The sequence below is a fragment of the Vibrio nigripulchritudo genome (assembly GCF_027924785.1).
GTDB lineage: Bacteria > Pseudomonadota > Gammaproteobacteria > Enterobacterales > Vibrionaceae > Vibrio > Vibrio nigripulchritudo.
This window is the reverse complement of sequence record NZ_AP027050.1, coordinates 1,209,263-1,266,933: the sequence shown is the minus strand read 5'-3', so window position 1 is coordinate 1,266,933 and position 57,671 is coordinate 1,209,263. Positions and strand designations below refer to the sequence as shown.

The 57,671-nt window shown below is 44.4% G+C and carries 55 protein-coding genes (2 of these 55 running past the window's edge); 30 read left to right on the top strand and 25 right to left on the bottom strand.

The window, feature by feature from the left end:
* From QMG91_RS24105 to QMG91_RS24080, 6 genes are all read left to right on the top strand, one after another.
* Window positions 1-52: the 3' end of a GNAT family N-acetyltransferase gene (locus tag QMG91_RS24105; RefSeq protein WP_281830588.1), read on the top strand. Its footprint begins 416 nt before the window's first position; the window shows 52 of its 468 coding nt (coding positions 417-468); its start codon lies off the left edge, out of view; its stop codon occupies window positions 50-52.
* A gap of 147 nt (window positions 53-199) precedes the next feature.
* The gene (locus QMG91_RS24100) at window positions 200-820 is read left to right on the top strand and encodes an HAD family hydrolase (RefSeq protein WP_281830587.1); all 621 of its coding nucleotides are present in this window, start codon (window positions 200-202) and stop codon (window positions 818-820) included.
* Between the two features lie 14 nt (window positions 821-834).
* Window positions 835-1,551, top strand: a complete 717-nt coding sequence (locus QMG91_RS24095; RefSeq protein WP_281830586.1) for a sulfite exporter TauE/SafE family protein — start codon at window positions 835-837, stop codon at window positions 1,549-1,551.
* A 102-nt stretch (window positions 1,552-1,653) separates the two neighbouring features.
* The gene (locus QMG91_RS24090) at window positions 1,654-2,022 is read left to right on the top strand and encodes a DUF6559 family protein (protein WP_281830585.1); all 369 of its coding nucleotides are present in this window, start codon (window positions 1,654-1,656) and stop codon (window positions 2,020-2,022) included.
* Window positions 2,023-2,193: 171 nt separating this feature from the next.
* Window positions 2,194-2,931, top strand: a complete 738-nt coding sequence (locus QMG91_RS24085) for an SDR family NAD(P)-dependent oxidoreductase (protein ID WP_281830584.1) — start codon at window positions 2,194-2,196, stop codon at window positions 2,929-2,931.
* A gap of 24 nt (window positions 2,932-2,955) precedes the next feature.
* Entirely contained in the window at window positions 2,956-3,348 is a 393-nt protein-coding gene (locus QMG91_RS24080) for a GFA family protein (RefSeq protein WP_197540567.1), read from the top strand.
* A gap of 14 nt (window positions 3,349-3,362) precedes the next feature.
* Here the strand turns inward: QMG91_RS24080 and QMG91_RS24075 are convergent, their stop codons facing one another.
* The 3 genes from QMG91_RS24075 to QMG91_RS24065 are packed head-to-tail and all read right to left on the bottom strand — an operon-like array spanning window position 3,363 to window position 7,613.
* Window positions 3,363-4,448, bottom strand: coding sequence for a lipocalin-like domain-containing protein (locus QMG91_RS24075; RefSeq protein ID WP_281830583.1), 1,086 nt, complete (start codon window positions 4,446-4,448; stop codon window positions 3,363-3,365).
* Window positions 4,448-6,952 carry an ABC transporter permease gene (locus QMG91_RS24070; protein ID WP_281830582.1) on the bottom strand — a complete coding sequence of 835 codons (2,505 nt, stop codon included), beginning with the start codon at window positions 6,950-6,952 and terminating at the stop codon, window positions 4,448-4,450. Before QMG91_RS24070 ends, QMG91_RS24075 begins: the two co-directional genes overlap by 1 nt.
* Window positions 6,939-7,613, bottom strand: coding sequence for an ABC transporter ATP-binding protein (locus tag QMG91_RS24065; RefSeq protein WP_281830581.1), 675 nt, complete (start codon window positions 7,611-7,613; stop codon window positions 6,939-6,941). Before QMG91_RS24065 ends, QMG91_RS24070 begins: the two co-directional genes overlap by 14 nt.
* Before the next feature lie 245 nt (window positions 7,614-7,858).
* Here QMG91_RS24065 and QMG91_RS24060 point away from each other — a divergent pair, with 245 nt between their 5' ends.
* Both QMG91_RS24060 and QMG91_RS24055 read left to right on the top strand, forming a co-directional pair.
* Window positions 7,859-8,422: an NnrU family protein gene (locus tag QMG91_RS24060; RefSeq protein ID WP_281830580.1), complete on the top strand. Its 564-nt coding sequence runs from the start codon at window positions 7,859-7,861 to the stop codon at window positions 8,420-8,422.
* Window positions 8,423-8,700: 278 nt separating this feature from the next.
* The gene (locus tag QMG91_RS24055; protein ID WP_281830579.1) at window positions 8,701-9,660 is read left to right on the top strand and encodes a TerC/Alx family metal homeostasis membrane protein; all 960 of its coding nucleotides are present in this window, start codon (window positions 8,701-8,703) and stop codon (window positions 9,658-9,660) included.
* On the opposite strand, the gene QMG91_RS24050 is transcribed toward QMG91_RS24055, so the two are convergent.
* The 3 genes from QMG91_RS24050 to yccS form a co-directional block, all read right to left on the bottom strand.
* A complete protein-coding gene (locus QMG91_RS24050; RefSeq protein WP_022561521.1) occupies window positions 9,657-10,103 on the bottom strand; it encodes a hypothetical protein in 447 nt (148 codons plus the stop codon). The two genes, QMG91_RS24055 and QMG91_RS24050, sit on opposite strands and share 4 nt — an antisense overlap.
* A gap of 69 nt (window positions 10,104-10,172) precedes the next feature.
* Window positions 10,173-10,340, bottom strand: a complete 168-nt coding sequence (locus tag QMG91_RS24045; protein ID WP_022561520.1) for a hypothetical protein — start codon at window positions 10,338-10,340, stop codon at window positions 10,173-10,175.
* Window positions 10,341-10,562: 222 nt separating this feature from the next.
* Complete coding sequence (yccS, locus tag QMG91_RS24040; protein ID WP_281830578.1) at window positions 10,563-12,719, bottom strand: YccS family putative transporter; 2,157 nt, start codon at window positions 12,717-12,719, stop codon at window positions 10,563-10,565.
* Between the two features lie 195 nt (window positions 12,720-12,914).
* Here yccS and helD point away from each other — a divergent pair, with 195 nt between their 5' ends.
* The 4 genes from helD to QMG91_RS24020 all read left to right on the top strand — a co-directional run bounded on the left by helD (window position 12,915) and on the right by QMG91_RS24020 (window position 16,965).
* On the top strand, window positions 12,915-14,981 hold the full coding sequence (gene helD / locus QMG91_RS24035; protein WP_281830577.1) for a DNA helicase IV: 2,067 nt from the start codon (window positions 12,915-12,917) through the stop codon (window positions 14,979-14,981).
* 14 nt (window positions 14,982-14,995) lie between these two features.
* Window positions 14,996-15,595 (top strand): DJ-1/PfpI family protein, encoded by a 600-nt coding sequence (locus QMG91_RS24030; protein WP_004409063.1) that lies wholly within the window; start codon window positions 14,996-14,998, stop codon window positions 15,593-15,595.
* Window positions 15,579-15,944 carry a VOC family protein gene (locus QMG91_RS24025; RefSeq protein WP_281830576.1) on the top strand — a complete coding sequence of 122 codons (366 nt, stop codon included), beginning with the start codon at window positions 15,579-15,581 and terminating at the stop codon, window positions 15,942-15,944. The genes QMG91_RS24030 and QMG91_RS24025 overlap by 17 nt, the downstream gene beginning before the upstream one ends.
* 436 nt (window positions 15,945-16,380) lie before the next feature.
* The gene (locus tag QMG91_RS24020; RefSeq protein WP_281830575.1) at window positions 16,381-16,965 is read left to right on the top strand and encodes a YceI family protein; all 585 of its coding nucleotides are present in this window, start codon (window positions 16,381-16,383) and stop codon (window positions 16,963-16,965) included.
* Window positions 16,966-17,082: 117 nt separating this feature from the next.
* Here the strand turns inward: QMG91_RS24020 and QMG91_RS24015 are convergent, their stop codons facing one another.
* Window positions 17,083-17,538 (bottom strand): methylglyoxal synthase, encoded by a 456-nt coding sequence (locus tag QMG91_RS24015; RefSeq protein WP_004409058.1) that lies wholly within the window; start codon window positions 17,536-17,538, stop codon window positions 17,083-17,085.
* Between the two features lie 121 nt (window positions 17,539-17,659).
* On the bottom strand, window positions 17,660-18,688 hold the full coding sequence (gene torT, locus QMG91_RS24010) for a TMAO reductase system periplasmic protein TorT (protein ID WP_281830574.1): 1,029 nt from the start codon (window positions 18,686-18,688) through the stop codon (window positions 17,660-17,662).
* Between the two features lie 119 nt (window positions 18,689-18,807).
* On the opposite strand from torT, the gene torS reads away from it, so the two are divergent.
* Entirely contained in the window at window positions 18,808-21,744 is a 2,937-nt protein-coding gene (gene torS / locus QMG91_RS24005; RefSeq protein WP_281830573.1) for a TMAO reductase system sensor histidine kinase/response regulator TorS, read from the top strand.
* A 111-nt stretch (window positions 21,745-21,855) separates the two neighbouring features.
* On the opposite strand, the gene QMG91_RS24000 is transcribed toward torS, so the two are convergent.
* From QMG91_RS24000 to QMG91_RS23985, 4 genes are all read right to left on the bottom strand, one after another.
* Window positions 21,856-22,035 carry a hypothetical protein gene (locus QMG91_RS24000; protein ID WP_004409054.1) on the bottom strand — a complete coding sequence of 60 codons (180 nt, stop codon included), beginning with the start codon at window positions 22,033-22,035 and terminating at the stop codon, window positions 21,856-21,858.
* A gap of 217 nt (window positions 22,036-22,252) precedes the next feature.
* Entirely contained in the window at window positions 22,253-23,878 is a 1,626-nt protein-coding gene (locus QMG91_RS23995; RefSeq protein WP_281830572.1) for a VRR-NUC domain-containing protein, read from the bottom strand.
* Window positions 23,879-23,945: 67 nt separating this feature from the next.
* On the bottom strand, window positions 23,946-25,181 hold the full coding sequence (locus QMG91_RS23990; RefSeq protein ID WP_281830571.1) for an L-lactate MFS transporter: 1,236 nt from the start codon (window positions 25,179-25,181) through the stop codon (window positions 23,946-23,948).
* Window positions 25,182-25,396: 215 nt separating this feature from the next.
* Window positions 25,397-26,611 (bottom strand): sensor domain-containing diguanylate cyclase, encoded by a 1,215-nt coding sequence (locus tag QMG91_RS23985; RefSeq protein WP_004409048.1) that lies wholly within the window; start codon window positions 26,609-26,611, stop codon window positions 25,397-25,399.
* A 359-nt stretch (window positions 26,612-26,970) separates the two neighbouring features.
* On the opposite strand from QMG91_RS23985, the gene QMG91_RS23980 reads away from it, so the two are divergent.
* The 3 genes from QMG91_RS23980 (at window position 26,971) to QMG91_RS23970 (ending at window position 29,161) form a co-directional block, all read left to right on the top strand.
* A complete protein-coding gene (locus QMG91_RS23980) occupies window positions 26,971-27,333 on the top strand; it encodes a hypothetical protein (RefSeq protein ID WP_004409047.1) in 363 nt (120 codons plus the stop codon).
* 380 nt (window positions 27,334-27,713) lie between these two features.
* Window positions 27,714-28,718 (top strand): response regulator, encoded by a 1,005-nt coding sequence (locus QMG91_RS23975; protein WP_281830570.1) that lies wholly within the window; start codon window positions 27,714-27,716, stop codon window positions 28,716-28,718.
* Entirely contained in the window at window positions 28,718-29,161 is a 444-nt protein-coding gene (locus tag QMG91_RS23970; protein ID WP_004409044.1) for a PAS domain-containing protein, read from the top strand. Before QMG91_RS23975 ends, QMG91_RS23970 begins: the two co-directional genes overlap by 1 nt.
* 61 nt (window positions 29,162-29,222) lie before the next feature.
* Here the strand turns inward: QMG91_RS23970 and QMG91_RS23965 are convergent, their stop codons facing one another.
* The gene (locus QMG91_RS23965) at window positions 29,223-30,218 is read right to left on the bottom strand and encodes a 2-hydroxyacid dehydrogenase (RefSeq protein ID WP_045964452.1); all 996 of its coding nucleotides are present in this window, start codon (window positions 30,216-30,218) and stop codon (window positions 29,223-29,225) included.
* A 481-nt stretch (window positions 30,219-30,699) separates the two neighbouring features.
* On the opposite strand from QMG91_RS23965, the gene QMG91_RS23960 reads away from it, so the two are divergent.
* Complete coding sequence (locus QMG91_RS23960; protein WP_281830569.1) at window positions 30,700-31,743, top strand: GMP reductase; 1,044 nt, start codon at window positions 30,700-30,702, stop codon at window positions 31,741-31,743.
* A gap of 70 nt (window positions 31,744-31,813) precedes the next feature.
* Here the strand turns inward: QMG91_RS23960 and QMG91_RS23955 are convergent, their stop codons facing one another.
* Window positions 31,814-32,320 carry a hypothetical protein gene (locus QMG91_RS23955; RefSeq protein WP_281830568.1) on the bottom strand — a complete coding sequence of 169 codons (507 nt, stop codon included), beginning with the start codon at window positions 32,318-32,320 and terminating at the stop codon, window positions 31,814-31,816.
* A gap of 318 nt (window positions 32,321-32,638) precedes the next feature.
* Here QMG91_RS23955 and QMG91_RS23950 point away from each other — a divergent pair, with 318 nt between their 5' ends.
* From QMG91_RS23950 to QMG91_RS23940, 3 genes are all read left to right on the top strand, one after another.
* A complete protein-coding gene (locus tag QMG91_RS23950; protein ID WP_004409037.1) occupies window positions 32,639-33,097 on the top strand; it encodes a Fur family transcriptional regulator in 459 nt (152 codons plus the stop codon).
* A 91-nt stretch (window positions 33,098-33,188) separates the two neighbouring features.
* Complete coding sequence (locus tag QMG91_RS23945) at window positions 33,189-34,523, top strand: dihydroorotase (RefSeq protein ID WP_281830567.1); 1,335 nt, start codon at window positions 33,189-33,191, stop codon at window positions 34,521-34,523.
* Window positions 34,524-34,625: 102 nt separating this feature from the next.
* On the top strand, window positions 34,626-35,627 hold the full coding sequence (locus tag QMG91_RS23940; protein WP_281830566.1) for a CobW family GTP-binding protein: 1,002 nt from the start codon (window positions 34,626-34,628) through the stop codon (window positions 35,625-35,627).
* A 64-nt stretch (window positions 35,628-35,691) separates the two neighbouring features.
* On the opposite strand, the gene QMG91_RS23935 is transcribed toward QMG91_RS23940, so the two are convergent.
* The gene (locus QMG91_RS23935; protein ID WP_281830565.1) at window positions 35,692-36,564 is read right to left on the bottom strand and encodes an aspartoacylase; all 873 of its coding nucleotides are present in this window, start codon (window positions 36,562-36,564) and stop codon (window positions 35,692-35,694) included.
* Between the two features lie 247 nt (window positions 36,565-36,811).
* On the opposite strand from QMG91_RS23935, the gene QMG91_RS23930 reads away from it, so the two are divergent.
* Window positions 36,812-37,630: an alpha/beta fold hydrolase gene (locus QMG91_RS23930; RefSeq protein WP_281830564.1), complete on the top strand. Its 819-nt coding sequence runs from the start codon at window positions 36,812-36,814 to the stop codon at window positions 37,628-37,630.
* Window positions 37,631-37,741: 111 nt separating this feature from the next.
* On the opposite strand, the gene QMG91_RS23925 is transcribed toward QMG91_RS23930, so the two are convergent.
* On the bottom strand, window positions 37,742-38,194 hold the full coding sequence (locus tag QMG91_RS23925) for a hypothetical protein (RefSeq protein ID WP_004409029.1): 453 nt from the start codon (window positions 38,192-38,194) through the stop codon (window positions 37,742-37,744).
* A 397-nt stretch (window positions 38,195-38,591) separates the two neighbouring features.
* On the opposite strand from QMG91_RS23925, the gene QMG91_RS23920 reads away from it, so the two are divergent.
* On the top strand, window positions 38,592-39,395 hold the full coding sequence (locus QMG91_RS23920; RefSeq protein ID WP_022599450.1) for a Cof-type HAD-IIB family hydrolase: 804 nt from the start codon (window positions 38,592-38,594) through the stop codon (window positions 39,393-39,395).
* Between the two features lie 54 nt (window positions 39,396-39,449).
* Complete coding sequence (locus QMG91_RS23915) at window positions 39,450-39,938, top strand: GNAT family N-acetyltransferase (RefSeq protein ID WP_281830563.1); 489 nt, start codon at window positions 39,450-39,452, stop codon at window positions 39,936-39,938.
* Between the two features lie 47 nt (window positions 39,939-39,985).
* Here QMG91_RS23915 and QMG91_RS23910 read toward each other — a convergent pair whose 3' ends face one another.
* Window positions 39,986-40,405, bottom strand: coding sequence for a MarR family winged helix-turn-helix transcriptional regulator (locus QMG91_RS23910; protein ID WP_281832720.1), 420 nt, complete (start codon window positions 40,403-40,405; stop codon window positions 39,986-39,988).
* Window positions 40,406-40,531: 126 nt separating this feature from the next.
* Here QMG91_RS23910 and QMG91_RS23905 point away from each other — a divergent pair, with 126 nt between their 5' ends.
* The gene (locus QMG91_RS23905; RefSeq protein ID WP_281830562.1) at window positions 40,532-41,680 is read left to right on the top strand and encodes an Acg family FMN-binding oxidoreductase; all 1,149 of its coding nucleotides are present in this window, start codon (window positions 40,532-40,534) and stop codon (window positions 41,678-41,680) included.
* Window positions 41,681-41,737: 57 nt separating this feature from the next.
* Here the strand turns inward: QMG91_RS23905 and QMG91_RS23900 are convergent, their stop codons facing one another.
* On the bottom strand, window positions 41,738-41,998 hold the full coding sequence (locus QMG91_RS23900) for a hypothetical protein (protein WP_281830561.1): 261 nt from the start codon (window positions 41,996-41,998) through the stop codon (window positions 41,738-41,740).
* 410 nt (window positions 41,999-42,408) lie between these two features.
* Here QMG91_RS23900 and QMG91_RS23895 point away from each other — a divergent pair, with 410 nt between their 5' ends.
* Window positions 42,409-42,981, top strand: coding sequence for a tetratricopeptide repeat protein (locus tag QMG91_RS23895; RefSeq protein ID WP_004409020.1), 573 nt, complete (start codon window positions 42,409-42,411; stop codon window positions 42,979-42,981).
* Window positions 42,982-43,053: 72 nt separating this feature from the next.
* Here the strand turns inward: QMG91_RS23895 and QMG91_RS23890 are convergent, their stop codons facing one another.
* Both QMG91_RS23890 and phhA read right to left on the bottom strand, forming a co-directional pair.
* Window positions 43,054-43,404: a 4a-hydroxytetrahydrobiopterin dehydratase gene (locus QMG91_RS23890; protein ID WP_038142242.1), complete on the bottom strand. Its 351-nt coding sequence runs from the start codon at window positions 43,402-43,404 to the stop codon at window positions 43,054-43,056.
* Between the two features lie 11 nt (window positions 43,405-43,415).
* Window positions 43,416-44,201, bottom strand: a complete 786-nt coding sequence (phhA, locus tag QMG91_RS23885) for a phenylalanine 4-monooxygenase (protein ID WP_281830560.1) — start codon at window positions 44,199-44,201, stop codon at window positions 43,416-43,418.
* Window positions 44,202-44,565: 364 nt separating this feature from the next.
* Between phhA and QMG91_RS23880 the strand changes: the two genes are divergently transcribed.
* The gene (locus tag QMG91_RS23880) at window positions 44,566-45,192 is read left to right on the top strand and encodes an outer membrane beta-barrel protein (RefSeq protein WP_022591876.1); all 627 of its coding nucleotides are present in this window, start codon (window positions 44,566-44,568) and stop codon (window positions 45,190-45,192) included.
* A 37-nt stretch (window positions 45,193-45,229) separates the two neighbouring features.
* Here the strand turns inward: QMG91_RS23880 and QMG91_RS23875 are convergent, their stop codons facing one another.
* Window positions 45,230-46,819 (bottom strand): putative bifunctional diguanylate cyclase/phosphodiesterase, encoded by a 1,590-nt coding sequence (locus tag QMG91_RS23875; RefSeq protein ID WP_281830559.1) that lies wholly within the window; start codon window positions 46,817-46,819, stop codon window positions 45,230-45,232.
* A gap of 357 nt (window positions 46,820-47,176) precedes the next feature.
* Here QMG91_RS23875 and QMG91_RS23870 point away from each other — a divergent pair, with 357 nt between their 5' ends.
* Entirely contained in the window at window positions 47,177-48,370 is a 1,194-nt protein-coding gene (locus tag QMG91_RS23870) for an acetate/propionate family kinase (protein ID WP_004409006.1), read from the top strand.
* Window positions 48,371-48,435: 65 nt separating this feature from the next.
* Here QMG91_RS23870 and QMG91_RS23865 read toward each other — a convergent pair whose 3' ends face one another.
* Both QMG91_RS23865 and QMG91_RS23860 read right to left on the bottom strand, forming a co-directional pair.
* Window positions 48,436-49,353, bottom strand: a complete 918-nt coding sequence (locus QMG91_RS23865; RefSeq protein ID WP_022612555.1) for a helix-turn-helix domain-containing protein — start codon at window positions 49,351-49,353, stop codon at window positions 48,436-48,438.
* 61 nt (window positions 49,354-49,414) lie between these two features.
* Entirely contained in the window at window positions 49,415-50,344 is a 930-nt protein-coding gene (locus QMG91_RS23860; RefSeq protein WP_281830558.1) for an alpha/beta hydrolase, read from the bottom strand.
* A gap of 295 nt (window positions 50,345-50,639) precedes the next feature.
* Here QMG91_RS23860 and QMG91_RS23855 point away from each other — a divergent pair, with 295 nt between their 5' ends.
* The gene (locus QMG91_RS23855; protein ID WP_281830557.1) at window positions 50,640-51,797 is read left to right on the top strand and encodes an alpha/beta hydrolase; all 1,158 of its coding nucleotides are present in this window, start codon (window positions 50,640-50,642) and stop codon (window positions 51,795-51,797) included.
* Window positions 51,798-51,882: 85 nt separating this feature from the next.
* Here QMG91_RS23855 and QMG91_RS23850 read toward each other — a convergent pair whose 3' ends face one another.
* The gene (locus QMG91_RS23850) at window positions 51,883-53,130 is read right to left on the bottom strand and encodes an MFS transporter (RefSeq protein WP_281830556.1); all 1,248 of its coding nucleotides are present in this window, start codon (window positions 53,128-53,130) and stop codon (window positions 51,883-51,885) included.
* 133 nt (window positions 53,131-53,263) lie between these two features.
* On the opposite strand from QMG91_RS23850, the gene QMG91_RS23845 reads away from it, so the two are divergent.
* Both QMG91_RS23845 and QMG91_RS23840 read left to right on the top strand, forming a co-directional pair.
* Window positions 53,264-54,034: a helix-turn-helix domain-containing protein gene (locus QMG91_RS23845; protein WP_281830555.1), complete on the top strand. Its 771-nt coding sequence runs from the start codon at window positions 53,264-53,266 to the stop codon at window positions 54,032-54,034.
* Window positions 54,035-54,844: 810 nt separating this feature from the next.
* On the top strand, window positions 54,845-56,578 hold the full coding sequence (locus QMG91_RS23840; protein WP_281830553.1) for an ATP-binding response regulator: 1,734 nt from the start codon (window positions 54,845-54,847) through the stop codon (window positions 56,576-56,578).
* 173 nt (window positions 56,579-56,751) lie between these two features.
* Here QMG91_RS23840 and cqsA read toward each other — a convergent pair whose 3' ends face one another.
* Window positions 56,752-57,671, bottom strand: the 3' portion of a protein-coding gene (cqsA, locus tag QMG91_RS23835; RefSeq protein WP_004408985.1) for an alpha-hydroxyketone-type quorum-sensing autoinducer synthase. Its footprint extends 253 nt past the window's final position; 920 of the gene's 1,173 nt are visible here — the last part of the coding sequence; its start codon lies beyond the right edge, outside the window — the gene reads right to left on this strand; the stop codon is at window positions 56,752-56,754.

The window sequence follows — 57,671 nt, the reverse complement described above, 5'->3', positions numbered from 1 at the left end:
TAAAATTGAACGGATGGATGGCGACCGACCGTTTTTCCGTTGGGACATTTAGTAAAACAGAGAATTGTTGCGAATGTATTGAAATGTCAGTGAGGGCACACCGATACCAGCCGATGATTTTCTGAACGCTTTGGATAGGGTATAAGAGTGCAATGCGCTTTTCCTATTTGCGGCAATAACATAAATCGGCTGGGTGAAGATGATTAGTACAATTTTCCTGGATTTTGATGGAGTAATCAGACACTGGGACAGTTCCGGCATAAGTCAGAGTGAATCAAAGCTTGGGCTTAAGCAGGGGACTTTGTTTAGTGTTGCGTTTTCCAAGGATTTTCTATTTCCAGCGATAACCGGAAAAACTACCCACGATAAATGGCAAGAAAGTGTGTTTAGAAAGCTATCATCTAACCACACCGAGATTATTGCCCAAGAACTCATAAAAGCGTGGAAAAAAGCTCAATCTACAATTGACCTATCGTTTTTACGCGACATAAAAGATGCTGCCCCAGAATGCCAGTTGGTACTAACCACCAATGCGACATCAATCTTAAGGGATGAATTACAGGCAGCGAATTTAGACTCCTATTTTGCTCACATAGTTAATTCGTTTGAAATTGGAGTATCAAAACCTGATGCCGAATACTTCATTAAAGCCATGAAGTTGAGTGAATGTATCGCTCAACAAGTCACATTTATTGATGACAGTGAAAATAACATCCTTGTTGCCAGAGAATTAGGCATTCAATCCCACCACTATAGAAATGCGAGAGAAGCACTCCAGTTTGTTAAACAGCAACTGACAAAAGCAAACCAAAAAGAATAAAGCAGGGAGTCACAGTGGAAACTACTTACATACTGGGTATCGCTTCGTTTTTCACCTCGGCAGTTGCAGGTGTCTTCGGTTTTGGCGGAGGGCTATTACTGATTTCCATACTTCCCGCATTTTTGGCGCCTCATCTTATTGTTCCTGTTCACGGTGTAACTCAATTAGCTAGCAATGTTTCCCGAATGTATTTTTCCTGGAGCAGTGTGCGCTGGGATTTTCTCCCCAAATTCATTGCTGGCACTTTACTGGGCGTGATTGTTTTTGGCTTCCTGATCGTTAGCATGCCCACGGAATACATTCCCTTGGCAATTGGAATTTATATCCTGTTGAATATCTGGAGTAAGCGATTTTCAACCTTCATTGGTCAATACGAAAGCTACTACGTTATTGGTTTTTTGCAGTCTGGACTTGGGTTGGTTGTTGGAGCAACAGGACCGCTTGCATTGAGCGTACTCACCAAAGATCTTGAAGATAAAAACCAGATTATTGCAACGAGTGCATTGTTCATGACCATCAGTCATCTGAGCAAGATATTGGTGTTTGGGATCATTGGTTTTTCGCTGACTGGAAACTTAGCTTTATTGACGGTTATGGTTATCTGCTCCGTTTTGGGTTCGTTTATTGGCACCCAGTTAAGACGAACGGCAAACAATGAGAAATGGATTTACGCGATTAAAGCATTGCTTACTGTTATGGCGATCAAGATGATTGCGACTGTGCTAATGTAAGCAACTCGTGGTGGATTTGAAACTTACTCTCGCTTACTTGTTTCTGCTACCGAATAAGATTGAAGCTAAGTTAAAATCACCCTGTTTATGATTGAGGGTTATATGATTCGATACTTACAAAGAAGACGTACCAAGAAGGTGATAAAACGTCTTTCACCGTTACTGATGAAAGGATATGGAAGTCGTGACTACTACACCGTTGGTCAGGTTGAAGCAAACAGTATCGAGTTGTGTAAACGCCAAAAACAAATAGTTTTGGCATTGTTTTGTGAGTACACGTCGCTCAAGTTCGACTCGGATAAAGAAAAACAAGCTGTCGCTGCAATCAGGCAAGACATTGCGAATGACTACTTTGAAGGTCGAGACTATAACGCGAGAGATATCCTGAACTTGTTGGGTGGTTCTGGGTGGAAAGGCGGAAACATGGATGACAACCTATCCCACCATTTTGGAATGCACGCACGATACTAAGTCGCCGTATATTCTCGCTTTTTAAATCTCCCTGAAGGTGGCTCATGCCACCTTTTTCTATTCCTTAGAGCCAGAAAAACAGATCGAACAGTCACAACCCAGTGGTGCAAATTGACGATACGTTTGTTCTTGATATGCTGATGGTTGTTTATAAAAAATATAGGCGCACCTATGAAAACTGCATTGATAACAGGAGGTTCCAAAGGCATTGGGCTTGAAATGGTTAGCCGGTGGGTGAATAAGGGCTACAAGGTGGTAACTTGTTCCAGAAGCAGTTCAAGTTGGGATAGTGCCGTTTCGAAACATCCGGAATTGAAGGATGTTGATTACCAAAGCTTAGACATCACTGACGAACGCGGTTTAGATCATTGGTATCAATACATCGCCCAAACCTACGGAAAAATAGACATCGCGGTGAACAATGCATCTCCTGCAATTGCATCTCTTGGAGAGTTCAGCTCGGTAGAAATAGAAGATCTTAAGTCTACGCTAGACAACGATTTCTGGGCGCAAGCACTGAATATTCGGTATCAGATTAAAATGATGTCTGCTGGCTCTACCATGGTTAATGTAAGCTCAATAAATGGACTAAGACCTACTCCAAATGCCACTATGTACTGCGCAGCTAAACACGCGATTGAGGGGCTAACACAGTCTCTGGCGTTAGAAAATATCGAAAAAGGTATTCGAATCAATGCTGTTGCTCCGGGTGCTACCTGGACACCGAGATGGGAAGAACGAGCCAAGAAAGATGAACAACTTCGTGACAATGTTTCGTCTCAAGTGCCCATTCAACGATTTGCCAGAATATCTGAAATCGCAGACGCCATAGATTTCCTGCTATCTGATAAATCGAGCTATATCGTTGGTCATACGTTGGTGGTCGATGGAGGAATCTCGCTAAAATAACTCAAAGGAAGGAGTCATGAGATGATTAAGCAAGTAGGTAATACCAAAATTCTTCCCAAACACAAAGCAACCTGCCACTGCGGAGCAGTCGTACTGGAGCTTACACTACCAAATGGCATCGATAACCCAAGGCGGTGCGACTGTTCTATCTGCCGCCGTAAAGGGGCGATTGTGGCATCAGTGGACTTGGATGGAATAAAGATCCTCAAAGGTGAGGACGTACTCAAGCTTTATCAATTCAACACTCAAACCGCTAAGCACTACTTTTGCTCAAATTGCGGAATTTATACTCACCATCAAAGGCGCTCTAATCCTCACGAATACGGATTCAATGTTGGGTGCTTAGAAGGCGTCAACCCATTTGATCTTGGTGAGGTGGTAACCAATGATGGCGTGAACCACCCAGCGGATCGCTGACGCGTTTAGAAGTCTTAATATCCTGTCAATTCCATATAACCCGAGCCAGAGTGCGAACCGCTAAACTGAACAGGACCTTCCCAATAAGGAATGGTAAGCGGCATTTTGGCATTCGGGTTCAGGGCTGAAACCGTCAGGTTAATCTTGTAATCAGGAATCTGAACTTGCCATTCTGTCGGATAAGATCTTCCATCAATCGCTGTTTGCGAAGTCGCGCGTAAGGTTATCTGCTCTTGGTCGATTGTTTTACTGCTGCCGTCTTTGTTCATCAGCTTGGCGTGAGCATAGCTGGTATCGCCTGATTCAGAATCTCTCAACTGAAAAACAACCAGACTGGTGTCTTCACTTAATCTAAGCGCAAACCAGTCCCAGCCTTGTTGAGAACCCAGCAGAAACTGAGAGCTCCACTCACGGTCAATCCAACCTTTACCCGTTACTTTCCTGATCTCGCCATCAATAAGCACTTCACCATCAACTTGGATAAAAGGCTGGCTGTAATAATAGGAAGCGACTTCGCCATTCTTGTCTTTCTGGCTGTACCCACTTTTACCTTGCTTTTGGTAAGGCGAATTGCTGGTTAAGGTTAACGAATATTCGAACCGATCGGATTTAACGTTAAGCGAGGCAGGAAAAAGATCACGGGTAGAAGATTTCCATTGCCAGTCATCAAGAAATACGCGTAGCGGAACGGTTTCAACCCCAGAGAGCTGAGGATGTGCACGAGACCACTTTTCATCGGCAAGGTGAGAATCCGATGTGGTAACGGCGCTGTGCGTCATATATATCTGGTTACCGGACCAGCTACTTTTTTCAGCCTGTTCTAAAGGGGAAACAGCAATACGAAATTGTGTCCATTGGATGCCGAGTGGGTTCCTGAGGCTGTCTTCTAAATTGGCGGTAAAGTACCACCATTCGTGACGAAAATCTGGGTGCGCACGGTGATCATCAGGCAGCCTTATCTCAACGCCTTCAGTCACCTCAGCGAACTGATGGTTTTGTTCCCCCAGCCATAATCCCATTCCTTGTTGGGGTTTATCTTCACACCCTGTCAGAAAAAGTAAAATCAAGCTTATTGAGGCTGTTTTAAACCAAGTACTCATCAAAGCACCTCGCTTTGTAAGCTGGAGATAAGAGGGCGGCTCACTAAGCGCCACAAAGGTAATGCCGTTGCGACAAGCGCCGAGGAATGGGTGACAAGCACAAGAACCAAGGTGTCACTCCAGCTCCATAAGTAATTAAGGCTCCAGCCAAATGCGCGAAGCGTGATGATGTCGGTAAGTACGTAACCCACAATGGCTCCCAAAGGCAATGCGACCATAAGGGTGAACGCTACTAACGCCGCAATCTGACCCAGAACTAACCCCATTAGTTTGGCTCGGCTAACTCCAATTGCGTGGAGCCGAGCAATGGCGGCTTTGCGTGCTTCGAGCAACATAAAACATGCACTGAATAACCCGATAACCGCGACCAGCAGCGTGACGCCATTTAGAGCACTAGTAATGGAGAAGGTACGTGAGAATATCTCTAGCGCGATGGATTTGATTTCTGCCTGATCATAAAGCTGGCTCGAATGAAGTTCCAGCCTTTGGATTAGCTCTTGCTGAACCTGATCGATATTGCCAGATACTTTCACTCCAAGGCTGGTTGGAGTAGGTGAAAACCCAAGTTGATTCCATAGATCTGGAGAAATCAAAACTTCACCATTTGGTGAACCATAGTCATGGAAAATAGCACCCACTTTAAGCGCCTTGTTGGACAAAGTGTCGACAACAAAATCACTTTCTAACTCCAGGTTAAGTTTAACGGCGGTGGGCTCGCTGATGGCAACGACTTTGCCTGAATAAAAGTTATCCCAAAAATCAGGTGTATGAGATTTAAAAACCATGGTTTGCTCAAGCGTGGACGGATCTTTAGTGCCTAGCAAAGTCGGTAAACCCAGAATTTTCTCGTCGACATAATACTGTTTATAAACTTTATCGACGCCCTCAAACTGATATAACGCCTGTTCAACTTCAGCCATTTTGCTCTGAGATGGGCTGACATAGATATCGGCATGCAGTTTTTTCTCTAACCATTGTTTTAGAGTGAACTCGAAGCTACCGACTAAGGTATTCATCCCTATGTTTGCGGTGACCGCCAAAAGTAACGCCATCATAGCGAGTGAAAGCGGGGCAATCAGTTCTTTCAGTTCCGCAAAAAGATAGAGCATGAGACCAGACGTGGTTTTCCCGACAGCCCAACACGAGAGAGTACTCATCGCTTTAGGAAGGAACAGTGGAATGGAGACGATCAACACACCCAGCCAGACCATGGTGAAGCGAAAATAATCGCTAGCCCAGAGCCCAGTCAGAGCGGAAGCAGACAAAACGACAGCAATAAAGAACAGTCGGTTTTCATTCGAGTTTTCTGGTGTTTGATATAAACCACTGTGAGAAGAAAGGGTTTGATTTACGCGCTGTTTAAAATGCTGCCAGCACGCCGCTAACGTCGCAACAAGCGTTAAACCCAAAGCTTGTAACCACCAGTGCCAGAACCAGGTTCCGGGAAGCAGAGTCGCGCCGTAAAGCTGTTCTAACGTCAGAGCAACCATAGGGTGCAGCCAGTGGCTCAATTGAATGCCCATGACGAAACCGAGAGACGATCCTAAGGTAACCAGAAAGATCAGTTCGATAAGTAGACTTGCAAAAACGGTTTTCTGGGTGATACCCGCTTGCTGTATCTGAACCAGCAAGCGATTTCGCTTGAGTAAACTGTATTTCACTCCGTTGTAGGCAATAAATAAACCTACCAGAAACGCTAACATACTCATGGCAGTGAGGTTCAGGTGAAAGCTATCGGTGAGTGACCCCAAGTCGGTACTTTGTGTATTAGTGATCAATTGCGCTTTTTGGTTAATGAACCTTTCCCAATTTGATGCTTCGGTTCCCTGATTATCAAAAACGGCGATATAACTAAGCTTGCCTTCTTTTTTCATCAGTTGTTGCGCGAACCCTATATCCATTAGCATTCTGCTACCCAGTTGCCACTGGTCGGGAACAGCAATGACGTCCGTTTCTACTCCTTCCAAAATGAGTTGACTGACCCCGCCCATGCTTTCGTGATGTGACTGGCTGACAAGGACCAATGGCTCACCAGCAAGAAGCCTTGCCAGAGGCAATTTTGAATCAAACAGAGAGACAGATGAGCTTTTAGTTACTGTGTTTTCGCGAGATGAAACTTGCTTATTAAACTGAGAAGTTATGGCAGAGATTAAATCACTGCCTTGTATTGACCAACGACGTCCCAGATTATCTCTCACGCGTCCTTCAATAACAGGTAAGGCTTGGTTTAATCCTGCCTGACGCACTGAAAAATAGACAGACTCGGGCAGGTAGTGTTGACCGGAAAGAGGGAGGATGAGGCTTTGTGCCTGTCCGCTAAGCTGCTCTGTTGATTCGGCATAACTGCGTTTGGCATTGAGATTAATGGCTTGCACCGCGACAAATAAAGTTACCGCTAGAACAATGCCAATCAATATTGCGACGGCTTGAAGTGGCGCCTGCCGGTAATGTGCGACGAAAATGGCGAGTGTGGAGCGAATATGCCTGTTCTCATTTAGACTCATGCAAACACCCGCCGACAAGGTGGTAACGGTGCTGCATGAATTCGGCACACGTCTCGCTGTGGGTGACTAAAACAATGGCAGTATTCGCTTGCTGGGCGATGTCTTTTAGCAAGCCCATTACCTCCAGTTCTACACCTTGATCTAAGTTACCAGTTGGTTCGTCAGCTAAAAGAAGTTGAGGCTGGTGGGCAAGAGCTCGGGCAATGGCAACTCGTTGTTGCTGACCACCAGAAAGTGCAGACACATGCCGATTGAGGAGCTCGCAGATCGACAGCTTATCTACCAGATAATCACACCAGTCGTTCCACTGTTTACCGTTTAGTTGAAGTGGAAACGCGATGTTCTGCTGAACGTTAAGGGGAGTCAGTAGATTAAACTGTTGAAACACCACCCCGAGTTTTTGATAGCGGAAACGGCTCCACTGAGCTTCCTTCCATTCAGATGTGTTGTCGCCATCAATCCATAGCTCTCCGGCAGAAAGCGGTTCAAACCCCGCAATGATATTGAGAAGTGTGCTTTTTCCACTTCCGCTGCTTCCGGTAAGTGCAACACTTGAAGCTGAGGAAAGCGCATAGTTAACGTCATTCAATACATGGTGGGCTTCTTTACCATCCACAAAGTGTTTTGACGCATTTTTAAGTTCAACTAGTGGTTGTCCCAACCCGTGGCTCCCTGTAATTGAAGGCATTGATATCAATACGAAGTTTGTCTGCCAATGGTGTCAGATATTGATTTGAATTTATACCCAGACAAAAAAAGAGAAGAGCGATAGATCACCTTATTTGTATCAAACCCGAGCCAGCAAACAGGATTTCTGGCTGGGTGACCAGCTATGAGACGAAATCCACATCATTAGTGGGTGATTTGACCAATAATCGAATCAAAATACAAAAAAGGAAGTAAGCAATGTTACTGATGATATTAGGATTACTGATGTGGAGTGCGATTCATTTTGTTCCCACTCTCGCGCCGCAGCTAAAGAGAAATATGATTAACCAGGTCGGAGAAAACGGCTACAAAGGAATATTCTCTCTCTTAGTTGTCGCTGGTTTATTGATGATCATATTTGGTTGGCGAAGCACCATTCCAAACTATCTTTACGTGCTAGACCCTGAATTTAGAGGGCTGACCATGTTGCTCATGCTGGTGGGCTTTATTCTGTTTGGCGCTGCGCAGGGTAAAACCAGAATTAAGCGTTATATACGTCACCCTCAATTGATGAGTGTGATTGTCTGGGCGGTGGCACATTTGATCAGTAACGGTGAACAACGGTCTGTACTGTTATTCGGTGGTTTAGCCTTGTGGGCGGTTATCGAGATTATTGTGATTAACAAAAGAGATGGTGAGTGGGTGAAGCCAGATATTCCCCCTGTTTCTCAGGAACTGAAAACGCATGTTATCAGCCTGGTTTTATACTTTATTACCGCATTTTTCCTGCATGTTTATTTGTCTGGTATACCACTTCGATAACGCATAAAAATCGTATTGACGTACTCTCAATACAGGCATACTATCCGCCTGTATTGGGGAGTAGTCTACTAAGAACTCTTAGTTTGTATGTCGTCATCCCGTTAAGCGTTCGCTTTTCCGGCATACAAAGGTATAAGCCCTTAACCAGCTTTCACTCTGACGAGACCAACGCATTCAAGGAGCAGTGTTCTAGCCTGTAACGGTTTGAACATTCGCAGGTTTGCGGGGGTAGTCGTATCTGTCTCTTCCGCATGTTTGTTTGTGGAATGAGGTGTGTTTTGAGTCCTATCACTTATTTTGCATTTGGTGCACTGACTTTACTGTTGGTGTGTGTCGATATCTGGCAAACCCGAGGCGGTCAGGTCACGGTAAAAAAAACCGCGATCTGGAGTGTAATCTGGGTTTTGGTCGCAATGGCATTTGGTGTTTCTATTCTGTTTTTCTGGGAATGGTATGCGCCTGAAAGTCACTACAGTTCAGGGAAAGCGGCAACGGCGTTCTTCACCGGTTATCTGCTTGAAAAATCACTGAGCGTCGACAACCTGTTTGTTTTCGCGATCATTTTTCATCAGTATCTGGTTCCGGCAGAATTGAGACCCAGAGCTCTGTTGTGGGGGGTTATTGGAGCTTTGGTGCTAAGAGCTGCCATGATTGCAGTGGGTGCACAGCTATTAGAGCAATTTCATTGGATACTGTATGTGTTTGCCGCCTTCCTTATCTGGACGGGTTATAAACTGACTCAGCCTGAAGAGGAAGAAGCATTAAGCCCGCTTCCTGAACGTTTGATTCGCAAGGTGGCAAGAGTCTCAAACGAATTTCATGGTAACGCGTTGGTTCGTCGCGACAAACTAGGCCTAGTGCTGACGCCAATGGCGATTGTGATTGCAGTTATTGCGATGATGGACGTAATGTTCGCGCTGGATTCGATTCCGGCGATTTTTGCGGTAACTCGTGAACCATTCTTGGTGCTGGCGGCAAATGTGTTTGCGTTGTTGGGGCTCCGATCTCTGTACTTTGTGTTGCAGAGTATGATGGACAAATTTGTTTATCTTAAGCCTGCACTGGCGTTCATCATGGTATTTATCGGCATCAAAATGTTGCTAGTAGAAACAGCATGGGCAATTCCTACGTACGTTTCGTTGGGAGTACTGGTGTCGGTTATGGGAACGGCAATTGTAGCGTCGGTAATGAAAACCAGAGGAAACAGGGAAGGGGTTCAGGAGGAATCGATTAGCTAGACAGAAATGTCGAGCATTGTGCCTATCATGTCGTTGGAGCGGGTTACCACACTTGCTCCAACACTGTTATAGCTTTTTGCCTGATTCAGTTTGGTGGCAGCTTCTACGTAATCCGATTCTTGGCGATCTTGCCTTTCGCCGGCAATTTCTTCGCGTTTGATATCGCGCTCTTCATCTGCGGTCGGAAGCTTATTGAAAGACTCTTCGTAAACTTCAGCTTGTTCTTCTTTCGCTAGTTCGGTTTCACGGGCTTCTTCAGCACGCTCAGAGGCTTGGACTTCTTCATTAGGTTGGGATTCGCGAATGCGTTCTTCTGCTGCCACTTCTTCGAGGCGCGCTCTTTCAAGACGAGCTTCTTCGTTCAGCTCCTCTGTCGCCTGCTTAGCCATGGTTCTCGATTGTTGGAGAATGACATGACCTGAATGTATGGATGAGACTGGCATGGGTAGGTACCTCGAGATCTACTTAAAGGTTAAACTTTAGCCAGTAAAAGTTCAACTTTCGTTTAGAGATTAATCTCTAAAAAGGCGGAGAATGGTATCTAGTTCCTCTTCGGTTAACTCAACTTGTTGATTGTTCTTGTCTAGCTTCCCTTCAATCTCTATCTGTAAGTCTTTAAGTTGCGCAGGCGTCAACTCAAGAACCTTGCTCCTTAACTGTTCGTACTGATGCTGTGGCATTTTTCTATTCCCGATTTTGATAGTTTTCAATGTCTCATTTGCACCGATATTGAAACTTTGTGCGCCAAATATTAACGCAACCTACATTAAGAGCATCGAAATCTTGATTTGTTCAATTTTTGTCAGGAATTGCTCAAATAATATGGGTAATGTGATCTTTACCCAGAAACTTAAATGGGACCATTGAAGAAAGCCGAGCAAATTCGTTGCTCGGCTAGGGAGTTACTGGACTCTTACAGCGAACTTTGAGGCTAACGAATGGAGCTCAGGCAGCATTCGATAGACAAGATGAAGTTGTTGAAGAACTAGTCGTGCGGAGCTTTCGTCTTCTTCACGCCATTCACTCAGACGCTTTTCTATGTCTGTTTCTGCAATGGTGGAAAGATCGCAGTCTTCGCACTGATCATTCAACTGCTGGTGCAGTATTTCCAAATGTTTGTGTATGGCTCGGTGAGAATCCAACACCAACTGGTGAATGGTTTCGTCTTCTAACCGTGTTCTGTGCGCACCTAATGCAGAAACATAGCTAAGCATGGCATGATTCAGAGTTAGAAAACGGAAGCTCTCATCAACGGCGGCTTGATATTTACCCGGCTCTATCAGCATATTACTGATAGATGAACTCAGGTTGGCATCTTTGTTGTGTGCGTCTCGGCGGGCAATGCGATAGGCGAGGGTGTCTTTTTTCCCAACACGATACTGCCCGATGATTTGTGCCAGATAGCTTTGATTTGCGAGAACCGATTCCGCCATAACTTTGTGCAATCGCTTTGAATGCCAGTCCGGCAGAATAAATGCAACAGCAACGACTGCTAATGCGCAACCTATCAGGGTATCTGCCAGCCTTGGCAGAACGACAGCAAACCCTTCACCCAACTGGTTAAAGCAGAACAGAACCAACAGGGTAATAAAAGCGGTCGCAAATCCGTAATTGTTGATGCGAAAAGCAAAAAACAGAATGCCCGAAAGCACAATAAATACCAACTGGCTTTCCTGAGACGGGAAGAAGGTTAACAGGAATACCCCTACCAACAACCCAGCTATGGTGCCAATAACTCGTGCTGTCAGTTTTTGTCTGGTCGCACTGTAGTTGGGTTGGCAGACAAATAAAGTGGTTAGAAGTATCCAGTACCCCTTATCAATACTGAATGCCTGAATTAACCCATATCCAGCGGTAAGGGCTATCGACATTCGTACTGCGTGGCGAAACAGAATCGAATTTGGTGTCAGATTGCTCTTAATCCTCAACCACATCGCTTTCGGTGTGTGCGCTGTGGTGTCATCCAGCACGTCATCGTTCTCGTTCTGTTTTACATCAGGGTTACTGACATTACTTAACTGCTTCTCAACGGTTGATAGGTTTCTGAACAGATAAGAAAGCTGACTGAGTGACAGCGACCAGTCGCGACGTTTTTGGTCCTGAAGATACTGCATTGAGTCGTTGAGTTCGTTCAGCGCTTGCGTGTTTTGAGGGTCATGCTGATATTGAGTGCCCAGGTTCAGTGATTTTGCGATATGGCGACAAGCTTTCGCCTGTGTTTGCAATAGATGTTTAAAGCGGAAAAGCACGTCGCTGTGGTTAAATTGCTCGGCAAGATCCTGATAACGATAGTGAGTTGAACTAACGCGCTCGTGAATATCCTGTGCGAGAAAATAGATGTTCAGGAAACGGTCACTCGGTCCGTCAATGTGCCCTCGTTTTGAACGGGAAAGCAAGGTAGCTTTGCATTGATTAAGTGCGGTTACCGTTGCAGCGTTCAGGCTTGCTTCTTTGATTCGGTGTGGCTGAGGCGTCAGGTTGGTCACCGGGTGAAACAACTCGCTTTTGGAGTCCAGATAATTAGCTAATTGTTCAAATACGTTGGCTAAGCTCTGCTGAACGGGCTGCATTGGCCAGAAGATCTGCCAAACCATCGAAATGAAGTAATACCAAGCTGCTCCGGCAAGTAACATCACAGGCTGGAACCAGATGTTTGGGCTTTCATGCGCACCAAGCATGGTGTAAATGGCGATCAGCAAAGAGCCAAAAGCAATGCTCGCGTATCGAGGACCAATGGCTCCAAGCATGATAAAGGCAAAGGTTGAAACAAACAGGCCAACGGCGAACAGCACTGGTTGGTCAAAAAGGAACTCTATAGAAAAGGCAGCGATGGCAAAACAGATGAATGTGAGAATAAGAGCACGCATTCTCCCCCAGAAGCTGTCGTCTGTTTCCGCAAGAGCGGCGGCAATAATGCCTAGAATCAGAGGGATAATGGCAGTGTTCTGCTCGTAAAACCAACAGGGAATCACAATCCCTAAAAGTGCAATCGCAATGCGAACGCTGTAATTGATGGTTTTGTTTGCCCAATAGTGGCGAAAAATCGTTGTTAATGGCACGGGGTAAGTTTTTCTTCTTATAAAGGAATCCGTAAGTTACATGATTCGACCTTAGCAGGGATATGACCCAGCACCAAGAAAAAGCGCGGTTGTTGAAGAAATACTCAATAGCGCAACGATTTAAGTTGACTTTACGTTGTTCTGATTCGCTACGTGATCTAAGATTCTTACTCCATTCGATTATAGGTTTAATACATGCAAGTCACGGCGTCGCGGTCAGCCAAATTTTTAATACAAAGTGAATACAATGAAGTCTGTATTGAAGGCGATAAGCTGATACTAAACTCGGCGCAAAGTGAAGAGCACATTCCTTTTTCTGTATGGGACGGCTCCATCACCCTCAAACGAGGTCTTATGTGGGGCAGCCTGGTTTTCCATGCTCATGCCAAAAATAATAAACAACAAGCCTGGTTAGTTCAGGGATTACCCTGGGAGGACTGCAATCGCTTCGTAAAGCAAGCCCAACATGAATATTCCAGTTGGCATTACAACCAATGTAAGAGCCTGAACGAAAAACTCCCAAGTTGGCAGGAAACGTTGGATCTTATGCGAAGCCAGCCTGCTTATCTGCCTACTTCCCAATTGAATAACTGGAAAAATGCCGTTTCTGAAGATTTCGCTTTACTCAATATGAGCCTTGAGGAAGCCCAGCAGCGTATGCCCGATGCGATGACAAGCGTGTCCGACTGGCTAATCAACGGTGAATCGAATCAGAAAACAAGAAATCTGGAATGGTTGGAAAAAGAAAGAGAATACTGGCAGGTTCTTTTTGCTCAGGTGGAATCCAGCCCGCTCAACTTATCCCAGCAGCAAGCCGTGTTAATGAACAATGATCATAACCTAGTATTAGCCGGGGCAGGGACAGGCAAAACCAGTGTATTAACCGCGCGAGTCTCCTATTTACTGCAAAGCCATCAGGCAAAACCAGAAGACATGTTAATGGTGGCGTTTGGTCGTGATGCTGCCAGCGAAATGCGTCAGCGTCTGGAAACAAAGTTGGGCAGTGACGGACAAGCAATCAGCGTAAAAACCTTCCACCAGCTCGGGCTGGATATTATTCGTCACGTAGAAAATGAAAGTGTCGAAATAACGCCATTGGCAACCAATGACAACATGAAACAAGCATGGTGTGTGCAGTGGCTGAAACAGCATTGGGCAACACAGAATCAGTTTAAGCGCTGGCAGAAGCACCTTTCGCAATGGCCAATTGCATACCTGAAAGGGGATGAAGAACTTGGGTCTCAGTCCGAAAACCCTAAGCTAATCGCGTGGCTTGAAAAACAGTTAGAGCAACTGTGTGCGATGAATTTCGGCAAGAAACAAATCCAACAGCGCATTGTTGATCATGATGAGTATCCAAGGCTCAACAGTGAGCTTCAATTAGTCTGGCCGTGTTATCAGGCATGGCAACAAATGCTCAAGGACAATAATCAAATTGATTTTCATACCATGATCACTAAGGCGACTAAGTATGTGGCGTCTGGAAAATATCGTCCGCAGTGGCGATACGTTATGGTCGATGAGTATCAGGATATTTCTCCGGCTCGGCTTGAGCTGTTGGAAGCCATTTGTCATCAACCCAAAACTAAGGAACAAGCCTCTCTGTACGCCGTTGGGGACGACTGGCAAGCGATTTACCGCTTTGCTGGGGCAGACGTTAGCCTGACGACCGATTTCGATAAACGTTTCCCGGGCGCATCGATCCACTATCTGGACACCACTTACCGCTTCAATAACATGATTGGTGAAGTTTCTTCCAAGTTTGTTCAGCAAAATCCGGATCAAATTCAAAAAACTGTGACTAGTCATAAGACCATCAAACAAAAGTCGGTGGTTTTGTTGCATATGTCTATACTTGAGAAATCGCTTCTTGAATTAGACCAAAAACAAACTTCAAAAAAAGAAGTACTGCTACTGGGACGCAATCACTACCACTGTCCGGAGCAATTAAAGGACTGGCAAAAGTCCTGCTCTAATTTGGATATTCGGTTTATGACGTGTCATGCAAGTAAAGGTCAGGAAGCGGACTTTGTATTTATTTTAAGTGTCGATGAAGGTCAGTTTCCGGCAACAGAACGTCAACACCACCTCGATAGTGCACTAATACAAACCCAAGACACCTATGCCCATGCAGAAGAACGCAGACTGTTTTATGTTGCGCTGACTCGGGCGAAATCGAAAGCGTGGGTAATGTACGGAGCGCATCCGTCTACTTTTGTAGAAGAGTTGCGAGAAGGAGGTTACCCCGTCGTTAAAAAATAAAGGCTAGGGTAATCATGAACATTGGCATCTACATCTACGAATACGCAGAACCTATCGACTTCACCGGTCCATACGAAGTGTTCGCAACGGCAAACAAGTACGCAGCGAACTATGACGCTCAATTCCTACCCTATCTGATAAGTGAGTCTGGTGACGCTGTAACGGCTAGGCACGGTTATCAGGTAGTTCCCCATCGCTCAATCCATAATCATCCGGAGTTGGATGTGCTCATCGTTTCGGGTGGGGTTTACGCTCATGAAATGAAAAACATGCGGGCTATCAACTGGATTCAGGAACAGGCGTCGAAAGTAAAAATAGTCGCGTCAGTCTGTAATGGTGTCTTTTTACTGGCGCAGGCCAAACTGCTGTCTGATCGCAGAGTCACGGCGCATGAGCAGCATTTGGACGATCTTGCTCAGCAATTCCCAGATGTGAAGCTTGTGAAAAATACTCGTTGGGTAGAGGATGGAGAAATCATCACTTCTGCTGGTATGTCTGCGGGTATCGATATGAGCTTACAGCTGGTTTCCCGGCTTTCTAAGTTGGAACTGGCAAAGAAAACCGCAGACCAGCTCGACTTTAAATGGAGAAGCAAGCATGTCGTCGCCTATTGATTTTGAACATCACTCAATCAACTACATTGAATTCGCTGCGACCGATCTGGAAGCGACCAAAACGTTTTTTGAGGAGACGCTCGATTGGGTATTCACCGATTATGGAGAAGAGTACACAGCGTTTAGTGCAAAAGGTTTGATGGGTGGTTTCTTTAAGTCGGGGTCGGTTTCCTCTTCGGTCGATGGTGCACCTTTGTTGGTGTTGTTCAGTAAAGATCTGGAGAACTCCTTTGATTTAGTGCAATCGAAAGGTGTCGAAATTACCAAACCCATTTTCAGTTTTCCGGGTGGAAGACGATTTCAGTTTAAAGAACCAAGTGGTAACGAACTCGCCGTTTGGGGTGAATGAAAAAGCGTTTAAGCATTGAAATTCGTTACGATTTATTCGCGAATCGGATATGCACTAACTTTATTATCTATGAGACAATGGGCTGTGCTTAACTAGTTTAAGCTCAGCCCTTTCTCGTTGTGTTGGCACGAAAAAGTTAAGGGAAAATACCCAAGTGACCTCAAGAGGCAGGATTCAGAGCAACATATTCTGTTTCAGTTCAAGGATAAGAACGCAGCGAAATGACGTGTCCTTTTCAAGTTCTTCGACGAAGAAATGGGACAGAATATGCGCTCCCAAGGGCGAGACTAACTGGCTTTCATACTGCGTTACCGATTCTTGATTTAGAACCACTAGATCTTCAAATCGGTGTCTTGTCTGAAAGCCAGTTAGTTCTCGCTGAACCGATCATCTTGAGGCCACTTGGGTATCTATCAATAAATAAAAGGAAAGGAATATGTCGTTGTTCAGCCGATTACTTCTCAGTTTTATGGCGCTCGCTCCAATCTCTGCTCAGGCGGTGCATCAACACTATGTGCTCGATCCAAAAGTCTCATCCGTTAACTTCTCTACTATTAAGCTGCAGTACTTTTTGGAACCTGCAAAGTTTGAGGTGATCAGCGGTAATATCAATGCAGATGGTGAGTTCAAAATCGATATCGACTTATCTTCCGTGGATACCGGAGTAAAGATTCGTAACCAGCGTGTTAGCGACCTGTTCTTTAAAACAGATGAGTACCCTAAGGCAATGCTGACTGGAACAATTGATTTGGCGGAGGTGTCTGCACTGACGGAGCCCACAATCAAAGAAGTGAAAGGTAAGCTTGAGTTTTATGGCAGTAGCAAAAGCGTGAAAATGTCTTTGCTGGTGGTTAACACGCCGCAATACATCGCAGTAAGTACAGTGTCTCCTGTTATTGTGAATGCAGTTAGCTTTGGTGTTCCAAATACCAACGTAGAAGAGTTAGCGAAAACAGTAGGGGGAATTCCAATTTCTCCAGCAGTCGCCGTGAATGCTGCGTTAGTATTTAAACGCAAATAACCTGAAGTCGGGTTAGATAACCTCTAAAACGTTAAGAATTAGCAGAACGCCGAGTTTGAGGACTCGGCGTTTTCTTTGTTAATTGCTTAGTTTTGGCTCTGGCTTAAGAAGACTGGTTTAAGTTCGCTTCGCCAGGTAGGCATCATAATCTGGAATCTCGATATCCACTTCTTCTGTTAACAGGCTAGAAGCGAATAAGAAATTAGCCGTCGCGCGGTTTGTCGCGACTGGGATATTCCAGACACTCGCAATTCGCAGAAGGGCTTTCACATCCGGGTCGTGTGGAACCGAGTTGAGCGGATCCCAGAAAAAGATCAGCACATCAATTTTACCTTCAGAAATCAGTGCACCCAGCTGTTGATCTCCCCCCATTGGACCGCTGATTAGGCTTTTAATCGCTAGCCCGGTTTCCTTACTCAGCATGTGCCCGGTTGTCCCCGTGGCATAGAGAAAATGCCCTTGCAGTTTGTCTTTATTCTCTGTAACCCAGCGCAGCAATTCAGGTTTGCAGTTATCGTGAGCGACCAGAGCAACATTTTTATGTGCAGGCATTGTTCTTGTTGTTTTTTGCATTCTTTACTCCTTGAATCATACCCAAAACGAATAGAGCAACTGGGTATATTTGTATTCTGCCAACATTTTGTGACAATTAACAATAAGCATGCTGAGAATGTTAGCTCAGGAGCTCTTAAGCCTATAAATGGTTCTCTTCTTCAACCATGTAAATAGGTCGGTATTCGGCGGGAGACAACGAGTCCGCAATAACGGTTTTGCTGATCTGCTCTGGTGTAAGAGGCTCGATAACCGGGACAAAGTTGGATTTGAAAGGCTCATTTCTCAGGTAATGAGTTGCCTGCTGGATAGAGATTCTGCCTTGCTGAACCATCTTATCTGTGGGTGCAAACTGAACACGATCGCGGCGAAGACCTCGGTAAATACCGTGGCTCAGATAGGTCGAGATTAATCCGATATCGGTTCTTTTGGCGTTTCTCAACTCACTGATTGCAGCTTCAATCGCAACTGCGCTACCTACAATGTAGTCCACTTGCTCGGACTCTAAAACTTGCTGAACTAAGTTACGCTGTAACTCCTTGTCGTTGTCTTCCCATAGGGAAACAACCACTTCAACATCGCTGCTTTTTATCGCTTCATGAAACCCGCGTTCAACAGGCTTTGTTCCGCCTCTTTGCTCTGGTCCCGGAAGCCAGGCTACCTGAACTTTTCCACTGCCTTTGGGGTGCTTCTTTTTCAGGTAGTTACCCGTTTTGAACCCCATGTCATACCAGTCGACTCCAACGTAACCATGAACTGACTTTGAGGCGGTACTATCTGTATTTAGCTGATTGACGGTGACAAACACGGGAGTCTGCCGCACTAAATCTGCGAGAGTATGTTTGTAAGCATCGGGAGCCACTGTGCCAAGCACTATCGCATCTGCGCCCCAATTTCGGCACTCTTCAATTTGCTGAGTTTGGCGCGTCAGATTGGGGTAGCCACCAGACTCCAGCACCTTAAGATTCACTCCTTGATTCTTGGCTTCTTCCACCATGCCGTAGTTGACCGAGAGCCAGTAGGAATCTTTTAAGTGAGGATAAATCGCACATATTTTTTCTGCAGCGTGCAAAGGAAAGGCTGATAAGATCAAACTTCCGGTTACCAAGATAGGGTAACGTAAGGACGGTGTTCGGAATCTCCAGCTTAGGTGTTTAAAGCAATCTGGCATTTTTTCGCTTTCTTTTTGGAATCTGGGTGCAAACACTGCAAAATATAACCAAATAACAATAAAAAACCTAATGTTAATCCGGTTCGTTATCCCCAATTTTCTTTCGCTATGAGGCAAAAATGCTGCTATCCCCGTCGAGTATAGGTCGCAGGCTTTTATATTCATTCATCGCTATCGCATCGCTAATGGTTATGGCTTCCCTAATCGGTATTGCAGGGTTCTCACTGGTAGCGAAAACAGAGCGCCAGCTAGCCGACAATGCTATTCCAGCGATGTTAGAAGCCCGTCAGGTTTCAGAGCTCAGTTCCCGAATCGTCTATTCTGCGCAGCTCCTAGCTAACTCAGAAAGCCCGACAGAGGTGAAAAGGTATGGTCAGACGCTGTTTGCAGAACTGAATCAGTTGCTCACGCACATTAAATTGCTCGGTTCAGACGCGTTCGATTCAACATTATTGGATCGATTGGAGTCCAATGTTCAGAACATCATCGACAATTTGGCTGAGCTCGGTCTTGCTGTGGAAAAGCGACTCAAACTGAATGACGATATTGGGGATTCAGTCGAGTATATGCGCCTGAAAGCAGACGAACTGGAAGGGCTGGCGCGCACTCAGGTACTGAACTCCAGCACAGTTGCGGTAGCCAATGTCGCTCACGTATATGACTTGCTGGAAAGTAATAATTCAGAAGCGGCATACAACGCCCTGGATACGCTGGTTGAAGTCGATATGGATCTGACTGAACGCCTGCATGAGCTTCATCTGCTGGCGCTTCGTCTGCTTACTCAAATCGAAGAAGTGAAAAGCGTGACGGTGTTTTCGCGGATTCAGGAGCTTAAAAATCAGTTCGATTCTAACCTGACGATCATGGAACGACGGGTTCGTTCAGTTGAAGATCCAACTCGTTCAGTGAAGATGAGTGGGTTAATTGATGAGCTTCAGGCAAACAGCCAGATTTTTGAAATGTTGATGCAGCGTTATCAAAACGAAGAGCTGGCAAGCAGCCTGAATGCGAGAACGCACGGTTTGTTTGCAGAATTGAACAACATCGTTGGGCGACTGGTGGACGAATCAAATCAGAGCTCAACTGAGGCGATTGAGAATGTGTCGAAGACGCTGAGCATGGCGCAATGGACGCTGATTTTGCTCTCAATGCTCGGGCTTTCCATTGTCGGAATTATTATCTGGAAAGTGGTGTATCAGTCGGTTGTTGTGCGTCTGAACCAGTATTCCAGTGCGTTGCTCAATGTAGCCGAAGGTAAACTGGAGCTCGACATTGATGTTAAAGGCAAAGATGAGCTGGCAGACATGGGGCGGGCAATAATCGTCGCCCGAGATACCGCGAAAACATTGAAAGTAGTGGCAGAAGGCGAGGCAGAAGCAAAGCAGGAACTGGAACGCCACAAAGAGCATCTTGAAGAGATCGTTGATCAGCGTACACAGGAACTCAAACACACCAACCAGAAACTGAACGTAGAAGTGTTAAATCATGCCAAAGCCAGAAACGAAGCAGAGCGTGCGAACCGTGCAAAATCTGCTTTTCTGGCAACCATCAGCCATGAAATCCGCACTCCTTTGAATGGTGTTCTGGGAACAGCCAGCCTGCTACAAGAAACTTCGCTTTCAGAAGAGCAGCTCAAATACACCGACATCATTAATCGCAGCGGCAGCAGCTTGTTAAGTATCATTAACGATGTACTTGATTACTCGAAAATTGAAGCCGGGCATTTAAAAGTTGCTCAACATAACTTTGATTTGGTGAGTATGGTTGGTGACATCTCTCAATTGCTTTCCAGCCGCGCAACCGAGAAGGGGCTAAACCTCTATCAGGAAGTTGACCCTGAGATCGGGCGATACTTTCTCGGGGATTCCGTGCGAATCTCTCAGGTTCTGACCAACCTTATCGGTAATGCGATTAAATTTACGGAACAGGGTGAGGTGGATGTGTATGTCGGAAGAGATACCAATCGACCTAATCACATCTACTTTGAAGTTTCGGATACTGGTATCGGTATTGAAGAGACGGCTCTGGATACTCTGTTTGAAGCATTTACCCAAGCCAGTGGTGGTGAAGGCAAGGTCGGGGGGACAGGGCTTGGTTTAGCCATCTGCAAAAAGTTAATACAGGCTATGTGTGGTGTGATTGGCGTGCATTCTGAACCCGGAGAGGGAAGTCGGTTCTGGTTCAGCCTGCCATTACCGGTTGGGGAAGAACCTGAAGATTCACCAGAACCCGCAATACTCAGCACATGCCGAAAGGCAAACGTTCTTCTGGTTGAAGATAACCCAGTGAACTGTTTAGTGGCAGAAGGGTTTCTGGAGCATTTAGGTCATACAGTGACGACAGCGACGACGGGCGAAGACGCCAAGTTGTTAATGATGAAGCACAGTTTTGATATCGGATTACTGGACATTAACTTGCCTGACTGCAACGGAGTCGATCTTCTGGCTGAGTTAAGACGCATTGAACAGCAGAACCTAACTGAAACCGGAGGAGAACTGACCCCGATGATTGCCGTCTCTGCTCATGTTTTTAGTGAGGAAGTGGCAGAATATCTGGCTTCTGGTTTTGATGCCTTTGTTCCTAAACCAATAGAGAAAGAGCTTTTGGCGAATACACTCGCTAAAGTACTTGAAGGTCAAGTGCCAGATGTCACCGTTGGAATCCGGGAGTCTGAGTTTAGTTCAACTGAACCAAAGTTGGTGACAGAAAATGCGATCCCTGAATTTGATTTGCTGGATGTTTCAGTGATTCGGCAGGATGCCTGCGTGTTGGGTAAAGAAAAGGTGATGAGCTGGATTGAGATTTTCAAACAATCATCAGCTCAGGACTGGGAAAACATTAGTCTGGCGTTTGAAGCGGGAGATGAAACTGAAGTGAAATCCCACGCGCATAAATTGAAAGGATCCGCTGCCAGTTTAGGTTTAACAGCGTTGCGAGAAGCACTTGCCGAGATAGAGAGTTCTTCAGACCCATTGGTATTGTTGAGAAGAGAGAGGGACGCTATTAAGTCTCTGCTGGATAATTCAGTTGAGGCACTGCAGACTCTGGAACTGTAGCCTGACAGCAAAGTTCAACATACATTAGAACCAGTGCCAAAATAATGAAAACCCCGATGTTCATTGTCGGGGTTTAGATTTCAATGCTGATTAAATCAGCTCGGAACATAACTATTTATCGCCTGCGAGCAGCCCACTTAAGGCGTAAGGGTCATCCTCCATTCCAAAGGCGATTCGACCCCGCAGTTGTTCCAGTTCATTCTCTAGCTGATACATTTGGTCAAAATTACCTTCGGAACAAGCGATGTAGATTTGTTGTTCCAAGTCCTCAATTTTATCTTGAATACTCATCTTAAACCCTCCTGTAAGGAATGTTTTTCAGAGTGATTTGCCAACATTGGTTAGCAAATCTCACAAGGATTATAGTCAAAGATTTTAAATTGGATCAGCGGATTCGGATCAGGCGACATTACCTCAAAAACACAAACCAATAACTTACAAAAAGGCATGTGGACGAATCACTCGAAGATCCAATCACTTAGCAAGAAATGAAAATTACGCAAATTTTTTATGATTTTTTCTTGGAATAGTTCACATAGCAGATCTCGGCATTCACACTCAGCTGCTGGAATTTCTGTAGCCAGCGGATTTGGTTTTGCTGAAGTTTATCGCCAGGTCCTTTGACTTCGATAAATTTGAGCTCTCCATTTTTAAAGGCAACCAGATCGGGCTGACCCGCACGGAAGTTTCGCATGTCTGAAAGCATCACACGAAACAATTCAACCAACTGTTCTTCAGGTAGCGCAATGCCAGCCTGTGTGATGTGCTCTGGGGTAAACACGTCCCAAATGACATAAGGGTTAGCAATGCCATACTTTTCGCTGTAGCGCTCTATGAGGGGCTCATAACCCAAAGTTAAAAACCGATGAATATCGGTCTCAATCAGCTCAGACCGATTTTCACTGAATTCCGGGCGATAGAGGTCCAGAGGTCGGTACTGATAGGCGTGGTTAAACGCTCCTTGAACGGGCGCGTAGATCGAATCCCAAAATACCAGTCCAAACAACCCATTCAGAAAACAGTTTTCTAAATAGTAAGTCTCCCAACCAGACTGGTTGTAGTGGATTTGAGTAGCTACCTCGACGCGTTGTTCAGACAAATCCAGTTCAATGTATACCTCTTCAAACTTCGGCTTCGTTACAGGAGTCGGCTTATCCCCAAGCTTTTTCACTAGCTTTCGCTCAATTCGCTGGGCAACTTCCCATTCATCCACATCGTAAGGTGAGCTCAGCATATCGTGGGTGAGAGTTAGAGCTTGTTCGTCTAACCCCATTTTTTCCCACATGCGGACACGTCGCTCCCGACTTGGTGGCAAAGCGTTTTCGCTGAAATGCGCAATCGCTTCGTCAAATTGCTCGTGGCGTTCTAAGTCTCTAGCCAGTTTATTGATGAGGTGAGAGCGTTTTTTATCGACATCCTGATGACCACTTTTGGATGGTAATGCATTGAGCCAATGCTGAATATGCTCAAGAGGGGCTTTTCGATATTCATAATACTGATTACCAATATCACCAATTTTGAGCAGTGAGAGCAGCTCATCTCTATGGTTGAAGTAGCGAAGTTTCCGACTCAATGGGTAGCTTTCAAAGCGGTTCAGCCCTAAATCAGACAATACAAACTGGGTGAAATCCTGATGCGTGTTAGTAAAAAACAGCGCCGTAAAGATCGGCATCAACTCGGCATGAAGTAACTGAATACAGGTAAATGGCAGAGTCGATATATCGACTTCTTCATCGGGCAAGAGGTTGATTAAATCAGATTTGGGAAGCTGCTTATTCAGGTTAGGGTAGAGGGCTACGATTTCAGGCTTTGTGAGCAGCGAACGAGCGAGCTGTCTGCAATTCACTTCGTCAGGAAGAAAGATAAGCTTATGTTCACTGAGCTGAGCCAGACACGCTGTGATATCCCCAATTTCTTGGTATACCAGTTTATCACTTCGAAACCACTCTCCCTTGCGCGAAAGCAGACGAATCAGCAGGCATTGAGACGCTCTATCTATCTTGTTGTAAGACTCAATCCAGATCTTTTCTTCATCGGCAAGAAGATCATCATAAGTCTGAATAGCGTTATTCAACAAAAGCTGGAAATTGGAGTGATAGTAATCAACGGGTAATTCAGGTGGTTGTGAAGGCATATTCGTCGCATAAAAAAAGAGCTTACCGTTAAGGGTAAGCTCTTTCTCTGTAGAGATTCAAATCTAATTAAGCGGCTGTTTTAAGCTCTGCGGCTTTCGATTCGCTGATTGGCTTAGTGATAAGAGCCAATACCACACAGACACCCATCATTACGGCTGAAATCGTGTACGCCAGACCGAAGCCTCCGCCATTAGTCATAGAGTAACCGACAACCGCTGCACCGATAGCGCCACCGATACCCCATGAGGTGTAAAGCACGCCGTAGTTGGTGCCGTAGTTTTTCAGACCGTAGTATTCCGCAGTAATAGATGGGAATACCGCCAGAAGCGTACCGTAGCCGACTGCTGCAATGGCAGTACCGATGATCAGCGTGAATTCTGAAGTAAAGGTTGCAAACAGAACCATGTTGATGCCCTGAAGAACAAACGCAAGAAGCAGAGTGCGAACACCACCGATTTTGTCGGATAGGATACCCGCCGCAACACGACCGCCTGAGTTAAATACCGCAAGGATAGAAGCCAGGTAAACTGCATTTGGCAGGTTCGCCTGAACACTTGCGATATTGGTGATGTTACCAATGATCATCAGACCTGCTGACGCCGCAAAAGCGTACATAATCCACAAAGAGTAGAACTGAGGCGTTTTCAGCATGTTCTTCCAAGAAATATCAACAGGCTTCTTAGCAGCTACTGGCGCTTTACCTGCTTTTACTTTTGGCTCTTCAGGCGTGTAACCCGCTGGTGGGTTGTTAATGGTGCATGCAAGCGGAACAGCAATGATCAAAACACCAATACCCAGAATCATAAAGCTGGAGTTGATGCCGTAAGAAGAAATCAGCGCAGAAGTTACCGGAGCAAGGTAAACCGCTGCCAGGCCAAAGCCCGCTGCAATCAGACCGTTAACCAAACCTTTCTTGGAAGAGTGGAACCACTTCATTGCAGAAGGAGACAAACACGCGTAACCAAAACCGATACCCGCACCTGTGATAACGCCAAACGTAATGTTTAGCATTAGTACAGAATCCGCGAAGCTTGAACCGATCATACCAAGACCAGTCAGGGCTGTACCAAGAATCAGGATATTGCGTGGGCCCATACGGTCTTGCAGTACGCCAGCAACAAGAAGACAGATAGAGAATGTGATCGTTGCGATTGCGTAAGGCTGAGAGGCGTCTGATGCACTCCAACCGAAGTCACTGACCAAGGCTTTGTTGAATACGCTCCACGCATACAAGATACCCAAACAAAGATTGATACAGAATCCGGCAAGAAGAATTCGCATCGCTTTATCGATTTTATTCATTTCTCTTCTCAATACACCCGCGAGGGGAAGTTAGTTACTAAAAAATTTTTTGTCTTTATCAAAAAAAGACACAAGAACTGCGCGCGGATTATAAACAATCTCAATGTGATTGGAATCCCTTTTTCAACATAAAGTCGGAGAAATTTCGAGATCGGGGTGGAGTAGGCTGGATATAGGTATTGACAATGTTGCGAGGCTGTTAACTTAACGTTGGTCTAACTGTAAAAATCGTTATCTGTAGTGACGATGCAGTTTTTTCCAAGACGTTTTGCTTCATACAGTGCGCGGTCTGCCCGCTGGATCATAAGACTGTAATCAGAGTCAGAATCACAGGAACAGGCGACACCAAAAGAAGCCGTAGTGGCTTCTTCAAAGTTCCACTTATTGATTTCCGATTTTATCGCTTGGGCATAACACAATGCTTGTTCATAGTTGTAATCGCTCATACAGATAATGAACTCTTCGCCACCCCAGCGAGCACTAAAAGCGTGGCTGCCTAATACTTCATTTAAAACTGCCGCAAAGGCACGCAGCGTCTTATCACCACCAGCGTGACCGTGCTTATCGTTGACTGACTTAAAATCATCAAGATCAATAAGGATGCAGCTCATCGACTGATCCAGCTTATAGCGGCTTTCTAATGTCGAAGTCATGAAACGGCGGTTATGCAGACCTGTTAAGGAGTCATGATTCGCTTGGTACGTCAGTTTTTCTTCCAGAATAAGCTGCTCGGTCACGTCTAATACCGATACCTGAACGGCCGGTTGACCGTCCCAGTCAATCACCCGCTCAGAGAGCTTGAAATAAGCCGTAGAGCCGTCGAGTCGGAAGTTTCGTACGGTGACATTCTGGCTCGTGTTCTCGCCCGCCAGCAGCATATCGTAACGAGAACGTGCCACATCCTGATACTTTTCAGGTATATGAGAAAAGATGGTACCTGTCGAAATCAGAGCATCGACGCTCGGATAGCCGAGCATTTTTGCATAAGTCTGATTCACCAGAAGTGGTTTGAAGTCGCGGTGTACCAAGATGCCCTGAAGGGAGCCTTCCACCAGCTCTCGGTAGCGACGTTCGTTTTCCTGCAACTGAAGCATTGCTTCTTCCTGAGCGGACATATCGATGATCGTAACTTGAAGTGCAGGCTTACCTTCCCACTCAATGACATGGTCGATAGCCAGAACCGAAAACTCTCTGCCGTAGCGATCCACATTTATAGAGGAGTGCATTCTTGGACGCTGCTGATTTGCAAGGATTCTTTGGTAGGTATTCAGAGCTTCTTGATGATCACAGGGAGCGATAAGATCAAGCAAGCTATCTAGCTGGTAGATATCTTCTGGGGAATCGAACCCATAAATTTTGGCGAATGCTAAGTCAACGTAGAGCGCTTTAAAATTGCGCTGAATGACCACGCCATAAGTACTATCAAACAAAACGAAGCTCTGGTGGTTTATAAAACACTAATGGTATCTCACAAAGCTGGGGTACATGTGATGATCGAGCTCCCGAAAATAGAATTTCCCTTAAATTAGTGATGAGAAATTTAAATGTTAATTAACTGTAACAAAAGCATTGAATAATTACTTTTAACTAGCAATATCAATACTTGAGGGTGTAACTAAATATTTCTGCTGTTAACTGTTTGTAAACGTGTGCTTAATGTACGAAAAACAATGCAGTTTTATCGTGTTTTTTACTTGAAATTGGGCAATAAATGCGCAAAATAGCGACTGAAAACTAAGATTTTGAATATGAAAGGACGCATTCTCTTTATTTAAGTGAAGGTGAATATATGAAACTGATTTTAATAATGCTCGCTTCGATTTCTGCAGGTGTTGCTTCTGCGGATCATTTTCATTCTTTCATGTTGGGTCTGGCGGTATCAGCGCTAGCAGTAGGCAGCTGCTACTGGTTCTCATTCCGTAGCTCTCGCTTCCCGGCATTCGCTGTTTTCCTACTATTGTGCGGCATGCTTTCAAAGCTCACGATTACCGTCGTTGGTGTTATGGTCGGTGTGAATAAAGGCTTAATGACATCGCCACTGGTGTTTGCATTAACTTACCTTTATTTCTCTTTAGTCATCACTTATCTGTGGTTCAGCTATCGCCAGAGCATCACCAAGAAGCCGGGTCAGATTGCAGAAGCAGAAGCTTAATTTGCAAAAACGGTAAACAAGAATTTTTGAAGAAGCCTTCCCAAGTGGAAGGCTTTTTTGTGCTCACAATTTGGCTCACATTGTGTGGATGGTATGCAACATGTGATGAAATTGTTCAAAAAGCGAGCCAGCGGTGCAAATAGCATAAAATACGCTTATTAATTAATCAGTTACACAATATGCCGTTCCTTACGCCATTTATATCCTATATTGTATATAGAAGTGGTGGGAATCTTGCGCTGATTTAATCTTTAGATGTGTTAAAGTTCACCATTCTGTTTAAAGATACCCAAGTGATAATTTATCGAAAAACGTAATATGTTCTGGGTATTAGCAATTATTTTTAAGTATGCTTTTCATACGCGACCTATGGTGAATTAATGTCATTTCCTATATTGATCTGTGACGACTCCGCGCTAGCCCGTAAACAGATGGCACGTTCACTACCTGCTTCTTTAGGAGCAGATATAACCTTTGCTGTCCATGGATTAGACGCATTAGAACAACTTCAAACGCGTGAATTCAAACTTATGTTCCTAGACCTGACGATGCCTGAGCTGGATGGATACGGCACGTTAGAAGAAATCGGGAAACGTGGAATCGATATTAAAGTGGTGGTGGTATCGGGGGATATTCAGCCAAAAGCTAAAGAGAAAGTCATGTCTTTGGGGGCGAAAGCCTTCATTCAAAAGCCCATCAATAAAGATGCTTTGAAAGATGTGCTTAAAAGCCTCATTGAGCCGCCCACACAACCTCAAACCTATATGCCTTCGCCTGTTGAGTTACCAGTACTCAAAAGGCGTGATATTTACATGGAAGTGGCTAACGTAGCCATTGGCCGGGCAGCCGATGCGCTGGCTCGTCATTTTGATGTATTCGTTCATCTCCCTTTACCTAACGTCAACATTTTTGAAGTGAGCGAACTGCATATGGCGCTTAGGGATCTTGCTGATAACGATCAGGTTTCCGGTGTCTGTCAGGGTTTCAGTGGAGAGGGTATTGCCGGTGAAGCTTTGGTTTTGCTGAGTGATTCATCCGTCAGTGACATTAACAAACTGATGCAGGTGCCTGCCAACAATGAGCACGAAGAGCTCGAACTTCTGATGGACGTATCCAATATATTGGTGGGCTCTTTCCTTAATGGATTAGGCGAACAATCAGAAGTGCGCTTTTTTCAGAGTTCACCCGTTCTTTTAGGGCAACACATTCCTATTGATTCCATTATTCAGAGCACAGCGGGTGCGTTTACCAAAACCATGACCTTCGAAGTAAGCTACAACATCGACGGCACCAACATTAAGTGTGACCTGCTGTTTATGTTTGTAGACGAATCTCTTCCTTTGTTGGATAACAAACTGGCGTACTTGATGGAGGATGAGTTGTAATGCTGAATCTACCTGCAGAATTTGAACAGTTCCACTGGATGGTGGACATGGTACAAAATGTCGAAATGGGCTTGGTGGTGTTGGATGAGAATTACAACATTCAAGTCTGGAACGGCTTTATGACCCATCACAGTGGAAAACAGGCACACGAAGCAATAGGCAAGTCCCTGTTTGAAGTGTTCCCGGAAATCCCGAAAGAGTGGTTTGTGTTGAAAGCCAAACCCGTTTACAACCTGGGTTGTCGCAGCTTTATTACCTGGCGTCAGCGCCCATACCTATTCCGTTGCCGCAATGTACGCCCGATTACCCAGCAAGCTGAGTTTATGTATCAGAACATCACTCTGAACCCGATGCGTACGCCGACTGGTCAGGTGAAATCTATGTTCCTGTCCATACAAGATGCGACCGCTGAAGCCGTTATCGCAGGCGTAGCAGAAAGCTAATCAGCTACCATTAAAAAGCCCAGCCATTTTAAATGGCTGGGCTTTTTGTTTTTTCAAAGACTTAAGCCTTTACTTCATTCTGGCTGCTACCAGTATTGAGCACATCCGACACACTTTGCAGAGTCACGGAAGCGATGCTTCTTAATGCATCATCGGTTAAGAACGCCTGATGACCTGTAAAGATCACATTGTGGCACGCAGACAGGCGGCGGAATACATCGTCGACGATCACATCGTTTGATTTGTCCTGGAAGAACAACTCTTTCTCGTTGTCGTACACATCCAGACCCAAAGAACCAATCTTGCCAGATTTCAATGCTTCAATTGCAGCAGCAGAATCCAGAAGATCTCCGCGACTGGTGTTTACAATCATCACACCATCTTTCATCTTCGAGAACGCATCGGCGTTGAGCATGTTGCGATTTTCAGGAGTGGAAGGGCAATGCAGGCTGATCACGTCAGCGTGCTTGTACACTTCTTCTAATTCCGTGTATTTCACACCCAAATCAATAGCCGCAGGGTTTTGATACGGGTCGTAACACAGAATCTCCATGCCCAGACCTTTCAGAATTCGCATGGTGGCGAGACCAATCTTGCCCGAGCCGACAATACCAGCGGTTTTACCGTGGAAGTTAAAGCCAACCAAGCCTTCAAGGGAAAAGTTAGCATCACGAGTGCGCTGGTATGCTTTGTGGTAACGGCGATTCAAGCACAACATCATGCCCACGGCATGCTCGGCAATGGATTCTGGTGAATACGCAGGTACGCGTACGACTTTTAAGCCAAGGGTTTCAGCAGCTTGCAGATCTACACGGTCGAAACCCGCGCATCGCATCGCTACTACTTTAACGCCTGTGTCTGCGAGTTGTTGTAGAACCGGGGCAGACAAATCGTCGTTTACAAATGCACATACAACATCACAGCCCGAAGCCAAACGTGCGGTTTGCTCGGTTAATCGAAAATCATGAAACTCGAATTGATACGAATAACGTTCGTTTTCTTGGCTAAAACTGCGTTCGTCATAAGACTTGGAACTGAAAAATGCGATCTTAAGCATGACTATACTCCTCGTTATAGAGTTAGTTATTAGTATAAGTGAGTACCCTAGACTTGCTTGATGCATCAAAAAGTGGGGTACTTACGTATACTTACACGGTGCGAACATGCTGATTGCGTTATTAATACGCTCGTTCAAAACAAAAATAAACCCCAAATTTACTGAGCGTTAACTGTTTGTTATTAAAGAAAATAATAGGGATTAATGAGGTGATTTCTAAATAAAATTAGGAAGATAAACCAGAAAATGGAAAGGTTTTAGATATGAATTCTTCGGTAAGGTAACACAAAAAAATTACAAATATTAGTCTTGTCAGGAATCTTTTAGTGCCTATAATGCTGAAAACCGGAGCGTCTGCCAACGCTCCGGTTTTTTTGTGTCCGAAAAACGTGAAACTCTTCTGCCAAAGAGATTCGCGTCTGAAAGTTGCCAGCCAACTTTCTACGGGCATGCAATACATAGCTAAAGGAAATTGCATACCATGCGTATCGAACATGAACTCAAGTTAGGTTTTAAAGATGTCCTGTTTCGCCCGAAACGTTCAACCCTAAAAAGCCGTTCCCAAGTAAATTTAACCCGCGAGTTTACCTTCAAGCACAGTGGTCGTCAATGGTCTGGTGTCCCTGTGATCGCTGCCAATATGGATTCTGTCGGCACCTTTGAAATGGCGCAAGCCCTGGCTACCAATGGAGTCATGACCGCTGTTCACAAACACTACTCTGTGGAAGACTGGGCTGAGTTTGTTAAATCTGCCGACAAAAGCGTGCTCAACAACCTAATGGTGAGCACAGGCACATCCGACGCCGACTTCCGGAAAACGAAAGACATTCTTGCCTTAAGCGATGAGCTTATCTTCATTTGTATCGACATTGCCAACGGATACTCGGAGCACCTGTGCGAATACGTATCTAAAGTGCGTGCCGCATTCCCTGATAAAGTCATTTCCGCAGGCAACGTCGTGACTGGCGACATGACCGAAGAGCTAATCTTAGCGGGTGCCGACATTGTAAAAGTAGGCATTGGTCCGGGCAGTGTGTGCACCACACGAGTGAAAACAGGTGTTGGTTACCCACAGCTTTCCGCCATTATCGAATGTGGCGATGCAGCGCACGGTTTAGGCGGCACCATCATTGGTGACGGCGGCTGTACTTGTGCAGGAGACGTCTCCAAAGCCTTCGGTGGCGGCTCCGATTTTGTCATGCTAGGCGGCATGCTGGCTGGTCACGAGGAATCGGGCGGCGATCTGGTTGAAAAAGACGGTAAAACGTTTATGAAGTTCTACGGCATGTCTTCTCAATCTGCGATGGATAAGCACTCCGGCGGTGTAGCCAAATACCGTGCAGCAGAAGGCAAAACCGTATTACTACCATTCCGCGGTCCAGTTGAAAACACCATCCAAGATATTCTAGGCGGTGTGCGCTCAACCTGTACTTACGTAGGCGCCGCTAAACTAAAAGAGCTAACTAAGCGTACGACTTTCATCCGCGTGCAAGAGCAAGAGAACAACGTATACGGGAAAGAGTAACTAAGCATTTATTCGATAGCTATGGCAGGGAATCTACCCTGCCTTATTTCTATGTTGAGGTGTAATGTGTTTATCGATAAAGAGTAAGCAAACTCATACCATTAAATGGTTGGTCAAATGGAGCCTCTTTACTAAGCGCAATCAATTTATCAAAATCTATATGAGCTACTGCTTCGAGCTCCGAGTGTGAAGCATAGAGGCGTCTTAATATCAACCAGTCTTTCATAACCGATTGATCTCCAGTATTTGATGTGTACTGAACAACAGAATCTGAATAGCTTTTCAACTCCAGCGCATAACATCGTTCGTCCGCGATTTTAGTGAGCATGATGATGACCTCACCTCTATCTTTCTTCGATAAACCGTTAAACCACTTGTTTGTAATTTCGGCTTTATCAAATGAATCCTTTCGATCTTTATTGCAAAGAGCAATTTTATTGTTCAACACGCTATAATTTTCTTTAACTTGTTCTTTAAGGTACATCTCATAAGAGGTAGCTGAGATTGATGCGCTCAGGACGACTGAGATACCAGTAAACCACTTAAAGAGCGCTATAAATACATGTCCAAAATTCATACTCTTATAGTTCATATGAGATTTAAAGTTAAAGGCTAGCAGGGTAACGATCTATAAAAGATGGCTTTCTAGAAGAAATTTGACTCTGATTCAACGTAGGCAAGTTTTCGCCAGAAAAACATGATTTGTTCTTGGTTGCATATTGTTTTTCAACTCCTTCTATTTAGGGAGTCGATACAAAATGCATATCAGGTTATAGAAATTCCTTTCATAAACTAGCTTATGCAATAGCGCTTTTACATTTGTTTTCGATTATGGGTTTTTGTTTGAAATGTTATGTTATAACATTGTGCGCGAAAGCAATGGATAATCGACAAAATGAAAAATATTAATGCAATTATCGAACACGTAGAGCAGGGCTGTAAGGCGAATGGAAAGCAGCTAACAGCAAAGCGAGAATTGGTACTTCGCGCTCTGGTTCACTCTAATCGGGCGTTGTCTGCTTATGAGTTAGTGGACTACTGCAAAGAACAGTTCAACCAGATCATTCCGGCTATGTCGGTCTACCGTATCTTAGAATTTCTGGAAGGTGAGCACTTGGCTCATAAGATTCAGGTCTCGAACAAGTACGTTGCGTGTTCTCATATTCTGCGCGACTGCGAACACGGCGTTTCACAGTTTTTCATTTGCTCTAAATGCGAAAAAATCACCGAACATACCATAGACCCTGAAGTGATCGTCGGTCTTCAATCTACTGCTCGCAAAGAGGGTTTTACAGTAGTCAGCCCCCAATTAGAAATTAGCTGTGTGTGTGACGAGTGCGCAAAGCAATCTTAATCTATTCGTTTATGCAGCAGTGGTAATGCACACCACCTACCAATTTGAATTTATTTTAAGTCCCCACCATTAAAGGAGATGTCGAAACGCTATGTCAGCAACGCTAATCAAGAATGCCCGCGTGGTAAATGAAGGAACCATCACAGAAACGGATTTGCGGATCGTCGATCAGCGAATTGAAAAAATAGAAGCCGACATAACGGCGCAGCTTTCCGATAATATCGTCGACGCAAAGGGGGCATATCTGCTTCCGGGAATGATTGATGATCAGGTTCACTTTCGCGAGCCGGGGTTAACTCATAAAGGCTCGATCGCAACGGAATCTCGCGCTGCAGTGGCGGGTGGTATCACCAGCTACATGGAAATGCCAAACGTTAGTCCAGCGACCACAACTATTGAAGCATTAGAAAAGAAATACGCGATTGCTGCTCAAAACTCGGTGGCGAACTATTCTTTTTATCTTGGTGCGACTGAAGACAATCTAGAACAGATTAAGCGTTTGGATCCCAAGAATCACTGTGGTGTAAAAGTGTTTATGGGCGCGTCGACAGGCGATTTGCTAGTTGAACATCCACAAGCGTTGGATGCTATTTTCCGTGATGCACCAGTTTTGATTGTTACTCATTGTGAAAGTGGACCTGTGATCAGTAAGAATCGAGAGCAACTACTAAGTAAAAAGCCAGTTTTCACCATAGAAGATCACCCTGTATTGCGAGACGACGAAGCGTGCTTTGCATCTTCTTCTTATGCCGTAGATTTGGCGAAGAAATACCAAAGCCAGTTGCACGTTCTGCACATCACTACTGCTAAAGAGCTGGCGCTTTTCGAATCGGGACCAATTCAAAACAAACACGTTACTGCTGAAGCCTGTGTGCATCATTTATGGTTCAGTTATCAGGATTACGCCACGCTAGGTAACCAGATTAAATGTAACCCCGCCATTAAATACCAGAGTGATAGAGACGCGCTGATTCAGGCTCTTCATACCAATCAAATCGATATCATTGCGACCGATCACGCTCCTCACACCTGGGAAGAGAAGCAGGTGGACTACAATCAGGCACCAGCAGGATTACCTCTGGTTCAGCATGCTTTGCTAACGTTATTGGATCATGTGCATCACGGTCGAATGAATATCGAACAGGTGGTAGAGAAAACCGCGCATAACCCAGCCATTCGTTACGCGATTCAGGATCGTGGGTTTATCCGAGAGGGTTACTTCGCTGATTTGGTACTGGTTGATGCCCAAACTTCAACCAAGGTAACGAGCGAGAACATCCTATATCACTGTGAATGGTCTCCGTTTAAAGGGCATGAATTCACATCACGGATCAAAAATACCTGGGTGAATGGCGGCTTGGTTTATGCCAACGATTCTCTGATTGATGTGCAATCGCCTGCTATGCGTATGTCTTTTGACAGGTAAATGATCTATTCAGGCAGTACTGTTTAGTATAAAAACGGACTGCAAAAGAGGAGTGATTCGCTAGGTGGTTTATCTGGCGAGTCAAAAGAAGGAGAGTGGCAAGTGAGCTCTGACAACATAGATAATTTGGGTGTGCCTACCAATATCATTACTGGATTTTTAGGCGTAGGTAAAACCTCTGCGATTCTCCATATGATGAAAAATAAGCCCAGTAACGAGCGCTGGGCGGTGCTGGTTAATGAGTTCGGAGAAATTGGTGTTGATGGCAGTTTGATTCAGGGTAACCACGATGAAAAACAGCAGGTTTTTATCCGTGAAGTACCGGGTGGTTGTATGTGCTGTGCGGCTGGATTGCCAATGCAGATCGCACTGAATCAGTTGTTATCGGAAGCAAAACCAGATCGCCTTTTGATCGAACCGACTGGGCTTGGTCATCCAAAAGAAGTGCTTCAAGTACTTTCGTCTGAACATTACCGAAAAGTGCTGTCGCTGCAAAAAAACATCACGCTGGTGGATGCGCGGAAACTGTCGGGTTCGATATACACTCAACACGACACCTTCAACCAACAAATAGAGATTGCCGATACCGTGGTAGGTCACAAGTTGGATCTGTATCAGGGCGACGAAAAAGCAACGCTGGAAGAGTACGTCGCTAAGGTTGGGCGACCAAATACGCGAGTGATCTTTGCGCAGCATGGCGACATTCCTTTCGCTGAATTTGAAGGGAAGACGACTGTTCACTCGCAGCCTCCGCATCACCATCATCATGGTCACAATGAACCACTGGTGTCGGAGCTCCCTATACCAGAAAGCGGTGTATTGAAAGCAACGAACCAAGGAGAGGGCTTTCATAGTGTGGGGTGGCGCTTTTCTCCTGAGAAGATCTTTAATCGCAATACACTCTTAGCACTGCTTGCTGGTCTTAATGTAGAGCGCATGAAAGCGGTATTCATCACAGAGAGCGGTATATTCGGGTACAACATGACGTCGGATGGGCTAGCAGAAGCAGAGCTTGATGACTGTTATGAGAGCAGAATAGAGCTGATCTCAACTAAGGTTGATGAAAGTTTTGAATCTCAGCTTTTAGGTTGTGTTCACGGATAGATAAATTAAGCATCTGCGAGTTTTAAAATGACCGCAGATGCTTTTGAGTGCCGTTTTAGCTTTTTTAACCCACCTTTACCTGCTTTTTCTCAGCTAATGCCATGGCAATATTGCTCTTGCAGTAAGCACTTTCATTAATGAAGTGCGGGTACACATCGTGCTTTCCTTCCCAAGAATAATCGCCCCCTGAGAATGTCGATAAGATCGGTTCTCCGGGTTTTACTGCTTCGAAATCTCTGCCGCAAATCGTCGGATGAACGGTGGCAATGCGCATGCCGGTTTCATCGAGAGGAATTTTCACTTCTTCAAATAGATAGAAAGCGTCATAGTTGTTTAGGGCAGGAAGCCTGTTGAGGTTGTGATTTTCGACAAAATCCAGCACCGCCGTTAACATGTGTTTCATCAAATCCAGAGTGTCCGACTTCAGTGAACCATGTGCCTGAGCACCAACTTCTATCATCACTCCATGTTGCCCAAGTGTGCATAGATAAGGATGTTCATCCCACGATTGTTGAGATTCAAAAAGAATATAGGCATTGGGCATTCGCTGTTTAACGTAGGCTCCCATTTGTTGATAGAAGGGAGAATCAGCAAGCAGAATAAGCGTTGCACCCATATTGCTGGTGGTATTGTGCAAATCAATGACCAACTGATTGCCTTGCTCCGAGTATTTGTCTTTTAACTGCTTGGCTAAGTTTACCTCATGGGAGTTTGGTTCTTCTTCTGGTGTGGTAGAGGAAAAGAGTCGGTTTAAATCGTGATCAACAAAGCGACAGTTCTGCTCCATTGAGAGTGGGTTTGCGATGATGGATTCGAACGAAAACGAATCCCGGCTTGCGGGATACAAGCCATCCTTAATCAGTTTATGAAGGTATATGCCAGAAAGTTCGTTGCCATGAGTACCTGAAACGAGAAGTACTTGGTTAACTTTGTCCATGAGGTAGAAATTCCATTCTGAATTGAGTCAAAAGCGGTGTGTGGTTCGCTGTAATGAGATGTTTGGTGAAATTGTATAGTTTAGTGATGTTATATCATAACATTTTTTGGTGTGTGAATATTCACAGAAATCACAAAGCCTTGGATTAGAGAAACGTAACCCATTGCAACATTAGTCAATATTCTACTTTGCACATATTTGAGAAGATGTTTACATGTGTGCAGTTACGCAAAATCAAGGAGCGAAAATGAGTATTTGGAGTCTGCCTGACACCTTTAGTTTTCAAGGTCGGGATGTAAAGTATGGCATTCAGGGTGAAGGTGAACCTGTGGTACTTGTTCACGGCACGCCTTGGTCTTCGTTTAATCTCAGGCATTTGATACAAAAGCTTTCTACTCAATACCGAGTGCACTATTTCGATTTGTTAGGGTACGGCGAATCCGATAAAAGCGATGCTGATGTTTCACTTGGTATACAGAATCAGCTTCTGGATGCTTTGATTGATTACTGGCAACTGGACTCACCTTACATTGTAGGGCATGACTTTGGTGGCACGACGGTTCTTCGCAACCATCTTCTAGATCATCGAGACTATCGAAAAATAGCGGTTATTGACCCGGTAGCTTTGTCACCTTGGGGTTCACCGTTCTTTAAACATATCGAGCAACATGAAAGCGCATTTGCTGGCGTCCCGGACTATATTCACACCGCCATTGTTGAAGCCTATATAAAGACGGCGGCTTATCAACAACTGAGTGAAGAGACCATTGAAGGAATACTGACACCCTGGACAGGCGAACAAGGGAAACCCGCATTTTACCGACAAATAGCGCAAGCGGATTCAAAGTTTACCGATGAGTTTCAGGATAAATTTGCAGACGCGAGGGCGCCTGTTTTGGTTTTGTGGGGTGAAGAAGATCAATGGATACCCTGTGATCAAGCATACACACTGCAAAGCAAAATCCCGGGGGCAAAACTTGTTACCGTGCCTGAAGCCGGGCACCTTGTGATTGAGGAAAACCCCTCAGCATTAGCAGAAGCTATTCTGGAATTCTTTGAAGACTAAACCCGATCTGGTGGGCGGCTCTACCGATTCACGCAAACAAAAACGCAGTGCTTATGGCGCTGCGTTTTTGTTTCAACTCTTACAAGCTATCAACCTAGACCCAATTCAAGGCTATTTGTAAAGGTGTTCAGCCTCTTTAAACATATTGGTGATTTCTCTTGTTCGGGCGATACCGCGTTTGTCCAAGATCCAGTCCTGAATGCCTTTGTAAGCCTCGCGAAAGGTACGGTTTTTGAGTTGCCAGTCAGTTGAGACTTGCTTGCCATCCACCGTGACTTGCGCCCGAAGAGCTTCGACAACTTCCTCTCCGTAGCGCCTTTTTCGTTTACTTAAGCCCTTAACAGAGCCGTCGGCATGAAATATCTGGTTTACATCGAGCGAGAGTCGAATATCTCTTACCCTTCGTTTTTCATTGAGCTGTTCTTGAAATGCGTAGGCAGACTTCTCAGCCTTCTTGGGCGAGTCGAATTTAGAAAAAGGGAAGTATTTTTGTACGTTAAGGACTTTGTCTTGAACTCTGTAGCCTTTCGGCGAAGTTTTAGTTGGGTAAAGCATGACCGTCATCGATGGAGTCTCTTTCTTAACACTCTATTTATTATGTCCAATCCGAGAATTGGTTAATTACAGGCAAAATGTGTGAGGCGAGAAGCTTGCTTCCATAAGCTCCTGACTACAACACGTTATACAGTTAAGTCTACACCATAATCAGGAAGTTCAAGTTAATGTTTGGTTAGTTGTTGTCAGGTGTTTAAAAAAAGGTAGTTTTTTATTAAACACAACAAGGGATTGGTTGGATTCGAAAAATGGCAAGCTTTTTTATTGAACCGTTTATCTGATTCTCATATCAATGTTAAAAGAAGTATTAAAAGTTCACGTTGGTAACGAATTATGGCATTTTAGCTCTCCCTAAATTGTTTTTTGTCGCTAAAACTGGCGAATTTGTAAGTGGTTCGGAGTCGTTTTGGAAGAAAAAATTAAGTTTATTGCCAGTGATATGGATGGCACTTTGCTAGATAGCGCTAAGCAGCTACCCCAAGAATTTTACGATGTTTTTGACTCGCTAAAGCAAAGCGAAGTTTTGTTTGCTGCGGCATCCGGCAGGCAGTATTACAGTTTGCTGAGTATGTTTGAATCGGTTGCCGACGACATGATTTTCATTGCTGAAAATGGCGCGTTTGTAATGCATCAGGGCAAAGAGCTATACAGCTGTGTGATACCCAAAGACGAAGTGCACAGTATTATTCGCACGGTTCGTGATATTCCGAATTCCGATGTTGTTCTCTGTGGTAAAAATTCTGCCTATATCGAAACCGCTGAGTCGAGCAAATTCGAGGAGATTCAGAATTACTACCATCGAGTAGAATGCGTCGAAGACTTGCTTGAAGTGGATGATGAGTTCATCAAAATAGCGATCCTGAACTACGAAGGCACAGAAGAGCACGTTTACCCTGTGGTCGCTGAAAAATTTGGGGATACTCATCAGGTCGTCGTCAGTGCGAAAATCTGGCTAGATTTTATGCACAAAGAAGCGTCTAAGGGAACGGCGATCAGGCACTTGCAAGGGTTGTTTGATTTTAACTTTGAGCAAAGCATGAGTTTCGGCGATTACTTTAATGATGTGGAAATGCTCAAAGAGACTTACCACAGCTACGCGATGGAAAATGCCCATCCTGAGATCAAAAATCTCGCTCGTTTCACCGCTCCTCACCAAGATGAACAAGGCGTTCTAACCGTTATCAAAGAGAAAGTTCTGAACCAGAACTAGATATTTGATGCAGTGCGTAAGTGTGGTTTGGCTCAGAAGTAAAGCAGGGGTGTAATGGAAGTTTCGCTTAAACAGATTGAAGAAAGTTCGCGCCATATTCTGGTGAACCTTTTTCCCTATTACATTTACGATATGTCTGAATTTATGGGCTGGAACCCAAATGAAGAAGGGCACTTCACTTACCCTTCTTCAAATTTTGATGTGTATTGGAAGCGCGAAGATCACACCCCTTTCTTCATTTATGTTGAGGGTGAGTTAGCAGGCTTTGTATTGGTTCGAAAATACCCCAATAATCAAGCCGTGTTTGATGTCGCTCAGTTCTTTGTATTGCGTAAATTTAAGCGTATGGGCGTGGGCAAAAAGGCTTTGCATACCGTGGTCAATCGTTTCCCGGGGGACTGGCAAATTCGTGTGCTAATCGGTAATCACGGCGCGCTTAAATTCTGGCAATCCGCGGTGGAAAACTTAGTCGGCAACGCTTATTCGCTTTCCAAAGACGTAGATACCGACCTCGAAATGCACTTTATCCGGTTTCAGTTTTAAATATTCCAACTGCAGCCGTTACAGGCTGCGGTGTCTAACATTCATTCTTAAATATCTCTGTTGTCATCCAGCCACACTTTCAATTTGTTACTGTGGGATAGCATTTGACTCATGTCGTCCTCCGTCCAATCATCAAAACATTCGTTCATCATGGGCAGAAAGCTGCTAAATGCACTTTGAACCTTTGCGAGACCTTTCTCGTTAATTCTGACCCATTTTTTTCTGCCATCTTGTTCATCTTTTCGAATGTCGATCAATCCCATGTCGAACAATTTATTGACCACCTTTGTAATCCCAGGCTGGTTCATCTGCATCACCTGAGCAAGCTGACTAATGGTCTGTTCTCGCTCTGGCTGATGAGAAAAGTGGTTGAGCAGATTGAACTGAGACTGGTTTAGCCCAAGTGGTGCTAAAGCCTTTCCAAGCCAAGAGTCTGTTAGCTGATTAATTATTCCCAAAGAAATCATTATCTTAAATGATAAATTCTGCTTTTCTGTCAACATTTTGATTAAAATCTCTTGATTAATATTCCATGGAATATATATTTATTCCGTGGAATGTATTTTAGCAAACTAGTCAGAAAGGGTATAGCAATGAACAGAAGAAACTTCATTAAAGTCTTAGGTGCAGGCGCAGTTGTTGTGGCCGCAGGTCCTGTCGTAGTGGGTCAGCTTTCCAGCACCACTGGTTCGTTGCTCAGACCTACTCAGACGTATTCTGATTTGAGAAAGACACTCATCAGCTATGCAATGCTCTGCCCAAACCCCCACAACACGCAGCCCTGGAAAATAGCGCTGGAGGGTGAAGACACCATTCTGCTTTACGTAGACAGCGAACGCTTGCTGCCTCAGACTGATCCAATCCACCGCCAGATTCACATTGGGCATGGCACATTTATTGAAAGCTTAGTCGTCGCAGCCAGCCACTTTGCTACACGAGCAAACGTCACTTATTTTCCCGATGGGGAATACACAAATCAGGTACTTGAGAACAAGCCAGTGGCTAGAATACGGTTAGTTGCCGATTCTAATGTCAAACCTGATCCGTTATTCAATCTGCTCGTTACCCGTCAGTCGAATAAAACGGTATACGATGAACAAAAACTTTCGGAAACCGAACTTGAGCAGATACTTGATTCAGTCAAAGGGACTGAGTTCCAGCTCAAATTGATTCAAAGTACGGAACAGAATGAAACCATGCGAAACTTTTTGAACAACGCTATGGTCATTGAAGAGCAAAATAGTCAACGCAGCCTCGAGACCATTAATATGTTTCGATTTAACGACGAAGAGTTAAAGCGTTATCGCGACGGATTTGGTCTTCCTCAGAACGGTGTTACTGGTGCCAAGCGTTGGATGGCTGAGCAGTTTTTTGTTTCGCGTGAGAGTGCACTAAAAGACCCAGCAGCTTTTGGAAAAGAGGGAGTGAAGTTGACAAAATCGGTGACAAAGAGCACCCGATACTTTGCAATGCTGGTGAGTAAAGACAACCGACGTTTGACTCAATTAGAAGTAGGGCGACTTTACAACAGAATCAACTTGCTTACCGAGTCATTGGGCATTGCACAGCATCCCATGAGCCAGATCTTACAAGAATATCAAGATATGCTGCCTTTACAGCGTGACTTCAAATCGTATTTCAATATTCCAGAAGCTCATACAGTGCAAATGCTTTTTCGCTTGGGGAAAGCTAAAAGAACTCCTGAATCACCGCGAAGAGAAGTCACTGATATCTTGATTTAATGCTTGTACATATGGAGATAAAAATAGCGACCGAGCTGGGGCGCTATTCAATCTTGTTCAGGAAGTGATTCTTTGGCTGTGGTTTCTATCTGGCGGCGTGGGCAATCGGTCTGGAATACTGTCTTCGCCATAAATAATGATTTCTGCCTGTTGATGAACGTAATCCAACTCGCGTTGTTTTTCTCTCAGGGAGACAGCTTTTGTCGGACTATGGGGTGCGTCGACGAGCGAACGAATTTCGTGTCGTAGCGCTACCGCACGGTTCATGAGTTCATCAAATTTTTCGTTTTGATTCGCCGGTTCTGACATTGTGTTCATGGTGAGCCCTTGTTCTATTTTTGGGTTCTTACTCTAACCATACCCTGTACGATCACCCTAGCTCTACTCAGGTGTGTTACCAAATGTGACTAAATTATAAACAACTCAATTATCGCAATGATTTGATTGTACTTTTGGCGATCAGGAAATTTGAAGATTTTTTGAGCTTCATCGTTCACGTGTATTTGTCAGAATTTCGAATATGAGTTCCAGTCACAAAGTGAGAATGAACATGTTGTTCGGTATGGGTTTACAACGATTTCTAGCCAGTTAATTTTCTAAATTGCGATGAAAAATCACTCAACTTGCGAGAAGCTTGGCAATTTTGTGTAACGTTAAGAGTGTGTTTATCTATTCGTGACATACTCTCCACCCCTTACTGATAATTTTAGGCTTTGAGTGGTTTTCTCGTGTCCGATTCAGATTTCCCCAAAAACTTGTTTGCACCTCATTCTCAGGACAAGTCTCCTGAGTCGTCGATTGCCCAGTCAGAGGCGAAGAGGCGTAAGAAGCAGGCTCAACTACTGGACTCTGATTATCTGGACAAGCTCTCAGGCGCTTCCGATGATGAATACATCGGGCTTGCCGAAGAATACGCCTACAAGGGCTCTCCTGTTGCACAAGTTGCATTAGGGGAGATAAAACTTCACGGTAATGGATTAGAGAAAAGCACCGCTGAGGCGATCTTCTGGCTTAAACGAGCTTTATCCAGTCAGAATGCCGATGCTGCACTAAAACTGCATACTGTTTACTCTCAGGGTTTAGGCGTCCGTCCTGACCCGATAAAAGCAAGAAAATACATCAAAATTGCTGCGGATTCTGGTTTGCCCAATGCTCTGTTTGTTTTCGCCCAAATGCTGATTGAAGGCGAAGGTGGTGATAAAGATGAAGATGCAGCAATTGAGTACATGTATCGTGCTGCTAAAAACGGCTACAAAGATGCCATTGTTTTTCTGTCTGAAAACGAACTGACAATTTTTTAAAAGCGGTAAAAAGTCTTTTAAGTCATATCGTTCAAAAGGGTCGCGTTTGCGACCCTTTTTACTTTGTTTTGTTTAACTATTTTCCTTATGAATTCCGTCGGTTTTTGCCGCGCAGATAAAGTCATTGCGGTGTAGCCCTTTGATGGAGTGACTCCACCATTGAACGGTTACTTTGCCCCATTCTGTCGTAAGAGCTGGGTGGTGACCTTCGCTTTCTGCCATTTCTCCGACTAGATTGGTGAAAGCGAGTGCCTGTTTAAAGTTTTTGAATTTGTATATGCGCTCAAGCTGATTGATTCCATCGATTTCAATGAGGTTCCATTCAGGAATTTGTTGAAGTAACTGCTCTGCCTCTTGCTTTTCAACTCTTGGCGCATCCATTCGACAGGCTTCGCAACTCGATTCTGAAAGTGTTTCTGACATCATTATTCCTTTTAGCTTTCAAGTTCATACATAGGTTTGTGCAACCCAAGTGATTTTGCACGTTTCACCAACGACATGATATCGAGATCAGCCAGTTCAAAGAGCTGTTCGATGCCATCTAAATAAAAATATTTGGGTTGCATAATATCGATTCGGTAAGGTGTTCGCAGTACTTCAATAGGATCAAGTGGAGCGATCACGGGTTTTCCGCTGTACACGTATTGGGTTTCGCCGGGGCTTGAGAGAATACCGCCGCCATAAATACTCAGACTGTTCTGGTTTTTTATCAGTCCAAACTCCACCGTGAACCAGTAAAGTCGAGCAAGAAACACCCGGTCTTCTTTCGATGCGTTCAATCCAAGCTTGCCGTACTTCTCTGTAAACGCCGCGAACGCGGGGTGGGTGAGCATTGCGCAATGACCGAAAATTTCATGAAAAATGTCCGGTTCCTGGAGATATTCCATGTCTTCTTTTGTTCGGATAAAGGTGGCGACGGGAAAACGCTTGTTGGCTAGGAGCTCAAAAAAACGATCAAAACTGATTAATGCGGGAACAGCTTCGCACTGCCAGCCAGTTGAAGGTTTGAGTACGGCGTTAATTTCTTCCAGTTGTGGCAGCCGATCAGACGGGAGATTCAATTTATCAAGCCCGTCCATATACTCGTCACAGGCTTTGTTCTGAATACAGCCTAACTGGCGCTCTACAAGTTGATGCCAAACGCTATTTTCTTCATCCGTCCATTGAATGATTCCGTTCTCATCTGCCGACTTTGAACGGTATTGGCTTTGCTTAGTCATAAGTCACCATGATGTTGCAAATATGTTGCATTTGTTATGGTAACTATCAATGAAATCTGATTTATCGTCTACAAAACAACCGATTTGTAAAAACATTAACCTGTAACAATATTTTTACAACTTGATGCGAAGGCGAGAAGTAATGGGTATTTGTGGCTAGGAAAGTGCGCCCTTTCACACTATGAAAATTCAGGCAAATTTGTTTAACGATTAAAGGGAAATAATTCTATTGATATGTGTGTTATTTGTGTAGAATCTCGCGCGCTTAATCAATTGTGAGAATATCCCGATATTGTGAATGTTTTGGCTTGAACTCATTCGCGTTGATTCTCATGCAACACAATCAGATTAATTGGATTTCGTTTTGAAAAAACAGTTTGCCTTAGTTTTTGCGAGCGTTGCAGCTTTGTCTGCAGGTGTTAACGCAAAAGAGCGTCCAGAGACATATCACTTATTTACTGCCAAAGTTGGCGGATCCAGTTTCCAGTCTAAGGTCGCAGCCGTTGGGGATTACGAGTTAGCAGGTAGAGCGCTTTCTCTCGATTATTCTCGTATGACTTCATCATGGACGGAGAGTCAGAAACTGCATTTAGGTGTTTCTTTCTCGGGAGATATTCACTACAACTCGAAGAAAAAATCTGATACTTCAAAACTTTACGAAGTCGAAGAGATCAGTTCTCTAACGCTAAACTTAGCGCCAAAAGTGAGTTATTCACTGACGGAATGTGTCGAGATTTATGGTATTGCAGGTCTTTCATACGGTTTTGTTGAAGCTCTGGAATACAAAAAGACCAGTGTGGTTGATAAAGATTCAAAACCTCGTGCAAAAGGTGCGGGTTACGTTTGGTCGGTAGGGGCATCCTACAAGCTGGATAACGATTTTGAATTTGGTGCTGAGCTGCGTGGCAACCATTTAACACTTAAGAAAGATGGTAAACAGGGCGATGCCGATCTGTACGGCATGTTTGTTACTATGGGTTACCAGTTCTAACTTTCCTTTTTTAGAATTCTAAAGAAAGCGCCGTCTATCAGATGGCGCTTTTTAGTTGATGCTGCTTCGTCCAGAATATGATGTCTTCGAGAGTCTGAGCTCTGCCGTTGATAAAACCCTGAACATAGTCGCAGTTCGCCGTATCCAACAGTACCATCAACTCAGTTTCTTCAACTCCTTCCGCAATGACTGTGCAATTTAAGCCATGAGCGAGTGAGATAGAAGATTTCACAATAGCGTGGTCTGCTTCGCTTCGATGCATCCCAGACACAAAGGATTTATCGATTTTAATTTGATCAATGGGCAGTTCTCTCAGCAAGGTAAGAGAGGAATAACCAGTACCAAAATCGTCGAGACTGATCTTAAAGCCAATTTCACGCAGAGCCTGAAGCACTTGCTTGGTGTTTTTCAAATCTTTGAGCATGTTGCTTTCGGTGACTTCCAGCACAAGACGGTTGGCATTAAGCTGGTCACTTTTTACCAACTGTTCGAGGTTGTTAAACAGGGCGCGGCTATTAAGATCCTTGGCGGAAAGGTTGAGGTGAATACTGGCATCAATGCCCGATTCGTGAAAAAGCTGCATATCAAGGATCACCTGATTCACAACCCAGTCGGTAATGTCCCTAATGATGTGGGATTGCTCTGCAATCGGAATAAATACTTCTGGTGAGATAAAGGTGCCATTGGCTTGCGGCCAACGTATTAACGCCTCATACCCGTAAAGAGAATTGTAGCGTGTGTTAACGATTGGCTGGTAATGCAATTCAAATTCCTGATTGTGTAGAGCGGAAGTCAGTTGGCTGGAAATATCCAGTTGCTCTTTGGCTTTGTCTGCCAAATCGCTTGAATAGAAATAGAGACCACAACCGAAGTTTTTCGCTTCGTACATTGCGACATCTGCCTGCTTTAGGATCTGGTCTTTCTCGGTACTGTACTCCGGATAGATACTTACCCCAGTACTTATAGAAGCGATGATACTGTATTCGCCAAGATTAAACGGATGGCTCAATTCTTCAGTGATGACGGTATAAAGTTCTTCAATCGGTCTGCGACCACCGGTTCTCAAAATAACGACAAACTCGTCCCCTCCGATACGGGAAAAAAAAGCCTGTTTGGGCAGTATCATGCTGAGTCTTTGGGAAATTTGCCGTAGCAGCATGTCACCAAACTGGTGACCCATGGCGTCGTTGACGTACTTAAAGTTATTCACGTCGAATAGCAGCACAGAAAATGGTGTTCTGCGCTCTATGCGCTTGTCCAATTGCTGCATGCAATAGTGGCGATTGGGCAATTGGGTAAGGGAATCGTGCATGGCGTTGTAGCGTTCAAGCTGAGCTATGTCATCAATTTTCCCGATGCTTTTGAGCGAATAGTTAACCACCAGCGCTACGAACAGGCTCCCGCCGAACAAAATGGCAGACATGCCAAGTTCGACAAACGTAATAGTGCGAATACTGAGGAGATAGAAGAGAAACAGGGAATAACCGATCATAAAAGCAATGATCAATGTGAGAAGAATTTGCCAGCCGATTTCATGGGTTTTTTGGCAAATCTGAACAGCAGGTTTGAGCCCTAAGCCCAAAAACACAATTCCCAGAAAGACCAATAAATCCGCAAATAGAATCACACTCATCCCTTAATTACAGCAGCCTGAAGGCATGACTCAATTGGGCTGCAGGCGCAATTGTTCTGGTCTCAGGCAATGTTTACAGATCAAGTATAGACAACCTGTTCCAACATATTTCATAAAATGGTCAACAAGGAGTTGCGTTGCTTTTTGTTTATATTAGTTGTGATTCATATAGTGATATTTAATTTGTGACTCTAACTAAATTTATTTCTGCGCTAGATCAACAAATCCTCAAATCAGATGTGGAAGAGACTAAAAGAAAGTTGAAAGATTAAAAAATTATTGAATAATGGCTTAAGTCTCGATGAAAGCATAATGCTTCAGATATTTAGCTAAAAACAGGATACGTACCTTATGTCTAATTCCTTTGTTCTGGTTATCAATTCAGGCAGTTCATCCCTTAAGTTTGCTGTGATCAATTCCGAAACCGGAGAAGCAATCGTAAGTGGTTTAGGGGAGTGTTTCGGGTTGCCAGAAGCCGAAATTAGTTGGAAATATCAAGGGAATAAAACAGAAGAAGCCATCACAGCTCCTGAACAGCACCATCAGCATGCCATCAACCGCATTGTAGCCCTGATTGAAGAGTATCAACTGAGTGACAAGATCGTTGCTGTTGGGCACCGAATTGTTCATGGTGGTGAGCGCTTTACTCAAACTGTGCGAATTAATCAGGATGTTCTGGAAGAAATTGAAGCTCTGGCTGATCTGGCTCCGCTTCATAACCCTGCAGGCGCAACCGGTATTCGTGCAGCAATGAATGCCTTCCCGGCGTTGCCTCAATTCGCTGTATTCGACACCGCATTCCACCAAACCATGCCTCAGAAAGCCTTCACTGGCGCAATCTCTAACGAGTTGTACAAAGAATATGGTATTCGTCGATACGGTTTCCACGGAACCAGCCACTACTACGTGAGCCGTGAAGCAGCAAAAATGCTAAACAAGCCAGTAAACGAATCCAGCTTTATCTCGGTTCACCTAGGAAACGGTGCATCTGTCTGTGCAATCAGCAATGGGGAATCGGTGGACACCTCTATGGGCTTTACACCTCTTGCTGGGTTAATGATGGGAACTCGTTCTGGCGACCTGGACCCAGGCATCATTGAATTTCTGATGAAAAAAGGCTGGAGCCAGGAAAAAGTATTCGAGACTCTGAATAAGAAATCTGGCTTCTTGGGAGTGTCTGGGCTTACTTCTGATGCACGAGGCATTTTAGACGCCATGGAAGAAGGGCATGAAGGTGCGAAACTGGCATTTGAAGTGTTCACCTATCGCGTTGCCAAGTACATTGGTTCTTACCTGATTCCACTTAATGATCTGGATGCCATCATCTTCACGGGCGGTATTGGTGAAAACTCTCTGCCTATTCGCCGTGAAATCTTGAAAAACCTGAAGCTTCTTGGTTTTGTCGAAGACGAGAACGGCAACGAAGCGGCACGCTTTGGCGAGTCAGGCATCATTGGTAAATCGGATACACTTGATGCGGTGGCAATGGTGATTCCAACTAACGAAGAATTTGTGATTGCTCAGCAGTCGGTTGAACTGCTGTAAATTGACTTGAAATCGATATGAAAAAAGCGAGCTCAGACAGCTCGCTTTTTTTGATCTTGACCGCACTAATGTGTGATGTTTTCCGTGCGATATTCAGACGGCGTCATACCCACCTTGTTCTTAAACAGCCTCGAAAAATACTGTGGATACTCAAAACCCAGAGAATAGGCGATTGTCGCAACGGAATCCTTAGTGGATAGCAGAAGGTCTTTCGATCGTTCAATCAGTGCTTTATGAATCCAGTCTTTTGTGGTTTTCCCCGTTTCGGCTTTTAGCGCATCGCTTAAGTAACGGCTCGTCATATTCATACTTTGCGCCAGTTCCTCCACTTCTGGAATGCTTGATGATTCATCGACCACCGACTGGATTCGGGCTTCAAGTAGTTTTGAAAACCTATCGTAAACGGAGGTATCCAGCTCTTTTCGCATCAAAAACTGGCGATAATAATAGCGGTTTGAATACATAAGAAGAGTGCTCAACTGCGACAGAATCAGTTCTTTAGTAAACGCATCGAGATTATTGTGATATTCCGCTTCGATGGCGTCGAAGATCACCGCCATTTGCTTTTCTTCTTTTGGGGAAAGGTGAAGGGCTTCATTCACTGAATAGTTAAAGAAATGGTACTTCTTAATTTCCTCCTGCAGTTTATGACCCCGGATATAGTCTTCGTGAAAGCAAATGGTTCTGGCGACAGAATCCACTTTTATTCCCACTCCAGATAACTGCTGTTCAGGTGCAATGAAGAGCATGGTGCCGTTGGAGCAATCGTACTTTGTGCGTCCGTAAAGCAGTTCACCCGAAGTGATGTGTTTCAGCGAGATTGAATAGAAGTTCGCTGAAATCGTGAAGCCGTCTTCGCAGCTCAACGGATTGTCTTCTTTCTTCGAATTTATTTTGATGACGTCGAGCAAAGGGTGCTCGGGCGGTCGAATCCCCAGTAATTCGTTTTGTTCTGTAATACTCGCGAAGTGGTATTTTTTCATGCTAAAACCTGTGTTGTCAGTGGTAGGTTTTACCTACCACTGTAATCGTAGTCGCGTTGATTTACTGTGCCTGACCGTCAAAAAAATGAGCAATTTTCTCAGCAGCAATGTTTACGTATTCCTCTACGTCGTACAAGTCTACATGACTTGCGCCTGGCACCTTAAAAAGCGCTTTCTCTGAGGTGACTTTTTCATAAAACAGCTCTGTTGCTATTGCAGTATCAGCCTTTTCTCCCACCACACCCAGGAATGGTTGAACCATACGGTCTGCGTATTGCTCACCAATGTTAATGGGAGCGGACTCATAGATGTTGCTCAGTACGTAGTTAGAAAACCTTGGATAAGTTGCGGAACCCGCACGTTTTGTCCCATAAAACTCATAGCCTTCTAACTGTGCACCTGGAAGGTTTGGGTTCTTTTCAAGATAGTCAGGATCTTCGTATCCAAATAGGTCGAAAGTTTCAGACTGTTCGGACTCAAACATGCGTTGTCGTGCTTGGTTTGCCGCTGTGATCATGCCTTGATAAGCCGCTTTATCGCTGTAGAACACGTTGTCGGTTGCCAGCATTGCACTGATTGAAGCGAAGGCTTTTACGCGCAAATCTGTAATCAGAACGCTGCTCATAATGTTGCCGCCGCCGCAAATCCCAACGCCATACAACTTGTTCTGGTCTACATAGGGTAGGGAACACAGGTAGGAAATGGCATTACGCAGGTCTTCATGCTTACGGAAGCTATTTTCATCATTTCGAAAACCTTCTTTATAGCTTTCAGATTCGCCTTTGCTGTTGTAGTCAAAAGCAAGATAGACGAAGCCGAGTTTCGCGAAAATCGGACCATACACGGCTGCGGTCTGCTCTTTTATCTGGTGGGCAGGTGGTGTAACTACAATAGTTTTATATTGCTGATTAGGGGCGAATTCTTCTGGAAGATACAAATTACCAGCAAGTGTTAGTCCTAAACTTTTGAATTCTACTTTCTGTACGTTCATCACGTTATCTCTCTGTCTTGTTGTGTTGATGTGACTATCGTACTTGTGGGGGATTTTTAGTCAGTGCACAAAACTCCGCAATGTGTATACAAAATCCCGATTGAACTGAAACGCTCCGATCTGTGTCTATTAAGGAATGCACATAAATAAAGAACAACTGCCAATTCCGGGGTTCAAAAATATGTTGATATCGTATTTTCGTATACAAGATGCGCGGTTTTGTGCACTGACTGCATAGAAAACCCGGTCTACTATGAAATGCACTTAACCTAGATAGAATGAACCATTGAGAACCATGCATAATCTGACCAAACTGACCGTAATTTTCGCGCTTGTTCTTGCGATTGCAGCCTGTTCTTCAAGCAGTCAAATATCACTTAACCAGTCTTCGCAGTACTACAACTACATTCAGCCAACTTTTACAGATTACTTACGAACCACCGAAGAGTGGCTGGTCAAGAATCGCGAATTCATCAGTTCCGATCGCGAAAAAGAACTCGCCATGAATATGCCGTTTGAGTTGAAGCCAGAACAGGAAACGGAAAGAGCCATTCTTCTGGTTCATGGCTTGGGGGATTCGCCATACAGTTTTTCTGACATTGGCAAAACGCTTCAGGAACAAGGGTTCTATGTTCAGACTGTGTTACTTCCTGGGCACGGCAGCAAACCAGCAGATTTGATGCTGCCAAACTATTCAGACTGGCAATTGCTGGTTGACCATTACGCGAACATGTTGAAAACAGAGTATGACGAAGTCTGGTTAGGCGGCTTTTCGACCGGTGGAAACCTGGTGACAATTCATAGTATTGAACAAGGGGACATTGACGGGCTGATTTTGTTTTCTCCCGGGTTTCAGTCTCGCACTCCTTTCATAGAGAAGCTTGCGCCGTTAGCGTCTCTGTTTTTTGATGGTTTCAATACTGAAGAAGATAATCTGGCTCGTTACAGTTCAGCCCCTATCAATGGTGCTATTGCCTACACTTCCAGTGCAAATAAGGTGAGAGATTTGCTTTCAAACAATAAAGTGACCATCCCAACGTTCATCGCGGTTAGCGAAGCTGATAGTATTATTGACCCTGACGCGGTTAAGGCACTTTATAAGGAAAATTTCACACACCCGGATAACCAGCTGCTTTGGTACGGCGAGGCTTCTGAGGACGCTGGGTCGGTTACTTCATTGACCATGAAGCTCGATTCTTTCCAGATTAGTACCGCTTCTCATATGAGCCCTTTGTTTGCCCCGGAAAACCCTTATTACGGTCGAAACGGTGAACACAGGATGTGCATGAACAGTTTGGATGAAGACGCGACAGAGTACTGCGAACAGGGAGGAGATGTCTGGTTATCCGCCTGGGGGTATGAAGAAAAAGGCAAGGTACACGCTAGGTTAACCTGGAACCCGTATTACGAGGAATTGGCACAAAGCGTATACAGAATTACCAGCAGTCTGTAAATCAGGAGCTGAGAATTACATAAGCTAACGTAATGCCATTGTGTAGGGTTAAGAAAGCGAGCAGTATGCTCGCTTTGTCGTAAGTTTAGGTTACCGTTTGAGGCTGGTGGTTGAGTTTTAGCACGTAAACAAACGATGTGACGATGAGCAGTATTCCGCAACATATGAAGCTTACTTGAATGCCATAGTGGTGCGAGAGCAAGCCAAACCCTAGCGACGCTGCCATGCCGCCCAGTGTTACTGCCAGAGAGCTGACAGAAAGCATGCTAGAGCGCATAGAACTCTCGGTGTTTTCGTTCAGAAGAATGTTTTCTGAATTACATCCCAATGTAAATAAGAAAAAGAACCCAAGGTAGCCAAGTGCAAACATCATGGTGTCTTGCGACAGAGCAAGGAAGACTAGGGCAATGCCTGCTGCCGTTCGACTGTAAAATAATACTGAGAGATGAGAGCCACGCAGCCACTTTGCGACTCGTACTGATGCTAGGGATGCGAACGCTTCCATTAGAAAATAAAGTGCTGAGATAATCCCAAATAGAATGTATGTCGTGTTTTCAGAACCCATTACGATGTGAAGGAATGGTTGCCAATGATTTTCGACGACACTCAGTGCCATACCCAAAACAACTGTCCCCTGAATAACCCGAAAAAGAACTGGTGTCTGAAAACAGTGCCTTAGCGTTTTGAGGCTTAAACTTAAAACACTACTCGCGGATTCGAGCTCTCCTTTTGGTTGGTTATTGCCCTCAATATTGAGCAGCATTGCGGTGATTCCAAACAGCAAAATGGTCAGGGTGATGACGACCACCAAGTTGACTGAAAAAGGGTTGTTGGAAGAGGCTATAAACAAACCGCTGAGTTGAGGTAAATAACCTCCGGTCAGAGAACCAGCGGCTAAGCCGAGCGTTACAAACACCTGAACCTGAGCCAGATGACCATGATATTGATCTTTGCCTTGAGCGTTCTGATAAGCGTCGTAAAACCAAGCGTCTAATGTACCCGAGTAGATGGCGCGACCACTGCCCAGAAAAAATGCCGACAGAGAAATAAGCCAGATGTTATCGGCGATGAGCAACAGCGAAACTCCGACAACGCTTACAACAAGAGATGCAAAGTAAGTACGTTTTCTGCCGTAAGTATCTGCTACGCCGCCAAGTGGTATCTCCAGGCAAGCTGTAGTCCCAATCCAAATCGCCATAACTATGCCAATATCGAAAAGATCCAACCCTTTCGCCTGAAACATTAAGGTAAGAATTGGGATTGTGATGCCTGTGACAAACCAATGTAAAGCTTGTTGTATGCCGAATCTCGTTGTTAGTTGCTTTTTGTCCATAAGAGGGTGTTATATGTTCTTCAAAAACCACTAAAGAATCATAAAGTGACCTTAAGTATCAAAGTTTGTTTGAATTGGATTTAAATATGATACTTTTGGGGGCGTGAGAAGATACGAGAATTGAGAATCTATTATGAATGACAGGCTAACAAAAGAAATCTGTGTAATCCTGAAGCGAGACTTAAAAAAGTCTAACGTATCCTATGCGCAATTAGCTGCTGAATTAGATATTTCAGAGGTCAGTGTGAAACGCCTGCTGAATGACGGACAACCGCTCTCTATGCAGAGGCTTGTTGCAATAAGCCAGGTAGTGGGGCGTTCTCTTTCTAACCTTTTCAAAGAAGCAGAGGAAAACATCCACCAGATTCCATTATTTTCTCAGGAACAGGATGAAGCGTTTGTACAGTATCCCCCATTGTTTACTTTCTGGAGTGAACTGGCAGCAAATTTATCAGTGGAAGATATTGGTCAGAAATATCGACTTACAGATGCGTCGATACACCTTTATTTAAGGAAACTAGAGCAACTTGAGCTGGTTGAACTCGGGCTTAACAACACTTGTAAAATGACTCTGCCTGCACATGCGGCTTTCGAGAAAGGGTCGCGCTTTTCAAGCTTTTTTACTGGTCAAAGACTCTCTAACCTGCAAAAGAGAGTTCTTGCTTTAAAAGCTGATGAGGAAGATGGGTTTCTTATCTCCTTATGCGCAGAACTCACCCGCGAAGAGTTTCAAGAGATCAATCAAAAGGTAGAAGACTGGATGTTCAACAAGCTAAGAGAAAGTCAGGAACTGAGTGCCAGAGAAGGGCTGAAAGTAAAACCTTATACCTTTGGTTTTATGGCAGCTAAAGGGAAATACCATGAAGAGTTGCCCGAAATTCCAAATATTAGCTCTATACCCTAAATTACAGAGGTGTTTTATCGGTTATTGCGCTAAAACATTTTTCTTAAATATTAAATAAGACACATAACAATTTACACCGGATTCAAATTTGCGGAGTCAACGTAATTTATTAATCAACAAGGCACATATGACGTGGTTTTTATTTGAAAATCTTGAGTTTCCTTCATAAGTATCTAAACAAAATGTGAGCTTTATTCTGTAGTTTTATAAAAATATCAATAAATCAGTTTTTCTTAGGCTCTAAGCTTTGAATTCATGAAACGTGATAACGGTTACATTGCTGAGAAAATCCGAAGATCTGTGGTTTGATCTTTTGCTTTTCCATTTTTGAACAGTAGATTTTCTTTAGCTTGAACAGTGAGTTACTGAATTTGTAACAAATCTATGGCATAGATCATAAATCATCCAGTTTCAATGAAACGAGGTCTGTTCTGTGCTATAACTTAACGGTCAAAAATCAATTAGAAAAATATGCGTAGGCTAGGGAAACTGATGCAGTTTGAACGTGCAAAAAAGATTTATGAATATGCTGAGCCTAACTTAACAATTGTCGCTTTAATGGGAATTATTGGTTTTCCCGCTTACTATTTTGTCTGGACTTGGCTTGTTCCGGACAGTTATGAAAACCTAGGCTTTCGTGTTATTTGCGGCTTGTTGTTAGTCCCGATTTTACTGAGAAATAAGCTCCCCATATATTTAAAACGTTATCTCCATATTTATTACGTTATTTCACTAGGTGTATGTATTCCTTTCTTTTTTATGTACATGCTCCTTAAAAATGACTGGTCAATGGTTTGGAGCATGTCCCTGATGTCTGGCATATTCCTCCAGATATTACTGATTTACGATACTCGAATTGTTTTCCTCCAAAGTGTGGGTGGCTACGCCGCTGCCTATCTCGCGATCTTTATCGGAGGTGACCAGGTCACGTATTTTGAATGGACGCTGATGCCAGTGTTCTTCTTCACTTATGCATTTGGCACACTTTTCTACTACCGAAATTTCACTGAAAACGAATCTAGAGTGTCTCTGGCAAAATCGTTTGGTGCAGGGATTGCCCATGAAATGCGTAATCCACTCAGCGCGGTTTACAGTTCTATTGAAGTCGTCAAACACCTCCTCCCTGAAAGAAATGCGCAACAGCTTTCGGATTTTTACCCTTTAGATGCGAAGAGCCTTGATGAGATTAACGGGATTCTTGATGATTCTCTAGACGTGATTGACCGAGGCAATGAAACAATCAATCTGCTGCTGACTTCGATTGATGAGCATCGCTTGTCTACTTCAACTTTCCGTCGCCATTCGCTTGGTGAAACTCTGGAGAGCTCTATCGATGGGTTTCATTTTAGTAATGCATCTGACCGAAGCTTGATTCGCCTGACTTATGATAAGTCGGAAGACTTTTTCGGTAGCGATGTACTGCTTCGCTACGTTATTTTCAACTTGCTGAAAAATGCACTCTACTACAAGCACCGAGTAGGGTTTCGAATAGACATTCAGCTTCATATCGGCGATGAATTCAACTCCATTTTTGTCGGGGACAATGGTCCGGGGATCGACAGCGAAAACATCGATCAGATATTCAGCGACTTCTACACTTCTGGGAAGAAAGGTGGCTTTGGATTGGGTTTGCCTTTCTGTCGTAAGGTAATGAAAGCGTTCAACGGTACGATTCAATGTGAAAGTGAAGTGAACCAAGGTACGCAATTTGAGCTGCGTTTTCCTAAGTACGATTCAGAACGTGTGTTTAACCTGAAAGACGGTGTCATCAAAGAGAAATCGCTTCTGTATGTCGGTAGTGTTGGTGAAACATTGAATGCGCTCCAGTCACATGCGTTTTTCACCGGATACGAGCTGACTCACAGTGAACCCGCAACGCTGGAAATCACGGATACTAAGTTAATACAAGACGTGATTTTGGTGGATCTGGCCAGTTACAGGGAAGACCAAAAGCGCTTCATTTCTTTAGAGAAGAAGCTGTGTAGCTTTGAAGGAAAGATTGTCTACCTGTACGAAGGCAATATCTTAAATTACCTGACCCTTAATCGCATTTTGTCTTACGAAACGTTAGAAGTGAATGCCTTTGTGAAAGGTCTGGCAGTGAAGCTGGATAAACTGTTTTTCGAAAAAGTATCAAAAAGTGGCGAAGTCACAAGATCATCCAATTACAAGGGCAACACGACATTGCTTATTGTGGACGACAATGCGTCTCTAAGGCTTTATTCCTCGACGTTGCTAGAAAGGCAGGGGTATAAAGTACTGCAAGCTGAAAATGGCAGAGAGGCACTGCAGCTGCTTAACTCTAACGAAGTTCATTTGATTCTGATGGACTTAGAAATGCCAGAAATGGACGGCATTGAAACAACGCTTGCGATCAGGGACAAGAAATACCAGTACAAAGGGAAAGACATTCCAATCATCTGCTTTACTGGTGAGAAATGTGAAAAAACCCTGAAGTCCATCTCTGAAAGCGGTATGAACGACTACATTCTGAAGCCGGCGTCCAAAGATGTTCTGATCCAGAAGGTGTCGACCTGGGTGTAGTGAGCCTGAAAATAAATCAGAGTGAATGCGTGAATTAATTATATTTAAACTTCAATATAAATATTTTTGCATATCACTCTGATTACTATATTTTGCAATTTAAATTCTTTTAAACTGCCTGACTTTTAAAATTCAAATCGCTTATTTTAGGATTTCGTTATTTAAAAATCTGTCTATTGTAAGAGTCCTTTTTCTTTCGCCAAGCTACACACAGTAAGCACTTTGTCTAACTCAGAATCACTGACATCGCTATTTACAGACAGGCGAATAACACTCTTATTTTTTGGCGTTGCCGGGCTACAAAAAACCGCACCGAAAATGCCATTAAGTTCGAAAAAGTCTCTGACCTTTTCTGTGTTTTCCTCTGTTCCCGTTTCTATAGCAACAATCTGAGAGTCGCTGTCTGTACTGATATCTAAAGACTTCAAACCGGCAATCAGTCTATGAGATTTATTGAATAAATCCTCGCGTCTTTCGTCGCTTCCCTTAATCAATTCCAGCGTTGCTTTGAGTGCCTCCATTTCGTAAGGAATGATGCCCGAACTGAAGATGGCAGGAAGTGATATAAAGGGCAGACATTCGTGCACTTTGTGATGGCACAAAATAGCGCCAGCTCGGTAAGAAAACGTTTTTGCCAGGCTGGTGGTAACAAAATCAACTTTATCCGTTAACCCTAACTCAGCCAGCAAACCGGCTCCGTGTGGTCCGTGTGTACCAATCGAATGAGATTCGTCGACAATGATCGCGCAGCCTTGTTCATTTGCGACTTCGACAAACTCTTTCAATGGTGCGACCGTTCCGTGAGTACTGTATACCGAGTCGATAACCACAATACCGGGTCCGTATTTCTTTATCTGCTTCAGTAAGTTCTTAGGACGATTGTGTAGGAAGGGGTGGATCTTACTGTTCGCGTTTTGTGCACCATGCCACAAGGACATATGAGCGAAAAAGTCGATGTAAATATGGGTGTTTTCATCGGCGATGGTCTGAAGAAGCCCTACGTTTGCCGCCCAGCCTGACTGAGTGATAATACAGTGGTCAAAGCCTAGAAAATCAGCAAATTTCTGCTCGAAAGAACCTTCTTCGATGGTTT

Excerpts from the sequence above, each read along its gene's own strand:
- QMG91_RS23905 (WP_281830562.1), top strand. The coding sequence starts at position 40,532 with ATGAACAGAAGAAACTTCATTAAAGTCTTAGGTGCAGGCGCAGTTGTT.
- QMG91_RS23910 (WP_281832720.1), bottom strand. The coding sequence starts at position 40,405 with ATGATTTCTTTGGGAATAATTAATCAGCTAACAGACTCTTGGCTTGGA.
- torS (WP_281830573.1), top strand. The coding sequence starts at position 18,808 with ATGCTGCTATCCCCGTCGAGTATAGGTCGCAGGCTTTTATATTCATTC.
- QMG91_RS23845 (WP_281830555.1), top strand. The coding sequence starts at position 53,264 with ATGAATGACAGGCTAACAAAAGAAATCTGTGTAATCCTGAAGCGAGAC.
- QMG91_RS23890 (WP_038142242.1), bottom strand. The coding sequence starts at position 43,404 with ATGTCAGAAACACTTTCAGAATCGAGTTGCGAAGCCTGTCGAATGGAT.
- QMG91_RS23840 (WP_281830553.1), top strand. The coding sequence starts at position 54,845 with ATGTCTGGCATATTCCTCCAGATATTACTGATTTACGATACTCGAATT.
- helD (WP_281830577.1), top strand. The coding sequence starts at position 12,915 with ATGCAAGTCACGGCGTCGCGGTCAGCCAAATTTTTAATACAAAGTGAA.
- QMG91_RS24030 (WP_004409063.1), top strand. The coding sequence starts at position 14,996 with ATGAACATTGGCATCTACATCTACGAATACGCAGAACCTATCGACTTC.
- QMG91_RS23925 (WP_004409029.1), bottom strand. The coding sequence starts at position 38,194 with ATGACGGTCATGCTTTACCCAACTAAAACTTCGCCGAAAGGCTACAGA.
- QMG91_RS24070 (WP_281830582.1), bottom strand. The coding sequence starts at position 6,952 with ATGAGTCTAAATGAGAACAGGCATATTCGCTCCACACTCGCCATTTTC.
- QMG91_RS23950 (WP_004409037.1), top strand. The coding sequence starts at position 32,639 with ATGAAAAATATTAATGCAATTATCGAACACGTAGAGCAGGGCTGTAAG.
- QMG91_RS24015 (WP_004409058.1), bottom strand. The coding sequence starts at position 17,538 with ATGCAAAAAACAACAAGAACAATGCCTGCACATAAAAATGTTGCTCTG.
- QMG91_RS23850 (WP_281830556.1), bottom strand. The coding sequence starts at position 53,130 with ATGGACAAAAAGCAACTAACAACGAGATTCGGCATACAACAAGCTTTA.
- QMG91_RS23935 (WP_281830565.1), bottom strand. The coding sequence starts at position 36,564 with ATGGACAAAGTTAACCAAGTACTTCTCGTTTCAGGTACTCATGGCAAC.
- QMG91_RS24060 (WP_281830580.1), top strand. The coding sequence starts at position 7,859 with ATGTTACTGATGATATTAGGATTACTGATGTGGAGTGCGATTCATTTT.
- QMG91_RS23930 (WP_281830564.1), top strand. The coding sequence starts at position 36,812 with ATGAGTATTTGGAGTCTGCCTGACACCTTTAGTTTTCAAGGTCGGGAT.
- QMG91_RS23980 (WP_004409047.1), top strand. The coding sequence starts at position 26,971 with ATGAAACTGATTTTAATAATGCTCGCTTCGATTTCTGCAGGTGTTGCT.
- QMG91_RS24000 (WP_004409054.1), bottom strand. The coding sequence starts at position 22,035 with ATGAGTATTCAAGATAAAATTGAGGACTTGGAACAACAAATCTACATC.
- QMG91_RS23995 (WP_281830572.1), bottom strand. The coding sequence starts at position 23,878 with ATGCCTTCACAACCACCTGAATTACCCGTTGATTACTATCACTCCAAT.
- QMG91_RS23970 (WP_004409044.1), top strand. The coding sequence starts at position 28,718 with ATGCTGAATCTACCTGCAGAATTTGAACAGTTCCACTGGATGGTGGAC.
- QMG91_RS23870 (WP_004409006.1), top strand. The coding sequence starts at position 47,177 with ATGTCTAATTCCTTTGTTCTGGTTATCAATTCAGGCAGTTCATCCCTT.
- QMG91_RS24090 (WP_281830585.1), top strand. The coding sequence starts at position 1,654 with ATGATTCGATACTTACAAAGAAGACGTACCAAGAAGGTGATAAAACGT.
- QMG91_RS23975 (WP_281830570.1), top strand. The coding sequence starts at position 27,714 with ATGTCATTTCCTATATTGATCTGTGACGACTCCGCGCTAGCCCGTAAA.
- phhA (WP_281830560.1), bottom strand. The coding sequence starts at position 44,201 with ATGACTAAGCAAAGCCAATACCGTTCAAAGTCGGCAGATGAGAACGGA.
- QMG91_RS24100 (WP_281830587.1), top strand. The coding sequence starts at position 200 with ATGATTAGTACAATTTTCCTGGATTTTGATGGAGTAATCAGACACTGG.
- QMG91_RS23990 (WP_281830571.1), bottom strand. The coding sequence starts at position 25,181 with ATGAATAAAATCGATAAAGCGATGCGAATTCTTCTTGCCGGATTCTGT.
- QMG91_RS23945 (WP_281830567.1), top strand. The coding sequence starts at position 33,189 with ATGTCAGCAACGCTAATCAAGAATGCCCGCGTGGTAAATGAAGGAACC.
- QMG91_RS23860 (WP_281830558.1), bottom strand. The coding sequence starts at position 50,344 with ATGAACGTACAGAAAGTAGAATTCAAAAGTTTAGGACTAACACTTGCT.
- QMG91_RS23955 (WP_281830568.1), bottom strand. The coding sequence starts at position 32,320 with ATGAATTTTGGACATGTATTTATAGCGCTCTTTAAGTGGTTTACTGGT.
- QMG91_RS24075 (WP_281830583.1), bottom strand. The coding sequence starts at position 4,448 with ATGAGTACTTGGTTTAAAACAGCCTCAATAAGCTTGATTTTACTTTTT.
- QMG91_RS23865 (WP_022612555.1), bottom strand. The coding sequence starts at position 49,353 with ATGAAAAAATACCACTTCGCGAGTATTACAGAACAAAACGAATTACTG.
- torT (WP_281830574.1), bottom strand. The coding sequence starts at position 18,688 with ATGCCAGATTGCTTTAAACACCTAAGCTGGAGATTCCGAACACCGTCC.
- QMG91_RS23915 (WP_281830563.1), top strand. The coding sequence starts at position 39,450 with ATGGAAGTTTCGCTTAAACAGATTGAAGAAAGTTCGCGCCATATTCTG.
- QMG91_RS23960 (WP_281830569.1), top strand. The coding sequence starts at position 30,700 with ATGCGTATCGAACATGAACTCAAGTTAGGTTTTAAAGATGTCCTGTTT.
- QMG91_RS24085 (WP_281830584.1), top strand. The coding sequence starts at position 2,194 with ATGAAAACTGCATTGATAACAGGAGGTTCCAAAGGCATTGGGCTTGAA.
- QMG91_RS24020 (WP_281830575.1), top strand. The coding sequence starts at position 16,381 with ATGTCGTTGTTCAGCCGATTACTTCTCAGTTTTATGGCGCTCGCTCCA.
- QMG91_RS24025 (WP_281830576.1), top strand. The coding sequence starts at position 15,579 with ATGTCGTCGCCTATTGATTTTGAACATCACTCAATCAACTACATTGAA.
- QMG91_RS23855 (WP_281830557.1), top strand. The coding sequence starts at position 50,640 with ATGCATAATCTGACCAAACTGACCGTAATTTTCGCGCTTGTTCTTGCG.
- QMG91_RS23965 (WP_045964452.1), bottom strand. The coding sequence starts at position 30,218 with ATGCTTAAGATCGCATTTTTCAGTTCCAAGTCTTATGACGAACGCAGT.
- QMG91_RS23900 (WP_281830561.1), bottom strand. The coding sequence starts at position 41,998 with ATGAACACAATGTCAGAACCGGCGAATCAAAACGAAAAATTTGATGAA.
- QMG91_RS24045 (WP_022561520.1), bottom strand. The coding sequence starts at position 10,340 with ATGCCACAGCATCAGTACGAACAGTTAAGGAGCAAGGTTCTTGAGTTG.
- QMG91_RS24050 (WP_022561521.1), bottom strand. The coding sequence starts at position 10,103 with ATGCCAGTCTCATCCATACATTCAGGTCATGTCATTCTCCAACAATCG.